The organism is Sinorhizobium sp. B11 (genome assembly GCA_039725955.1).
Lineage (GTDB): Bacteria > Pseudomonadota > Alphaproteobacteria > Rhizobiales > Rhizobiaceae > Rhizobium.
The window spans coordinates 3,835,362-3,890,758 of record CP091034.1 but is presented as its reverse complement, the minus strand read 5'-3'; the positions used below and the strand labels follow the sequence as shown (position 1 = coordinate 3,890,758).

Annotated in this window: 55 protein-coding genes and 2 pseudogenes (2 of these 57 cut by a window edge); 26 read left to right on the top strand and 31 right to left on the bottom strand. The window is 60.4% G+C overall.

Annotated elements, in window-relative coordinates; genetic code table 11:
• Window positions 1-256, bottom strand: partial view of a tautomerase family protein gene (locus LVY75_29340; GenBank protein XAZ22872.1) — the 5' portion only. 164 nt of this gene lie to the left of the window's left edge; only the first 256 of its 420 coding nucleotides appear in the window; its start codon is at window positions 254-256; its stop codon lies off the left edge, out of view.
• Window positions 257-363: 107 nt separating this feature from the next.
• Here LVY75_29340 and LVY75_29335 point away from each other — a divergent pair, with 107 nt between their 5' ends.
• Complete coding sequence (locus LVY75_29335) at window positions 364-1,296, top strand: LysR substrate-binding domain-containing protein (GenBank protein ID XAZ22871.1); 933 nt, start codon at window positions 364-366, stop codon at window positions 1,294-1,296.
• Between the two features lie 225 nt (window positions 1,297-1,521).
• Window positions 1,522-2,328 (top strand): phytanoyl-CoA dioxygenase family protein, encoded by an 807-nt coding sequence (locus tag LVY75_29330; protein ID XAZ22870.1) that lies wholly within the window; start codon window positions 1,522-1,524, stop codon window positions 2,326-2,328.
• A 34-nt stretch (window positions 2,329-2,362) separates the two neighbouring features.
• Here LVY75_29330 and LVY75_29325 read toward each other — a convergent pair whose 3' ends face one another.
• Window positions 2,363-3,307 carry a GlxA family transcriptional regulator gene (locus LVY75_29325; GenBank protein XAZ22869.1) on the bottom strand — a complete coding sequence of 315 codons (945 nt, stop codon included), beginning with the start codon at window positions 3,305-3,307 and terminating at the stop codon, window positions 2,363-2,365.
• A gap of 129 nt (window positions 3,308-3,436) precedes the next feature.
• On the opposite strand from LVY75_29325, the gene LVY75_29320 reads away from it, so the two are divergent.
• Window positions 3,437-4,234 carry an SDR family oxidoreductase gene (locus LVY75_29320; GenBank protein ID XAZ22868.1) on the top strand — a complete coding sequence of 266 codons (798 nt, stop codon included), beginning with the start codon at window positions 3,437-3,439 and terminating at the stop codon, window positions 4,232-4,234.
• Window positions 4,235-4,284: 50 nt separating this feature from the next.
• Here the strand turns inward: LVY75_29320 and LVY75_29315 are convergent, their stop codons facing one another.
• The 3 genes from LVY75_29315 to LVY75_29305 all read right to left on the bottom strand — a co-directional run bounded on the left by LVY75_29315 (window position 4,285) and on the right by LVY75_29305 (window position 7,551).
• A complete protein-coding gene (locus LVY75_29315) occupies window positions 4,285-5,313 on the bottom strand; it encodes a dienelactone hydrolase (GenBank protein ID XAZ22867.1) in 1,029 nt (342 codons plus the stop codon).
• Between the two features lie 132 nt (window positions 5,314-5,445).
• Entirely contained in the window at window positions 5,446-6,420 is a 975-nt protein-coding gene (locus LVY75_29310; GenBank protein ID XAZ22866.1) for a threonine/serine dehydratase, read from the bottom strand.
• A gap of 69 nt (window positions 6,421-6,489) precedes the next feature.
• Window positions 6,490-7,551: a helix-turn-helix domain-containing protein gene (locus LVY75_29305; protein XAZ22865.1), complete on the bottom strand. Its 1,062-nt coding sequence runs from the start codon at window positions 7,549-7,551 to the stop codon at window positions 6,490-6,492.
• 158 nt (window positions 7,552-7,709) lie between these two features.
• Between LVY75_29305 and LVY75_29300 the strand changes: the two genes are divergently transcribed.
• Window positions 7,710-8,417 (top strand): hypothetical protein, encoded by a 708-nt coding sequence (locus LVY75_29300; GenBank protein XAZ22864.1) that lies wholly within the window; start codon window positions 7,710-7,712, stop codon window positions 8,415-8,417.
• Between the two features lie 9 nt (window positions 8,418-8,426).
• Here LVY75_29300 and ggt read toward each other — a convergent pair whose 3' ends face one another.
• Together ggt and LVY75_29290 are read right to left on the bottom strand one after the other, a co-directional pair.
• On the bottom strand, window positions 8,427-10,169 hold the full coding sequence (ggt, locus tag LVY75_29295; protein ID XAZ22863.1) for a gamma-glutamyltransferase: 1,743 nt from the start codon (window positions 10,167-10,169) through the stop codon (window positions 8,427-8,429).
• Window positions 10,170-10,231: 62 nt separating this feature from the next.
• Complete coding sequence (locus LVY75_29290; protein XAZ22862.1) at window positions 10,232-11,086, bottom strand: helix-turn-helix transcriptional regulator; 855 nt, start codon at window positions 11,084-11,086, stop codon at window positions 10,232-10,234.
• A 114-nt stretch (window positions 11,087-11,200) separates the two neighbouring features.
• Here LVY75_29290 and LVY75_29285 point away from each other — a divergent pair, with 114 nt between their 5' ends.
• Window positions 11,201-11,917 (top strand): SDR family oxidoreductase, encoded by a 717-nt coding sequence (locus LVY75_29285; GenBank protein XAZ22861.1) that lies wholly within the window; start codon window positions 11,201-11,203, stop codon window positions 11,915-11,917.
• A gap of 5 nt (window positions 11,918-11,922) precedes the next feature.
• Here LVY75_29285 and LVY75_29280 read toward each other — a convergent pair whose 3' ends face one another.
• Window positions 11,923-12,288 carry a helix-turn-helix transcriptional regulator gene (locus tag LVY75_29280; GenBank protein XAZ22860.1) on the bottom strand — a complete coding sequence of 122 codons (366 nt, stop codon included), beginning with the start codon at window positions 12,286-12,288 and terminating at the stop codon, window positions 11,923-11,925.
• A 106-nt stretch (window positions 12,289-12,394) separates the two neighbouring features.
• Here LVY75_29280 and LVY75_29275 point away from each other — a divergent pair, with 106 nt between their 5' ends.
• Both LVY75_29275 and LVY75_29270 read left to right on the top strand, forming a co-directional pair.
• Window positions 12,395-12,724 (top strand): nuclear transport factor 2 family protein, encoded by a 330-nt coding sequence (locus tag LVY75_29275; protein ID XAZ22859.1) that lies wholly within the window; start codon window positions 12,395-12,397, stop codon window positions 12,722-12,724.
• On the top strand, window positions 12,721-13,524 hold the full coding sequence (locus LVY75_29270) for an SDR family oxidoreductase (protein XAZ22858.1): 804 nt from the start codon (window positions 12,721-12,723) through the stop codon (window positions 13,522-13,524). The genes LVY75_29275 and LVY75_29270 overlap by 4 nt, the downstream gene beginning before the upstream one ends.
• Here LVY75_29270 and LVY75_29265 read toward each other — a convergent pair.
• From LVY75_29265 to LVY75_29240, 6 genes are all read right to left on the bottom strand, one after another.
• Complete coding sequence (locus LVY75_29265) at window positions 13,476-14,525, bottom strand: alpha/beta hydrolase (protein XAZ22857.1); 1,050 nt, start codon at window positions 14,523-14,525, stop codon at window positions 13,476-13,478. The two genes, LVY75_29270 and LVY75_29265, sit on opposite strands and share 49 nt — an antisense overlap.
• Before the next feature lie 78 nt (window positions 14,526-14,603).
• On the bottom strand, window positions 14,604-15,221 hold the full coding sequence (locus tag LVY75_29260) for a hypothetical protein (GenBank protein XAZ22856.1): 618 nt from the start codon (window positions 15,219-15,221) through the stop codon (window positions 14,604-14,606).
• A gap of 100 nt (window positions 15,222-15,321) precedes the next feature.
• The gene (gene ykgO, locus LVY75_29255; GenBank protein ID XAZ22855.1) at window positions 15,322-15,447 is read right to left on the bottom strand and encodes a type B 50S ribosomal protein L36; all 126 of its coding nucleotides are present in this window, start codon (window positions 15,445-15,447) and stop codon (window positions 15,322-15,324) included.
• A gap of 175 nt (window positions 15,448-15,622) precedes the next feature.
• On the bottom strand, window positions 15,623-16,690 hold the full coding sequence (locus LVY75_29250) for a 5-(carboxyamino)imidazole ribonucleotide synthase (GenBank protein ID XAZ25852.1): 1,068 nt from the start codon (window positions 16,688-16,690) through the stop codon (window positions 15,623-15,625).
• Window positions 16,687-17,181, bottom strand: a complete 495-nt coding sequence (purE, locus tag LVY75_29245; protein XAZ25851.1) for a 5-(carboxyamino)imidazole ribonucleotide mutase — start codon at window positions 17,179-17,181, stop codon at window positions 16,687-16,689. Before purE ends, LVY75_29250 begins: the two co-directional genes overlap by 4 nt.
• Before the next feature lie 16 nt (window positions 17,182-17,197).
• On the bottom strand, window positions 17,198-17,401 hold the full coding sequence (locus LVY75_29240; GenBank protein ID XAZ22854.1) for a DUF465 domain-containing protein: 204 nt from the start codon (window positions 17,399-17,401) through the stop codon (window positions 17,198-17,200).
• 230 nt (window positions 17,402-17,631) lie between these two features.
• On the opposite strand from LVY75_29240, the gene LVY75_29235 reads away from it, so the two are divergent.
• Window positions 17,632-17,805: a DUF465 domain-containing protein gene (locus LVY75_29235; GenBank protein ID XAZ22853.1), complete on the top strand. Its 174-nt coding sequence runs from the start codon at window positions 17,632-17,634 to the stop codon at window positions 17,803-17,805.
• Between the two features lie 157 nt (window positions 17,806-17,962).
• Here LVY75_29235 and LVY75_29230 read toward each other — a convergent pair whose 3' ends face one another.
• On the bottom strand, window positions 17,963-18,223 hold the full coding sequence (locus LVY75_29230; GenBank protein ID XAZ22852.1) for a metalloregulator ArsR/SmtB family transcription factor: 261 nt from the start codon (window positions 18,221-18,223) through the stop codon (window positions 17,963-17,965).
• Between the two features lie 65 nt (window positions 18,224-18,288).
• Window positions 18,289-19,053 carry a sulfite exporter TauE/SafE family protein gene (locus tag LVY75_29225; protein ID XAZ22851.1) on the bottom strand — a complete coding sequence of 255 codons (765 nt, stop codon included), beginning with the start codon at window positions 19,051-19,053 and terminating at the stop codon, window positions 18,289-18,291.
• A gap of 108 nt (window positions 19,054-19,161) precedes the next feature.
• On the opposite strand from LVY75_29225, the gene LVY75_29220 reads away from it, so the two are divergent.
• Both LVY75_29220 and LVY75_29215 read left to right on the top strand, forming a co-directional pair.
• The gene (locus tag LVY75_29220; protein XAZ22850.1) at window positions 19,162-19,815 is read left to right on the top strand and encodes a thiamine phosphate synthase; all 654 of its coding nucleotides are present in this window, start codon (window positions 19,162-19,164) and stop codon (window positions 19,813-19,815) included.
• A gap of 10 nt (window positions 19,816-19,825) precedes the next feature.
• Window positions 19,826-20,908 (top strand): sel1 repeat family protein, encoded by a 1,083-nt coding sequence (locus tag LVY75_29215; protein ID XAZ22849.1) that lies wholly within the window; start codon window positions 19,826-19,828, stop codon window positions 20,906-20,908.
• Window positions 20,909-20,920: 12 nt separating this feature from the next.
• Here the strand turns inward: LVY75_29215 and LVY75_29210 are convergent, their stop codons facing one another.
• Entirely contained in the window at window positions 20,921-22,666 is a 1,746-nt protein-coding gene (locus LVY75_29210; GenBank protein XAZ22848.1) for a chemotaxis protein, read from the bottom strand.
• Between the two features lie 343 nt (window positions 22,667-23,009).
• On the opposite strand from LVY75_29210, the gene LVY75_29205 reads away from it, so the two are divergent.
• From LVY75_29205 to LVY75_29155, 11 genes are all read left to right on the top strand, one after another.
• Window positions 23,010-23,339, top strand: coding sequence for an STAS domain-containing protein (locus LVY75_29205; GenBank protein ID XAZ22847.1), 330 nt, complete (start codon window positions 23,010-23,012; stop codon window positions 23,337-23,339).
• Complete coding sequence (locus LVY75_29200) at window positions 23,336-23,704, top strand: response regulator (protein ID XAZ22846.1); 369 nt, start codon at window positions 23,336-23,338, stop codon at window positions 23,702-23,704. Before LVY75_29205 ends, LVY75_29200 begins: the two co-directional genes overlap by 4 nt.
• Window positions 23,701-25,755, top strand: a complete 2,055-nt coding sequence (locus tag LVY75_29195; GenBank protein XAZ22845.1) for a chemotaxis protein CheA — start codon at window positions 23,701-23,703, stop codon at window positions 25,753-25,755. Before LVY75_29200 ends, LVY75_29195 begins: the two co-directional genes overlap by 4 nt.
• Window positions 25,752-26,258, top strand: a complete 507-nt coding sequence (locus LVY75_29190; GenBank protein XAZ22844.1) for a chemotaxis protein CheW — start codon at window positions 25,752-25,754, stop codon at window positions 26,256-26,258. The genes LVY75_29195 and LVY75_29190 overlap by 4 nt, the downstream gene beginning before the upstream one ends.
• Window positions 26,259-26,288: 30 nt before the next feature.
• Window positions 26,289-28,004 carry a methyl-accepting chemotaxis protein gene (locus tag LVY75_29185; GenBank protein XAZ22843.1) on the top strand — a complete coding sequence of 572 codons (1,716 nt, stop codon included), beginning with the start codon at window positions 26,289-26,291 and terminating at the stop codon, window positions 28,002-28,004.
• 360 nt (window positions 28,005-28,364) lie between these two features.
• The gene (locus LVY75_29180; GenBank protein ID XAZ22842.1) at window positions 28,365-30,293 is read left to right on the top strand and encodes a methyl-accepting chemotaxis protein; all 1,929 of its coding nucleotides are present in this window, start codon (window positions 28,365-28,367) and stop codon (window positions 30,291-30,293) included.
• Window positions 30,294-30,492: 199 nt separating this feature from the next.
• Window positions 30,493-32,544 carry a methyl-accepting chemotaxis protein gene (locus LVY75_29175; GenBank protein ID XAZ22841.1) on the top strand — a complete coding sequence of 684 codons (2,052 nt, stop codon included), beginning with the start codon at window positions 30,493-30,495 and terminating at the stop codon, window positions 32,542-32,544.
• Window positions 32,545-32,714: 170 nt separating this feature from the next.
• A complete protein-coding gene (locus LVY75_29170) occupies window positions 32,715-34,535 on the top strand; it encodes a methyl-accepting chemotaxis protein (protein ID XAZ22840.1) in 1,821 nt (606 codons plus the stop codon).
• Window positions 34,536-34,610: 75 nt separating this feature from the next.
• Window positions 34,611-35,087 (top strand): chemotaxis protein CheW, encoded by a 477-nt coding sequence (locus tag LVY75_29165; protein XAZ22839.1) that lies wholly within the window; start codon window positions 34,611-34,613, stop codon window positions 35,085-35,087.
• Window positions 35,088-35,119: 32 nt separating this feature from the next.
• Window positions 35,120-35,974, top strand: coding sequence for a chemotaxis protein CheR (locus LVY75_29160; GenBank protein XAZ22838.1), 855 nt, complete (start codon window positions 35,120-35,122; stop codon window positions 35,972-35,974).
• A 9-nt stretch (window positions 35,975-35,983) separates the two neighbouring features.
• Entirely contained in the window at window positions 35,984-37,081 is a 1,098-nt protein-coding gene (locus tag LVY75_29155) for a chemotaxis response regulator protein-glutamate methylesterase (GenBank protein XAZ22837.1), read from the top strand.
• A 53-nt stretch (window positions 37,082-37,134) separates the two neighbouring features.
• Here the strand turns inward: LVY75_29155 and LVY75_29150 are convergent, their stop codons facing one another.
• Both LVY75_29150 and LVY75_29145 read right to left on the bottom strand, forming a co-directional pair.
• Window positions 37,135-37,875, bottom strand: coding sequence for a 3-oxoacyl-ACP reductase FabG (locus LVY75_29150; protein ID XAZ22836.1), 741 nt, complete (start codon window positions 37,873-37,875; stop codon window positions 37,135-37,137).
• A gap of 70 nt (window positions 37,876-37,945) precedes the next feature.
• Window positions 37,946-38,524: a TetR/AcrR family transcriptional regulator gene (locus LVY75_29145; protein XAZ22835.1), complete on the bottom strand. Its 579-nt coding sequence runs from the start codon at window positions 38,522-38,524 to the stop codon at window positions 37,946-37,948.
• Between the two features lie 212 nt (window positions 38,525-38,736).
• Between LVY75_29145 and LVY75_29140 the strand changes: the two genes are divergently transcribed.
• From LVY75_29140 to LVY75_29130, 3 genes are all read left to right on the top strand, one after another.
• Complete coding sequence (locus tag LVY75_29140) at window positions 38,737-39,537, top strand: inositol monophosphatase (protein XAZ22834.1); 801 nt, start codon at window positions 38,737-38,739, stop codon at window positions 39,535-39,537.
• A gap of 113 nt (window positions 39,538-39,650) precedes the next feature.
• Window positions 39,651-40,748 (top strand): MotA/TolQ/ExbB proton channel family protein, encoded by a 1,098-nt coding sequence (locus tag LVY75_29135; GenBank protein XAZ22833.1) that lies wholly within the window; start codon window positions 39,651-39,653, stop codon window positions 40,746-40,748.
• 3 nt (window positions 40,749-40,751) lie between these two features.
• Window positions 40,752-41,783: a peptidoglycan -binding protein gene (locus LVY75_29130; GenBank protein XAZ22832.1), complete on the top strand. Its 1,032-nt coding sequence runs from the start codon at window positions 40,752-40,754 to the stop codon at window positions 41,781-41,783.
• On the opposite strand, the gene LVY75_29125 is transcribed toward LVY75_29130, so the two are convergent.
• From LVY75_29125 to LVY75_29105, 5 genes and pseudogenes are all read right to left on the bottom strand, one after another.
• The gene (locus LVY75_29125; GenBank protein XAZ22831.1) at window positions 41,764-43,014 is read right to left on the bottom strand and encodes an RNA polymerase subunit sigma-70; all 1,251 of its coding nucleotides are present in this window, start codon (window positions 43,012-43,014) and stop codon (window positions 41,764-41,766) included. The genes LVY75_29130 and LVY75_29125 overlap by 20 nt on opposite strands.
• 7 nt (window positions 43,015-43,021) lie before the next feature.
• Entirely contained in the window at window positions 43,022-43,363 is a 342-nt protein-coding gene (locus LVY75_29120; protein XAZ22830.1) for a YciI family protein, read from the bottom strand.
• Window positions 43,364-43,594: 231 nt separating this feature from the next.
• The gene (locus LVY75_29115) at window positions 43,595-43,783 is read right to left on the bottom strand and encodes a YegP family protein (GenBank protein ID XAZ22829.1); all 189 of its coding nucleotides are present in this window, start codon (window positions 43,781-43,783) and stop codon (window positions 43,595-43,597) included.
• A 168-nt stretch (window positions 43,784-43,951) separates the two neighbouring features.
• Window positions 43,952-44,943 (bottom strand): annotated as a pseudogene (locus tag LVY75_29110) (tripartite tricarboxylate transporter substrate binding protein).
• Window positions 44,944-45,080: 137 nt separating this feature from the next.
• Window positions 45,081-46,883 (bottom strand): ATP-binding cassette domain-containing protein, encoded by a 1,803-nt coding sequence (locus LVY75_29105; GenBank protein ID XAZ22828.1) that lies wholly within the window; start codon window positions 46,881-46,883, stop codon window positions 45,081-45,083.
• Window positions 46,884-47,076: 193 nt separating this feature from the next.
• On the opposite strand from LVY75_29105, the gene rpmE reads away from it, so the two are divergent.
• A complete protein-coding gene (gene rpmE / locus LVY75_29100) occupies window positions 47,077-47,298 on the top strand; it encodes a 50S ribosomal protein L31 (GenBank protein XAZ22827.1) in 222 nt (73 codons plus the stop codon).
• A 131-nt stretch (window positions 47,299-47,429) separates the two neighbouring features.
• Here the strand turns inward: rpmE and LVY75_29095 are convergent.
• The 3 genes and pseudogenes from LVY75_29095 to LVY75_29085 all read right to left on the bottom strand — a co-directional run bounded on the left by LVY75_29095 (window position 47,430) and on the right by LVY75_29085 (window position 49,916).
• Window positions 47,430-47,946 (bottom strand): annotated as a pseudogene (locus tag LVY75_29095) (DUF1465 family protein).
• Between the two features lie 373 nt (window positions 47,947-48,319).
• Complete coding sequence (locus LVY75_29090; GenBank protein ID XAZ22826.1) at window positions 48,320-48,511, bottom strand: DUF1192 domain-containing protein; 192 nt, start codon at window positions 48,509-48,511, stop codon at window positions 48,320-48,322.
• Between the two features lie 124 nt (window positions 48,512-48,635).
• Entirely contained in the window at window positions 48,636-49,916 is a 1,281-nt protein-coding gene (locus LVY75_29085) for an MFS transporter (protein ID XAZ22825.1), read from the bottom strand.
• Between the two features lie 175 nt (window positions 49,917-50,091).
• Here LVY75_29085 and LVY75_29080 point away from each other — a divergent pair, with 175 nt between their 5' ends.
• Window positions 50,092-50,259: a hypothetical protein gene (locus LVY75_29080; protein XAZ22824.1), complete on the top strand. Its 168-nt coding sequence runs from the start codon at window positions 50,092-50,094 to the stop codon at window positions 50,257-50,259.
• A gap of 6 nt (window positions 50,260-50,265) precedes the next feature.
• Here LVY75_29080 and LVY75_29075 read toward each other — a convergent pair whose 3' ends face one another.
• The 4 genes from LVY75_29075 to LVY75_29060 form a co-directional block, all read right to left on the bottom strand.
• Entirely contained in the window at window positions 50,266-51,186 is a 921-nt protein-coding gene (locus LVY75_29075) for a PhzF family phenazine biosynthesis protein (GenBank protein ID XAZ22823.1), read from the bottom strand.
• A gap of 158 nt (window positions 51,187-51,344) precedes the next feature.
• Window positions 51,345-52,370 (bottom strand): fructose-bisphosphate aldolase class I, encoded by a 1,026-nt coding sequence (locus LVY75_29070; protein XAZ22822.1) that lies wholly within the window; start codon window positions 52,368-52,370, stop codon window positions 51,345-51,347.
• Between the two features lie 231 nt (window positions 52,371-52,601).
• The gene (locus LVY75_29065) at window positions 52,602-53,798 is read right to left on the bottom strand and encodes a phosphoglycerate kinase (GenBank protein ID XAZ22821.1); all 1,197 of its coding nucleotides are present in this window, start codon (window positions 53,796-53,798) and stop codon (window positions 52,602-52,604) included.
• Between the two features lie 80 nt (window positions 53,799-53,878).
• On the bottom strand, window positions 53,879-55,397 hold the 3' portion of the coding sequence (locus LVY75_29060) for a potassium/proton antiporter (protein XAZ22820.1). Its footprint extends 332 nt past the window's final position; only the last 1,519 of its 1,851 coding nucleotides appear in the window; its start codon lies off the right edge, out of view; it ends in the stop codon at window positions 53,879-53,881.

The following is a 55,397-nucleotide window of genomic DNA, read 5'->3' as shown; positions in this document are numbered from 1 at the left end:
AGAGAGCCTTGCGCATTTCCGTCGTGCGCGGCTTGCCGGTCGTGATCGAAATCAGCACGAAATCATCGGAGCGCGGACCGGCAAGGTAATTGCGATCGAAGATCAGTTCACCCGGTTCATGCTGGTGGATGATCTGGAAGCGATCGGCCGGCGGCACATTGAAGGTCTCGACCATGGCCTGGTGGATGCTGTCCGAAAGGGCACGCAGGTAGTCCGGCGACTTGCCCTTCAGAAGAGAGATACGAGCGAATGGCATTGATGCCTCCTTAGTTCTTCGGCTTGACAGAAGAAGCATGCCACGACACCATAATGCGAAAAATCAGAATTTTATGGATGAATTATCCTGAAAAATGGGATTGTGTGATGCGACGGATTACATTCGACCTGGACGTGCTGAGGACCTTCGCGACCGGCATGGATCTCGGCAATTTCGCCAGGGCGGCGGACCGGCTGGGGCGCTCGACCTCGGCGGTCAGTGCGCAACTCAAGAAGCTGGAAGAGCAAGCCGGTACACCGATTTTCCGCAAATCCGGGCGCGGATTGGCGCTGACGGAAGCCGGCGAGACGATGCTTGCCTATGCCAGGCGATTGCTCGACTTGAACGACGAGGCAGTCGCCGCGGTGCAGAGTGTCGAGCTGGAAGGCTGGGTGCGGCTCGGCCTGCAGGAAGACTTCGGCGAGAATCTGCTGCCTGAAGTGCTCGGACGCTTCGCTCGGGCGCATCCGAAGGTGCGGATCGAGGCCCGTGTGGTGCGCAATGCCGAGCTTCTCGAACGGGTGACGACGGGTAAGCTCGATCTTGCACTCGCGTGGAGTATCGGCACCTTGACTGCGCATTGCGAGCACATTGCCGACGTGCCTATGCGCTGGATCGGCCCGGCGAACGGCCTGCCGGCATGGGCGGCTGGAAGCGGCGAGCCGATGCCGCTCGCCTCGCTCGAGGCTCCGTGCCTGCTGAGGAACGCCGCGACGAAGGTGCTGGACGAGGCCGGCATCTCCTGGCGCCTGTCCTTTATCAGTCCGAGCCTCGGTGGCCTCTGGGCAGCGACTGCCGCAGGATTGGGCATTACGGTGCGCACGCCCATCGGGCTGCCCGCCAAGGTGCGGATGCTGGCGCCCGGTGAAGCGGGCCTGCCGGAGTTGCCGAAACTTGGGCTGGTCTTGCATCGCGCAGAGGCGGAGCCGGATGCTGCAACGGCGCGACTGGCGGAGTTGGTGCTGCAATCCGTGCATGACGCAGTACGGGATGTTTCCACACCCTCCGATCAGGAAAAGGGATTGAGGCGAGCCGGGTGAGGTGTTGACCCTCCCTGCGGATGCCGCTAGCTTTTCTTCGCTATGAAAATGATCACTCTCAACATCGCTACGGTCTTCTTCTTGAGCCTCTAAGGTTCTGCCATTGGCAAAAGGAGATGCGGCCGCTTCACCAGCCGGTTGGCTGGAGCGTTGCCGTGGACTGTAACCACCCTGCGTCAGGCGAATGAATGGTGCCGGCAGGGTCTGGCGATAGAGAGATTTTTCATGACATCCACTGATTACCCGCCAGCGCTCAGCGCGGCGCAGATCGAGCAATTCATCAAGGACGGCTTCGTACGGATCGACGCTGCTTTTCCCCGCGACGTGGCCGAGGAAGCCCGTGCCATCATGTGGCGAGATATTCCCTTCGATCCCAATGATCCGAAAACCTGGGTGCGGCCGGTCGTCCGGCTTGCCGGCTATGGCGGCGGGCCGTTCGAGACGGCGGTCAACATGCCCGTGCTGCATTCGGCTTTCGATCAGCTCGTCGGCAAGGGGCGCTGGGAGCCGCGGAGCGGTCTTGGCAGCTTCCCGGTCCGCTTTCCACATCCGGACGATCCCGGCGATGCCGGCTGGCATGTGGACCTGAGCTTTTCGGGAGAGGATGGAAATCCCGACGAGCAGCGGGATTTTTCCGCCTGGCGGGTGAATATCAACTCACGCGGGCGGGCGCTCCTGATGCTCTTCCTGTTCTCGGATGTCGGCGAAGAAGACGCGCCGACGCGTATCCGGGTCGGGTCGCACAAGGATATCGCAAGGCTACTGGAGCCGGCTGGTGAGGCCGGCATGGCGCATCTGTGGCTGGAGCATGTGGGTGGGGACAGGCCGCTTGCCCTGGCGACGGGGCAGGCGGGTACGGTCTATCTGTGCCATCCGTTCCTCATCCATGCAGCACAGATGCACCGCGGCGAGGAACCGCGCTTCATGGCGCAGCCGGGCCTCGCACCTTCCGAGCCGCTAAGGCTTGTGCGTGATGATGGCGCCTATTCGCCTGTCGAAATCGCCATCCGCCAAGCGCTTCAGGAGCGATAAGCCAGAGACGATGCATCCGGCCCTGCCGGGTGCATCACGCTTGCAGTTCCTGCTGCGCGGCCCTGCGGATTGCTTGCGGCGGTTGACCGAACGCGCGCAGGAAAGCGCGGCGCATGCGTTCACGATCGGCAAAGCCGGTTTCACGAGCCACTGTATCGATTGGATGGCGTCCCTGCTCCATCATCAGGCGGGCCGCTTCCAGCCGCAGGTTCTCGACAGCCTTGGCCGGCGACTGGCCCGTTTCGGCGCGGAAGGCGCGACTGAACTGGCGGGGGCTGAGATGTGCGGCTTCGGCCAGTTCTTCGACGGAGAGCGTCGCTTTCAGATTGCTGCGCGCATGGGCAAGCGCCTTCTGGATGCGGTCGGATTTCGGCTCTAGTTCCAGAAGGGCTGAAAATTGCGACTGGCCGCCGGCGCGACGGTGATAGACGACGAGCTTGCGGGCAACGGCGCGGGCGATCTCCAGCCCGTGATCCTTCTCGACCATGGCGAGCGCCAGATCGACGCCGGCGGTCATGCCGGCAGAGGTCCAGACGGAGCCGTCGATGATGTAGATGCGGTCTTCTTCCATCCGGATTGCCGGATAGCGGCTTTGCAAGTCACGGGCGAGGTACCAATGGGTCGTGGCGCGGCGGCCGTCGAGAATGCCGGCATCGGCGAGCAGGAAAGCACCGGTGCAGATCGATGCGAGGCGACGGGTGGCGGCAAGCGCGGCGCGAATGAACTTTGCTTCCGCCTCGTTGGGAAGCTTGATGTCGGGTGCACCCGTAACGATCAGCGTGTCGAAAGCGGGATCGCCGAAAGCCTCTGTCTCGACGATCATGCCGAGAGAATTGGCAATGGGGCCGCCGGTCTCCGAGAGATAATGGATGTCGTAGACCTTTTCGCCGATCTCGAGATTGGTGAATTCGAAGGCCGAGGCGGCAGCGAGGCTCATGATCTGAAAGCCGGGAAAGAGCAGGAAACCGATTTGCTGCATGGTCATCATGCCCTGAAAAGTGGATGTCCTAAAAAGTGGTATATATGACATTTGGGACGCAGGCAATCGGGCGTAAAACTCTCCTCAAGCGCAAGGCATCGGGCCGGCGTACAAAATGGAGAAACGATCATGGCACATCAAGACAAGGGTACCGCACTGGTCACCGGCGCATCCTCGGGCATCGGCGCAATCTACGCACATCGTCTGGCAAGGCAGGGCTACAATCTCATCCTCGTTGCCCGCAATGGCGAGCGGCTGAAGACGCTGGCAAATCGGCTGGCCGATGAAACGGGCCGCACGGTCGAGACGCTGTCTGCCGATCTCGGCAAGAAGGAAGATCTCGCGAAAGTCGAGAAGGTACTGAAGGAAGACCAGAGCATCACCATGCTCGTCAACAATGCCGGCTTCGGCGGCACCGCACCACTCCTTGGCTCCGACGTCGACAAGATGCAGGAAATGGTCGATATCAACGTGAGCGCAGTGATGCGGCTGACTTATGCGGCTGTGCCCGGCCTCGTTGCTCGCGGCGGCGGCACCATCATCAATATTGCCTCGATAGTCGCGATCGCGCCTGAAATCCTGAATGGTGTCTACGGCGGCACGAAAGCCTTTGTATTCGCCTTCAGCCAGTCACTGAAGCATGAGCTTGCCGACAAGAATATCCGCGTTCAGGCCGTGCTGCCGGGCGCCACGGCCACCGAATTCTGGGGCATTGCCGGCACGCCGGTCGAGCATCTGCCAGGCGAAATCGTCATGTCGGCCGAAAACATGGTCGATGCGTCGCTGGCAGGTCTTGCCGAGGGTGAATTTGCAACGATCCCGGCGCTTGAAGATGCCGGCCTGCTCGCTGCTTATGAGCAGGCCCGTCAGGCACTGATGCCGAACCTGTCGCGTTCAGTGCCGGCTCCGCGCTACAAGGTCGCCTGAGCGAGAACAGAGAACGCCAATGTCCGCAGCAGGTGCTGCGGACATTGTTTCTATTGCGGGAGATCGCTGTGGAAGGCTGCCGCCACCATCTCCGCCAGACTGTCGTGGATAGCCGCACGGTTCGTTCCTTCGGGATCCTGGCAGAGAGGTTCTTCACCTTCCTCGCGAAGAATAGAGGCGCCTGCCGGCTTGCACTCGCTGAAAGCGCTGTATTGCGAAGCGTTCATGATCAGATCGTAGCGTGCACCGGATATTGCGCTTTTCAGATCCGATGCGCGCAGCCCCGGCCAGACGGTTTTCGGTGTGCCGAGATTGATGAGCCGCACCGGGATCGATATCTGCGCGAGGCTTTCGGGTGTGAAACTGGCGCCGAACTCAGGATCGATAACAACGGCTGTCTTCACCCGTGGGTCGAGATGAGAGCGGGAGAGCTTCTGCCTGTCGACGGAATGGAGATCGATGCCGGCGGTGGCGAACTCTACACAGTCGATACCGGTGCCACCGGGATCGCAGGAGCGCGCAAAGCTTTCCGGGTCGATGTCGCCGCCTGCAATCGAAAGCGCGGATGTTCCGCCCACCAGAAAGCCCAGAACGCCGATGCGGTTGCGGTCTATCCCGCCGGACAGCGTGTCGTCCCTTTCGATTGCCGTCAGGGCCGCGGAGAGATCGGCAGGTCGCAGCCATATCTCGCGGATGCTCTCCTCGCTCGTCATCGTATGCGGATCCGGCTGTCGCATCATTGCCACCACGAAGCCCTTCGAAGCGAGGCGCGATGCCATCCAAGCGCCAATGAACGGACCGGATTTCAGGCCGCCGTGAGAAAGCAGGATCAATGGATGACTGCCGGCAGCTTTAGGTGCGTCCTGCCGAGCGATCTCGCCTTTGAAAAGCGGGCTGTCGCCGATCAGAACGGGAGTACCGCCTTTTGTGGCCGGATACCAAAGCGTGATGTCCATGATGCCGTGCCGCTCTGCAACGGAGACCGATAGAAAGGAGAGGCCAACGGCATTGGCTTCATGCGCCGGCATATCGGCGGCAAGAAGCCATGCCGATAGCAGCAGGATGAGAAGATGTATCATGAAAACCTCGAAACGATGACCGCCACATGGCGGCACGGGGAGGTTTTGCTGCTTTTTGGTGCCGAGGAGACCCCGATCATGATCGAGGTCGTCACCGATCGCGATCAGGGTCTTCGAGAGCGTTGTCGAGCGTTAGCCGAAACGCTCCAGTGCATTGGTGAACACGTCGGCGTCGATATTGCCGCCCGAGGTGACGACGACAGCCGTATCGCTGTCCAGCTGGTCGCCGTGAAAGAGGGCTGCAGCCAGTGCAACAGCCCCGCCCGGCTCAACGACGATCTTGAGACGATTGAAGGCGAGGGCGACAGCGCGTAACGCCTCGTCATCCGTCACGACGATACCCTGTCCGGCAAGACGCTTCAGGATCGGGAAGGTGATGTTGCCGGGCTGCGGCGTGATGATCGCATCGCAGATCGAGCCGGTCATTGCAGCGTTGCGCTCGATCTTGCCTGATGCAAGTGAGCGGGTGGTATCGTCGAAATTTTCCGGTTCGCAGGGACGGACACGGAAGCCCGGCGCACTTGCTTCCAACGCGAGGGCGATGCCCGAACTCAGACCGCCACCGCCACAGGGAACGAGGACTTCGGCGTTCTTGACGCCTTCCTCTTCCGTCTGCTCGGCGATCTCCAGCCCGGTCGTACCCTGGCCTGCAATAACCAGCGGCTCGTCGAAGGGCTTGATGAGCGTCAGGCCTCGCTCGGATGATAGCTTCGCGCCGATCTCGTCGCGATCTTCATTGGCGCGATCGTAGAGCACCACTTCGGCACCGAAGGCGCGGGTGTTGGCGATCTTCAGCCTGGGCGCGTCACTCGGCATGATGATGACGCTGGGGATGCCGTGCATGCGGGCGGCAAGTGCCACACCCTGGGCATGGTTGCCGGAGGAGAAGGCGATAACCCCCTTCCTGCGCAGTTCCGGATCGATGCCCGAGACGGCAGACCAGCCGCCACGGAACTTGAAGGAGCCGGAATGCTGCAGGCATTCGGCCTTCACGAACAGCCGCCGGCCGGCGATTTCATCAAGGAAGGGGGAGGAGAGAAGCGGCGTGCGCCGCGCATGTCCGCGCAGGCGGGCCCTGGCGGCAACGATCATTTCAATGGAGGCCATGGGAATCTCTTCTGCTTTAATGCCGCTCATGCATAGAGCGCACATCTTTGCTTGTGAACGGCGACTTTGTCACGGTGACATGAATATGACATTGGACGCCGCGCCACCCGATTCTCGCGGGATACGCCGCTTTCTGAACTGTGTCGGGCTTTCGCCATTCATGCGCGCAAATTCGCGATTGAAGTTGGACTTGCTGATGAAGCCGGAGTCGAACATCACCTGCGTTATCGGATGATCGGTGCCGACCAGCTGCTCGCAGGCGGCGCGGATGCGGAAGTCGTTCACATATTGCGAGACGCTCATGCCGTGGATGCGGTTGACGGCCGTGGAGACGCGCCGGGCGGGCAGGTTCATTTTGCGAGCGATGCGGGTCAGGTTGAGTTCGGGATCGCGGTAGAGCTGGCGGGCGCGCATCAATGTATCGAGTGCCGCAGCGACCGCTTCGTCTTCCTCTGTTGCCGGTGGTGGTGGAGGTGGCTCCACTGATATCGCTTCGACCGTGCTGCCGCTGCTTGCCACGGAAGCGGCCGTGCCGAGGATCAAGAGCGCGATGACGTTCCCGAGTGCGACGATGGCGCCTGCATGGATGCCGCCTGTCCTGGTGAAATCGAAGCTGATGATGACATCGGTGAGAGCAGAGGCGATGAGGGCGAAGCCGGTGATCTGCAGCGAGCGATAAGAAAGCACTGCACCATCGAGCCTGGAGGCGACGAGCGCATCCGGGCCATGCCGGGCAAGCCAGAGCAGTGCGGCGCCATAGCCGAAGAAGATCAGGATAATGGCGAGGCTGATCGGTTCCGGGTAGAGAGCTATGAAGATGGCGATTGTCGCAGTCGGCAGAAGGTGCGGCCAGAAACGGGAAAGAGTGGGCTGCTCTTCCTCGGTCAGCCCTTTGAAGCAGACCCAGGCAAGCGCCGCAATCGTTGTCGCGATCAACGATTGGATCGGCATGATCTCGACGACGTCGTAACCCCAGCGGATGCCGATCACTATGGACTGCAGGGTGTAGAAGCCGATCAACAGCAGGAAAGGCCGCCTTTCGGCGAGCGATCCGTCTCCCTGCCGCAGCATGCGGACAAGCAGGATGGCAAGCAGCAGAGCCACGACGAAGGGCAGGGGAACGAAGATCATCGGCGATATCCGAACTGCAACAATGGAAGAATGGTCTCAGAATGAACCCGATTGCGTTCGCGGTCGACCCGGATCGTGATCGAGGTCTCGAAATAGAGCCTGAGAAAACATCCTGAAACTGTCCTCGACGGGAGGGCTTCATTCATGGACGGATTTCGATGACCATTCTTCTTGTGATGCCGGTGCTTCTGGCAGCTACCGCTTCCGCTCTGCCCGACAAGGTATCGACCACAGCAATTCCCGATCTCTCCGGCGTGCGTGCGGTCGCCATCAGTGGTGACGCCAGCTCGATCAACATCACCACGCGAAGCGACCAGCCCTATGGCGCATCGCTCAGCGGGCGACGGAAGGGCTGGTTCTCGTCCTGGTATTCGAGCTGGTACTTTGCCGATTGCCGCGACAACAGCGACATGCGGGTTGATGGTACGGTGCTGCATATCGATATCGCTGCATCGTCCTGGCTGGATCCATCCGACTGCGTGGTTGAGGTCAATGCCAACGTACCTGCCGGCGCAGCCCTCCGGATCGATCAGAGTGCCTTCAGCGCAAGGCTCATTGGTCATTTTTCCGAGCTTGCCATTGCCGGAAAGGCGGCCGACATCATCCTCGACGGTCATGCCCGCGGCATCGATATCCGCGGGGATGCCGTGAAGGCTTCCCTCGACTTCGACAAGGTAGAAGCGGACGAAAACGTGTCAATCCGGGCTCGCGCGCTCGACGCCTATCTTGGCTTCGGAGACAATGTGCCGGTCGACTACACTGTGGCGGCGCAGGCCTCCTGGGTCGATGCCCGGCAGCCAAGTGTGCCGGGCGTAAAACCGCGTGTCGAGATCGACGGCGATTTCGTTCGGGTGAGAATCCGCTGAGGCGCCTGCTCAATAGCCGTTGGCGGAGCCTTCGGTTGCGCGACTGTCCATAGCGCCGTTGTAACGGGCGCCGCCGCCCTTCTCGATCGCCGCAAGGCTCTTGCCGCCGACGAGAATACCGGCCGCCTGACCCCAGACGGGCGTATTATTACCGCCATCGAACTTGTAGCCCATGGCGGCCAGCGCCTTTTCGGTATCCGGCGAGAGGGCGTAGGGTTCCAGGTAGACCGTGTCCGGCTGCCACTGGTGATGAATACGCGGAGCATTGACCGCCTGACTGATGTCCATGCCGAAATCCACGACATTCAGAATTGCTTCCAGTGTGATGGTGATGATGCGGGAGCCGCCGGGGCTTCCGATCACCATGAAGGGCTTGCCGTCCTTGGTGACGATGGTCGGACTCATGGAGGAGAGCGGCGTCTTCTTGGGGGCGATGGCGTTGGCCTCACCCTGGACGAGGCCGTAAAGGTTCGGCACGCCCGGCTTGGAAGTAAAATCATCCATCTCGTTGTTGAGTAGCACGCCGGTGCCCGGTGCGACGACGCCAGCGCCGAAGGAGCCGTTCAGCGTATAGGTCACCGCGACCGCATTGCCCTCGTCATCGATGACTGAATAATGTGTCGTCTCGGTGCTTTCCTTGCCGCCGAGCGGCTTCAGGTTGGCGGAAGTGCCTGCCCGATACGGATCGATCTTGGCACGAATTGACGCGGCATAACTTCTGTCCAGCAGTTTGGAGACGGGATTGTCGATGAAGTCAGGGTCGCCGAGTGCGGCGTTGCGGTCTACATAGGCATAGCGCATGGCCTCGACCATGATGTGCACGGCCTCGGCCGATCCGTAGCCGAGATAAGAGAGCGGATAGCCTTCGAGGACGTTCAAGATCTCGCAGATGATGACGCCGCCGGAGGAGGGTGGCGGCGAGGAAATGATGTCATAGCCGCGATAATTGCATTCGATCGGCTTCAGTTCCCGCACCTTGTACTGCTCGAAATCCTCCTTGGCGAGGATGCCGCCCTTGGCCTGGCTGGCCTTGACGATCGCCTCGGCCGGTGCGCCCTTGTAGAAGGCGTCGGGGCCTTTCTCCGAGATCGATTGCAGGACGGCGGCGAGATCGGGCTGCACCAGTTTCTCACCGGACACATAGGGGCTGCCACCGGTTTTCAGGAAGATTTTTGCCGCCTCTTCGTCCTTGGCGAGCCGTTTGGCGCCACTCGCGAAAGAGGCTGCATCGCCCTGTTCCAGGGTGAAGCCCTCCTTCGCATATTTCAAGGCCGGGGCGATCAGCTCTTCACGCTTCCTGGTACCATATTTCTCGCGAGCCGTTTCGAAGCCCATGACCGAACCCGGGGTTCCGACGGCCAGATAGCCGTCGAGACTGGCGCGCGGCACGATATCGCCCTTGGCATCGAGATACATGGTCTTGGTGGCGGCGAGCGGTGCGCGTTCGCGGAAATCAAGGAAGGTCGTTTTCCCATCCTTCATCCGGATCGTCATGAAACCACCGCCGCCGAGATTGCCGGCTGTCGGATAGACGACCGCCAGCGCATAACCGACGGCGACTGCGGCATCAACGGCATTGCCACCGCTCTTCAGCACGTCGACGCCGACATCGGTTGCCAGATGCTGGGCAGTCACGACCATGCCATGCTCGGCTTCGACAGGTGCCGGAGAGGCGGCGAGAGCCGGCAGGGGTGCGAGGCAAAGCGAGATGGCGGCGAGAATGCTAATGGATTGTCTGGGACGGCGGTCCATGAATTTCCCCTCGAAGGACGGCGATGGGGAAGATATGGCGTCACTTCGGCGGCAGACAATGATCAGGCGAGAAGCTCGGCGAGTTTCCTGTTTGTGTCGTGCTCGCCGAGAGGCGTATAGACGATCAGCTTCATGTCCGGCTGGGTCATCAGCGCAAGGCCTGTGTGTTCGAAGGCCATCAGGCCCTTTAGCGGATGATTCACACGTTTCACACCGGTGAGCGGGGCGACGATCTCATGGCGCGGCCACCAGGCGCGGAATTCCGGACTTTGCTGCTTCAGCAGGGCGATGAGCCGCTCGAAGTCGGGATCGCCGGCATAACGGGCGCTGTCGGCACGGAACATGGCAAGCGAAACGCGGGCAACCGCCTCCCAGTCGACCAGCAGGTTGCGGTGAAAATCATCGGCAAAAAGCCGGTGCATAGTGTTGCGTTCGTCCGGGCCCAGCCGGTCATAACCGCCGAACAGCAAGTCTGCCGCGCGATTCCAGGCCAGAACATCCCAGCGGCGACCCAGCACGTAGGCGGGCTGATGGGTCAGGTTGTCCAGTATCCGGCGAAGCGGCTCGTCGACGAGTTCCGGGGCTGAAGAAAACGGCTGCGGCGGTTGGCGGCTGTTCAGTGTGAAGAGGTGCTGGCGTTCGGCGTCATCAAGACGAAGCGCGTCTGCCAGTGCATTCAGAACCTGCGGGGAGGGGCGGATGTCGCGTCCCTGTTCCAGCCAGGTATACCAGGTCGTGCCGACACCGGCGATCATGGCGAGCTCTTCGCGCCTAAGTCCCGGCGTGCGGCGGCGGAACCCGTCAGGCAGGCCGACATCGGCAGGGCGCAGACGCTCACGACGGGAACGCAGGAAGGCCGCGAACTCGCGGCGGCGGGCTTCGAACGTGTCCAGCTTCTGATCCATGGAAGCGATCATATCAGTATCGATACCAGGATAAAATCAGGCCTGTTTGCGATTTTCGGAGACTTCAAGATGAAACCGCTGCCGGCAACGACAGCCGGAAGTTCGATCATCCAAAGGAGTATTCTCATGTCATCGCAGCATGCAGTCATTATCGGTGGCTCTTCGGGCATCGGCCTTGCCTCTGCCAAACTGCTTCTGGAACAAGGGTTTCAGGTCACCGTCGCTGCCCGCGACGAGGCGAAGCTCAAGGCGACCGCTGACCATCTTTCCGGCGAGGTCGGAACGGTCGCCATCGATGCCAGAAATACCACCTCGGTGAAGCAGGCTTTCGAGCGCCTCGCATCCTTCGATCATCTCGTGCTGGCGCTCGGCAGCGGCCATGGGGCTGGTCCCTTTGCCACGCTCGACATGGCAGATCTGCTGGCCGGCTTCCAGACCAAGCTTATCCCGCATGCGGCAGCGGCGCAGATGGCTTTGCCCTTCCTGCGGCCAGCCGGCAGCATCACGTTCGTGTCCGCCGTCAGTGCGCAAGCCGCGATGCCGGGAACCGCAGGTCTTGCCGCCATCAATGCGGGGATCGAGGCGATGGTGCGGGTGCTTGCTGCCGAGTTGAAGCCACTACGCGTGAATGGCGTCTCGCCTGGTGTGATCGATACGCCGTGGTGGGATTTTCTGCCTGCGGAACAGCGTCAGGCTGTCTTCCGCGACTTTGCCGGGCGCACGCCGGTCGGCCGTATCGGCGAGCCAGTCGATGTCGCCAAGGCAGTCGCCTTCCTGGTTTCGAACGGTTTCATGAGCGGTCATGTTCTAACCTGCGACGGCGGCATTCACCTCGCGGCTTGAGCGCGTCAGGCCGTCCCGCCGGCGGTTTCTTCCGGCGCGAAAACCACGCCGGTCAGGTCCTTGTCCTTCAGCGCCGCCCACTTCAACAGGGCGTCCAAAGCGGGACAAAGGGCCTGGCCCCAATCGGTCAGGCGATACTCCACCTTCGGCGGAACCTGATGATGGACGATGCGCAGCACGATGCCATCGTTTTCCATCTGGCGCAGTTGCTGGATGAGCATCTTCTGGGAGATGGCAGGAATGGCGCGTTCCAGATCGGAGAAGCGGAGCACCTTGCCGCCGAAGAGGTGGAAGAGAATGATGAGCTTCCAGCGTCCTTCCAGGATCTTCAGCACATTTTCGACGCCTGATGCGGCTGAATAGGGTGTCATCGCAGTACCTTACTTTCAGGTAAGTACCTGACTTTTTTGTAGGTTCTTGTCATCTGGAAAGCCTATGCCCATTCTTTTCGGGAAGCAACCGAAGAGGAGTTTGCGAATGAGCATAGAGCTTCCGAAGCCGCTGGCGGCCTATTACGCGGCGAAGAATCAGAAGGATATAGACGGCATGCTTGCCTGTTTTGCTGCCGATGCCGGCGTGCGCGACGAGGGCGAGGACAGGCGTGGTCGGGCTGAAATCCGCGAATGGATGGAGGAGACGACACGCAAATATGGCGTGACGGTCGACCCGAGGAAGATCTCCGGCGAAGCCGACAAGCCGGTCGTGGCTGCATTGGTGACCGGTAATTTTCCCGGCAGTCCGGTCACCTTGCGTTACCGCTTCACGCTTGCCGGCGGCGCCATTACCCATCTGGAGATCGATGCATGACGGCTGAAGCGGCTTTTCCGTTCGATCCGAACGAATTCAACGGCAAGCGCGTTCTTGTTACCGGCGGCACGAAGGGTATGGGCGAGGCGATTGTGCGTCGGCTTTCAGCAGCTGGCGCGAGGGTGGCGACGACTGCGCGCTCGCCCCTTCCGGAGGGCCAGGCGCCTGCGCTGTTCGTCCAGGCTGATATCAGCACGGCGGAGGGCGTCAACGCCGTCGCCTCGAGCGTGGCGGAGGCTTTCGGCGGCCTCGATATCCTCGTGAATAATGTCGGTGGTTCGTCTGCGCCGAGTGGCGGTTTTGCGGCTCTGACGGATGCGCACTGGCAGGCGGATATCAATGCCAATCTGCTCGCGCCGGTGCGGCTCGACAGGGCATTCCTGCCCGGCATGATCGAACGTGGCCACGGCGTCATCATCCATATTTCCTCGATCCAGAGACGGCTGCCGCTCTATGAAGCCACGCTTGCTTACGCTGCGGCCAAGGCCGGACTTTCGAATTACAGCAAGGGATTATCCAAGGAGGTCGGGTCGAAGGGCGTCCGGGTGAATGTCGTTGCGCCCGGTTTCATCGAAACCACGGCTGCGACCGCCCTGATCCAGCGCATTGCTGCAGAGGCCGGCACCGACGAGGACGGCGGCCGCAGGCTGTTGATGGATTCGCTTGGCGGCATACCGATCGGCCGGCCGGGCCGCCCGGAAGAGGTGGCTGAGCTCGTGGCTTTCCTCGCCTCGCCGCGTGCCGCCTCCATTCATGGTGCGGAATATACGATTGACGGTGGCACTGTTCCGACCGTCTGATCGACGGAAGAGCCGGCAAGCCGCTCCTCCGCCTTGCGGGCTATTGTCGCAAGGTCGCGCGGCTGGCCGGCAATCTTCTCCATGGCCGCAATGGCAACATCGGTCGCAAGATAGTCAGGCTTGTGGCCGACACCTCTGACGGTAACGAGTTCCGATCCGCTGATATCCCGCGCCAGGCCACGCGAATGCAGATGTTCCCAGACGATCTCGTCCTGGTCGCCGGTGATGATGACTGATGGCGCTGAGATCTCGGAATAGTGCGGCGCGTTGACCGTCAGATATTCATGAAGCCGTTTGAAGTCGGTGGCGTTGTTGTAAAAGGCGCGTGGTCGCAACACCAGCGAGGGCCCGGTTCTGGCGACGTAGTCAAGGGGCCGGGGATTGGGGCGGAAGACATTCAGCGTGCCGCGCTCCAGCCGCCGTAGGCCGAGGGGGACGACGACTGCATGATTGAAGAGCCAGCCGATAACGGGTGTTGTCGCGACATGGTAATACCAGTCGATGCCGCCGGGCCATGGATGGGAGGCAGGTGCCAGAAACAGCAGGCCGGCTGTCTTTTCGGGATGGCGCACGCCGAAGGCAGCAGCGATCGCGCCGCCGAAGGAATGGCCGACGATAACCGCCTTTTCAATCCCACGCTTTTCCATCAGTTTGGCAATGGCGTCGGCCTGGCCCGATGGCAGCGCGTTTTCCGACCCGCCCCGCTCGGAGTAGCCGTGACCAGGTCGATCGACGAAGAGCATCTCGGCGCGGCCCTCCAGTGGTTCGCGAAAAGCGCCGATCTGGTCGAGTAGATTGCCGCTTGCACCGTGAATGAAGACCAGGGGCGGAAGATCGGCGGCATCCGGGCGCGGAACATGCACTGCGTTCATGCGATAGCCGCCAATATCGGTCAGTTCTCCGATATTGGGATAGGCATGCTCGAATTGACGGGCCTTGTAGGAGGAATAGCCGATGGCGGCGGCAATGGGAGCGAGGAGGGCGGAGACTTCGGCAAGCATAGCTTCAACTGCACAGTGACGATATCATCAAGCTAAGATTGTGCGTCTTCTTACGCGGTCAAGCCCATGCCGGATCTGTCACGTGCGGTTGCCGGCAAGCTTTTCCGAGAGTGTGTTGACCTGCTCCTGTGCAGCACGATCGGCAGGATAGACGTCCAGAACTCGCTCCCAGGCCTTGAGTGTAATCTCGTCATTGCCTGTGGTGGCGAGGATGGCCGCCATGCCTGAGAGGGCGCCGAAATGACGGGGTTCGAGCTTCAGCACCTGTTCGATGTCGGCCATCGACTTGCGATAGTTGCCGAGCACGAAGTTCAGCGTTGCACGACGGTTCCAGCTTTCGGCATAGGTTGGTTTAAGCGCGATGGCTTCATCGAGAAAATCGAGCGCTGCCGGATTACGCTTGTCTTCGATCGCCTTGTCGGCCCATTGCATCAGGAGATTGATCGTCGCGCTGTTGGAATCGTTCCATTCCATGCGGATCTGATTGGCGATGCTGCTTGCCTTTTCGGGATCGCGCTCGCGTTTCAATTGACCATAGAGTTGGTCGAGACGCTGCTTCGGCGACGAATCGGCATTATCAGGCTGTTCGACAATAACATCCTTCTGCTGTGCGACAGCAGGAAGGGCAGGAGCAAACAGGATGAGGGCAAGCGGCAGCGCCGCTGAGGTCATAGCAAAAAAGCGCATGGCGGACATATTAGCCCGCCACTGCCGAAGATCAAACAAAATTGACGTGATCACCGAAGTGACCCACCGATATGCGCGCCCGTGGGCACGCAACCGGATACGCGTACAATCAGCCCTGACGAGCCTTGTAGCGCGGGTTCTGCTTGTTGATGATGTAGATGCGGCCCTTACGGCGAACGAGACGGTTGTCACGATGACGCGCCTTGAGCGACTTGAGCGAATTCTTGATCTTCATTTTTCTGATCCGCGATGTTTCTGGGGGAATTCACATTCGCCCGTGTCTTTTAACAATCAAAAGCGCGCCGGCTGGGCGCGCTCTTTAGGTGGGGGAGCAGATAACCCGACCTCTGCCCTGTGTCAACCACGTGAAGGCTTTTTTCCGTGGGTTTCAGGCGCTGGGGGACGCCAGTTCAGGAGGCTTTACCCGTCAGCGTCGTCACATGACCCATCTTCCGGCCAGGCCGTGACTCTGTCTTGCCGTAGAGATGCACCAGAGTATCGTCGCGTTTCAACCAGTCCGGAACAGCAAGGATATCGTCGCCTATCAGGTTCTGCATCACGCAATTGGAGTGGCGGCGCGGGTTGCCCAGAGGCAAGCCGGCCACGGCACGGATATGTTGCTCGAATTGCGAGACGATGCAGGCCGCTTCCGTCCAATGGCCGGAATTGTGGACGCGCGGTGCCATCTCGTTGGCGACGAGGCTGCCATCGGCAAGCACGAAGAACTCGATGCCGATGACGCCGACATAGTCGAGCGCGCCCAGAATTTGTTCGGCCGCCTTGCGCGCCGCCTCGGCGGTGGTGGCGGAGATTGTCGCCGGAATTGTCGAAGTATGCAGGATGCCGTTGCGGTGGACGTTTTCGGCCGGGTCGAAGCAGAGCACGGTACCGTCGGTAGCGCGCGCTGCGATGATCGAGACCTCGCGTTCGAAGGCGATGAAGCTTTCGAGGATGAGCGGCACAGAGCCAAGCTCCGCATAGGCGCCGTCAGGATTGTCGGCCGGCGAGCGGAACACCTTCTGGCCCTTGCCGTCATAGCCCAGGCGCCGGGTCTTCAATACGCCCTGGCCGCCGAAATCCTTCAGTGCCTGCTCGAGATCGGCCTGGCTGTCGATGGCGTGGAAAAGGGCTGTCGGAATGTTGCAACCGTTGATGAAGCGCTTTTCGACCAGCCGGTCCTGAGCAGCTTCCAGCGCCTTCGGGGGCGGGTAGACCGGCACGCTCTTTGCCAGCGTTTCGGCAGCGGCGACGGGCACGTTCTCGAATTCGTAGGTGACGACGTCGCAGAGCCCCGCCAATTCGGCGAGCGCTGAAGGATCGTCATAGGCGGCGGTGATCTGGCTGTTGGCGAGCTGGGCGGCGGGGCCATCAGCCTGCGGTTCCAATATCACCGTGCGGAAATTCAGCCGTGCTGCGGCCATGGCAAGCATGCGGCCGAGCTGGCCGCCGCCGATGATGCCTATCGTCCTTACCATCAGAGATCGTCCATCGGATATTCGGCGACGGAGGCGCTCTGGCGCTCGCGCCATTCGTCGAGGCGCTCGGCGATCTCGTCGTCGGAAAGGGCGAGCACGGCAGCGGCAAGAAGGGCCGCATTGATCGCACCGGCCTTGCCGATGGCAAGCGTGCCGACGGGGATGCCGCCCGGCATCTGGACGATGGACAACAGGCTGTCCTGGCCGGACATGGTCTTGGACTGCACAGGCACACCGAAAACCGGCAGCGGCGTCATGGCCGCCGTCATGCCCGGAAGGTGAGCCGCGCCGCCAGCGCCCGCGATGATGATCTTGAAGCCCTCGGCGCGCGCGCCCTTGGCAAACGTCACGAGCCGGTCAGGTGTACGATGAGCAGAGATGATGCGTGCATCATACTCGATTTCCAGCGCCTCCAGCGTATCGGCAGCATTCTTCATGGTCTCCCAGTCGGACTGGCTGCCCATGATGATGGCGACTGGCGGTCTGTCTGTTATCGTCACAATCGTTCCTTCAGGCGATGATGTCAGGGATGATCTGGTCTTCCAGCTTGGAGAGCTTGTCCTTGATGACCAGCTTCTTCTTTTTCATGCGCTGGATGCGGAGGGCGTCGCAGCCCGTCTCAATCATGGCGTTGATCGCGGCATCGTAATCCTCGTGCTCCTGACGCAGACGCGCCGCCATGAGCCTGATTTCCGCCTGTTCCTGATCGGCCATTTGCATTCCCCATAATCGTCTTCGGACCTTGTCCGGTCTGCCGATAATTTCCGCAAGCTCCTATCACCAAATAGAGGTAACGGGAAGTTAGTGTTGATCATGAATTTGCCGCTTAGTCTTCATCTTTTGGCCTTCGACAAGCCTTCAAAAATGTGTCACAGTCCGCTGGTTGACACCTTGGATCCCTGGCAATGGATGGCTGGGGAAGGGTAAGAGGAAGGAAGGGTCAAATGACTGTTCAAGCTCATCTTGAATCGCTCCAGAAAAAGCATGTCGCTCTCGAGGAGGAGTTGCATGCCCTGAGAACATCTCCCTCTATTTCCGATACTGAACTTGCCGAATGCAAGCGCCGTAAGCTGCGCATCAAGGACGAGATCGAGCGTCTCAAGTCATCCGTCCATTGATCTTTCCAGGCTATCGCCGGACATTAGTCTTGTGAAAGAAAAGGTGAAATTCCCCAATTTTCTCGACTATCAAGCAAGACCCGGTGAATAACCGAAATCGAGCGCCAGTCCCTTGCATGCGGCATCGGGCTGGCGTTTTTGCGAGAAGAGGGCGCCTTCAGGCCCAGAACTGATCCAGCCAGAGATTGAGTTTGTCGAAACCACGGTTGTTGACCGTGTAGATGCGCCTCGTTCCTTCCGAGGTCACGGAAACAAGGTTGCTTTCGAGCAATGCCTTCAGGTGCTGTGACACGGCGGGACGGCTGATCGGCAGACCCTCGGCAAGCTCATTGACCGTCTTTGGAGCGCGCCGCAATTCCTCCAGCAAGAACCGCCGGTTCGGATCGGCAATCGCAGAGAAGGGGTCCGTGTTCGACATGTCAAAAAGCTACGTCAAACGGGCCTTTCCAGCAAGGAAATTGTGCATCGCAACGGAATGCAACCCTATCCAAGCACCCCTTCGCGCAAGATCAGGAAGGCAGCGATCAGCGCCATAGCATACATAAAAGGGTAGAATATCTGCGGCTTCATGCGACGTACACACCATGCGCCGGCCATCGTTGCCAGCGGAGCGAAGGGCACAAGCGTGGCTGAGGTCAGAAGATTGCGGGTGTCGAGTTGGCCGAGCGCGAAATAAGGAACAAGTTTTATGGCGTTCAGAATGGCGAAGAAGCGTACGCTGGTGCCGGTGAATTCGCGTGGCGGCAGCTTGAGCGGCAGGGCATAAATCTGGAATGGTGCGCCGCCGGCATGGGCGACGAAGCTGCCATAGCCGGAAAACGTGCCCCAGAGGCTTGCCAGTACCGGGCGTTGGGGACGCGGTGGGATGACTATTCCCTTGCCGGGGCCGAAATTATTCCAGAAGTAACGCAGGCAGAAGGCCACCGTGACGGCACCGATGAGAACGCGCAATACGCTGCCTGGCACGAGAGCGGAGGTCGCCCAGCCGAAGGTGATGCCGAGAATAGCGCCGGGCAGCATGATCTTCAGCGTCGTCCAGTCGCCATGCTGGCGCCAGATCGCCAGCGAGATCATGTCCATGAAGACGAGGATGGGAAGCAGGATCGCGGCGGCTTCGACGGGAGCGACGACGAGGGCGAGAAAGGGAAGGCCGATCAGCGACAAAGCGTCGCCCATCCCGCCTTTGGCAAGCCCGACGAGAATGACAGCCGGGATTGCGGCGTAGTAGAATGACAGATCTTGCGGCATGCTTTTGAAGTTCCTCCCCTTGCAAGCCCCCTCTATCGGAATTACTCACTCAAAACGAGTGCGGATCCGCCATAGAGCGGGAAAAACCGCCGCAGATGGAAAGACTTCATGACCGAACCGGAAAACCGCTGCCGCCTTGTTCTCGTTCTGCCCGATATCGCCGATGCCGATGAGCGGGCGAAGATCGTCGCCGATGCGCTGAAAGGCGGTGATGTCGCGTCCGTTATCCTGCCGCAATACGGTCTTGACGATGGCGCCTTCCAGAAGCATGCGGAAAAGCTCGTTCCCATTATTCAGGGTGCGGGTGCCGCGGCGCTGATTGCCGGCGACAGCCGCGTCGTCGGCCGCGCGAAGGCCGATGGCCTGCACATCACCGGACCGGCAAGCGAGATTGCCGATGCAATCGATCGTTATGCGGACAAGCTGATCGTCGGCGGCGGCAATGCCGCCGACCGGCATACGGCGCTGGAAGTCGGCGAGGAGCGGCCGGATTACATCTTCTTCGGCAAGCTCGACGGCGACATCAAGCCGGAGGCGCATCCGAAGAACCTGGCGCTTGCCGAGTGGTGGGCGTCGATGATCGAAATCCCGTGCATCGTGATGGGCGGCACTGATCCGGCCTCCGCCCTCGCGGTTGCGCAGACCGGGGCAGAGTTCGTGGCGATGCGCCTGGGCGTATTCGCCGAGCCGGCTCAGGCGCCCTCGATCGTGGCTCAGATCAATGCCCTGCTTGACGAAAAAGCGCCACGGTTTGAGGATTGATATCGCGCTTATGCCGATCCCCGCCCGCTTTTCGAGATGCGCTCTCTTTTGTATAGCCGCCTTATTGGCGGCTCGGACGGAGTTTGCGCAGGCACAGGCGAATGAAACCGTCAACGGGCGCTCGCCAACGCCAAGCCAGACATTCCGTACGGACCGACCGCAGCCCCCGCAGGGTATCGAGCCGTCTGACGGCGTCGGGGTTTTCGATCGAATGGGTGCGAAGCTGCCCGATCTGCCACCTGAAAAGCCATATACGGGTGCGATCGACGAGGCGTTCGGCGCCTATCAGCGTGGCTACTATCTGACCGCCATGGACAGGGCGCTGCCGCGGGCACAGCTCGGCGATCCGGCGGCCCAGACGCTGATCGCCGAAATCCTGTCGCAGGGCCTCGGTGTCAAGCGGGACATGAAGAACGCTGCCTTCTGGTATGGCAAGGCGGCAGAGGGCGGCGATCCGACCGCCATGTTCAAATATGCCTTGCTCCTGATGGAGGGCAACAATGTCACGCGCGACAAGGCGAAGGCCGACGAATATATGCGCAAGGCGGCAGATGGCGGAAATTCGTCAGCCGAATTCAACTGGGGCCAAACGCTCGTTGCCGACAATCCCGGGGACAAGGGATTGAAGCTTGCTCTGCCTTATTATGAAAAGGCAGCAGAGCAGGGCATCGCAGACGCGCAATATGCGGTAGCGCAGATCTACCAGCAGGTGCCCGACCTGCCCGAAGACAAGAAGCAACTGGCACGCGAATGGATGGCGCGCGCGGCGCGGGCGGGCTTCGATACGGCTCAGCTCGACATGGGTATCTGGCTGATCAACGGCGTCGGTGGGCCGAAGGATTACGTGCGTGGCTTCGAATGGATGAAGCTTGCGGCCAACCGGGGCAATGTCGCTGCGCAGAACAAGCTCGCACATCTTTACGTCAATGCAATCGGCACGGCACCCGATCCGGTCGAGGCGGCCAAGTGGTACGTCCTGTCACGGCGTGCAGGATTGAGCGATCCCTCGCTTGAGGATTTCTATCTCGGCATCGAAGACGACCAGCAGAAGGCGGCGATCGAAGCGGCGAACAAGTTCCGCCGCATCAATTGAGCTGCGGCCTTTCTAAAAGAGAGCGTCCTCGAACAAGTCCTCGTCGCTCTGGGCTTTGGCGGGCTCGGCAGGCGCCATTGTTGTTGTTTCCTCGTTGGCGGGAATGATGTTGCGATGGACATTGCGTTCCTGCACCATCGTGTAGAGCTTGAAGATCTTGCGGTCGAGCGGGCCAATTGCTTCGGCAATGTCGGAAATATCGGCGATCTGGTCGCCGGCCACGGTTTCCAGCACGTCGGCGCAGCGGGCAAGCACGTCACCGAGATCATGCTGGAAATCGAGTTTGCCGATCAGCAGGTTGATCTTGGTCGCGACCTCGCGGCCATGTTCGGCAAGGACTTTGAGTTCGTCTTCCATCAGGTTGGCCGCGGAGCGGATCGTGCCGACGGCCGAGGTGAGGCTTTCGGCAAGGCCGCCGTTCCTGGAGCCGGCGGCGGGGGCAACGCGCCCCGCCGAGGCTTCGAGCGCAGGCAGGCCATTGACGATGGCATCGGCTGAATCATCCAGCTTGCCGGCAAAGATGCGCAATTCGGCGGTGACTACGTTGATCGACTTGCCTTCTTCGCCGAGACGGCTGCAGCGCAGGTTGGTATTGAGCGCCATGTAATGGATATCGGTCTTGACCGCGCGGATCGCCTCGATGGACTGCAGAAGCGTTGCGGCGGTGCCGATCGTCGACTGGCTGACCTGGTCGGCTTGACGGCTTGCCACATCGACCTGCTTGACGATCTCGTGAGCGGCGGAGACGCTCGATTCCAGCGCGCGCATGAAGTTCCCACCGCTGCCGTCGCTCTGACCGCTCATCTGGTCGCGCAATCTCAGAATTTCCTGCGTATCCTGGCTGAAGCTTGCGATGGTCTTTACGACATTACGGGAATCCCGCTGGAAGTCGGTGCACATCTCAGCCATCTGCGCGGCTGTCAGGTGATGAATGACGTTCTGCAGGCGCTTGCGTCCATCGGCATCGAGCTTAGCGCCGTCTTCGCTTGCGAGGAAATCCTCCAGCAGCGAGAAGGTGCTCTGCACATGTTCGATGCGCTGGCGAGTGATATCGCCGATCTGCAGCGCCGAAAGAGTGGAGGCGACCTTCCCCTGCACGCCACGGGCGATTGCGCCTACATCGCGGGCGATGGTGCCGAGGCTCTGGCGGTGGTCGGCAATCTTCTTTGCGTCATCCTTCAGCGCCCTGGCGACTGCCGGAACGGTGTCGGCGTAGCTCTTGGAAAGATTGTTGCCGAAGGAGAGGGCGAGCTTGACCTCCTTCTGGAGGCTGTCGAGATGGGTGGCGAAGCGGTTGACTTCGTCTGTCCCTGAATAGATGCGCTCAAGGATTTCCTGAGCGAAGCCTGCAAATTCGGCGAGGCCCGCACCCGTTATCTTTACCGTCACTGCGAAGGTGCGCAGGTAGCGCATCGTCTCCTGCATATCAGCGACATGCCGGTGCAGTTCCGAGCCGGTCTGGGCAAGTGCCGTCAGAGCCTGCTGGCGTTTTTCCTCAGAGCCCGGAAGCTCGATCAGGTTCTGGACCGTCGCATTGAGATCGGCGCTGGTGTCACTCGCTTCATTGTTGTCCAGCGCCTTGGTGATCTGGTCCAGTGACGTCAACAGACGATTGAGGACATCCATCACTGAAAGCAGGACTGTACCACCTTCGAGGAAGCGTTCCTCCACCTGGGCGCGGGCCGACTCCAGGGTCTGGCTGATATCCGAACCTGATGCCAAAAATGCAGTCTGTGCCGATGCCGTCGCGTTTGTCACATTTGTACCTTTACTTATGAACACAGGCAATTTGACTCTATTTTTACGGGCAGGATGGAAACGGCAGGTAAACGCCGCAGACTCGTAAACGTTGTGATTAACAACCCATAAAACTATTCGGCAAGATTTTATAAGCTTCCTATAAAGTGTTATCTATCATATTGTTTTTTCAGGTTATTTTATAATATGAGAAAGCTTCAGTATAAATTATCCCGGATAAGAATTCAGGGAGTCGGGACTCGCGCCAATTGCACTTTCCTACAACCGCTGTTTACGCGCTGTTAAGCCTGTCATGAGAGTCCTTTTATGGTCGTTAAGTATTTCTCCGACCATGGAGGCTGCATTGGATACTCAGGCAAAATATTTCGAATCTATATCCCTTCCGGAAACTCTGAGCATTCGTAATGCTTCGGAAGTATATGCGAAGATTATTGATCGTTTTCGCGACAATAATAGTATTGCCGTAAGTCTTCCCGAAAACGCGGAGGCGGATCTGAGTTTTCTTCAGCTCATCGAATCCGCCCGTCGTCAGGCCAAGGCCGAAGGCAAGACTTTTACCCTTTCAGCTCCGGCCAGCGGTTCGCTTCTCAAGGTTCTTGAACGCGCCGGATTTATGGAAGTCTTCGATCAAGAAGACCAGAGGTTCTGGTTGCATAAAGAGGTGACATTATGAGCGCAAACATCCTGACCGTCGACGATTCTGCCAGCATCCGGCTGACCACCAAGGTCACGCTGACCAATGCAGGTTACACCGTCACCGAAGCCGTCAATGGCGCCGAGGGTCTGGCAACCGCCAAGAGCGGCAATTTCGACCTGATCGTCACCGACCTCAACATGCCCGTCATGGATGGGCTGACGATGATCGAGGAATTGCGCAAGCTGCCCGCCCAGGCCGGCGTGCCGATCATCTTCCTGACGACGGAATCCGATGCGGACCTCAAGGCCCGTGCCAAGGCCGCCGGTGCCACCGGCTGGCTCACCAAGCCGTTCGATCCGGAAAACCTCGTGAAGATCGTGAAGAAGGTTCTCGGCAGATGAGCTCGCTTGATCCAGTCGCAGTCTTCCGAACCGAAGCGGCCGAATGCCTCGAGGCGATCGAAGCCGGCCTTCTCGACCTTAATCACGACCTCGAAAACAGGGATCTCGTCGACGCCGTCTTCCGCGGCCTCCATACGTTGAAGGGTTCGGGTGCCATGTTTGGCTTCGAGGCGCTTGCGGCTTTCACGCATCATTGCGAAACGGCCTTCGACCGTGTTCGCAAGGGCGAGGTGCCGGCAACCGCCGAGCTCGTCGCCGCCGTTCTTGCGGCGCAGGATCATATGCGCGCCCTTGTCGAGCAACCCGATGCCGATCATGGTGATACCGGTCACAAGCTGCTTGCCCAGCTCCAGGCAGCGGTCGGCGGCAAGGCGGAGGCCAAAGAGGCCACAGTGCCTGTGGCTGCAGCACCTGTCGTCGCCGCTCCCGTCAAGAAGAAAACGACGTGGCGCATCCGTTTCAGCCTTCCGGCGAATTCCATGGCCAACGGCACCAACCCGCTCGGCCTTCTGGATGAATTGCGCGATCTTGGCGAATGTACCGTCCGCGCAAACAGATCGGGCATTCCGCTACTCAACGATCTGGTCCCGACAGAGCTTCACGTTTCCTGGGACGTCGTTCTGACGAGCGAACAGGACCGTTCCGCCATCGACGACGTCTTTATCTTCGTCATGGATGACATGGAGCTCGATGTTCAGGAAATCGCCGGTCCGCAGACCGCAACGGCCGAAGCAAAGAAAGACCTAACTCCTGCCGCAGCTGCCGCAGCAGCTGTCGCTCCAGTGCCCGCCGCTGCTCCGGAATTCCGCCCCGTCGAGGCGGTTCCGGTGAAGCGCGAGGCGGCAGCTCCTGTTCAGGCGGCAGCCCAGGCGAAAGCGCAGGAAAACGTCCGCGTTCCGGCCGAACGCCTGGACGAACTGATGGACCGCGTCGGCGAGCTCGTCATTGCCCAGTCGCGCCTTAGTCAGCTGGCAAGCTCCAGCTCGGATATAGCGCTACGCTCGGTTTCGGAAGAAATCGAACGTCTCTCCGGCGAGCTGCGCGACACGATGATGGTGTTGCGCATGGTGCCGGTCGGGACACTCTTCTCGCGCTTCCGCCGTCTCGTCCACGATCTCGCCCGCGAAACTGGCAAGGTGATCGAGCTCGTTACCGAAGGTGAGACCACCGAAGTCGACAAGACCGTCATCGAGCGTCTGGCCGATCCGCTGGTCCACCTCGTCCGCAATTCGATAGACCACGGTCTCGAGCCGCCGGCCGAGCGCCTTGGCGCCGGCAAGACCGAAGCCGGCACGGTGACGCTTGCTGCCCACCAGTCCGGCGGCGAGGTCATCATCTCCATCAAGGATGACGGCCGTGGCATCAACCGTGACCGCGTTCGCGCCAAAGCGGAATCCTCCGGCCTCATCGCGCCCGGCCAGCCGCTTTCCGATCAGGAGCTGCTGCAGCTCATCTTCGCTCCCGGCTTCTCGACCGCAGCGGCGATCACCAATCTGTCCGGTCGCGGTGTCGGCATGGACGTCGTCAAGAAGACGGTCGAGGCGCTGCGCGGCACGATCGACATCGTCAGCCTGCCCGGGCAAGGCTCGGAAGTCTCTCTCCGCATTCCGCTGACGCTCGCCATCATCGACGGTCTTCTGGTGCGAGTGGGTTCCGGCCGCTACGTCATCCCGCTCTCGGCGGTCGAGGAATGCCTCGAACTGTCGCTGGAAGAAGATCTCCGCTCGCGCGGCCGCTCCTTCATCTCGCTGCGCGACAGCCTGGTTCCGTTCCTCAGGCTTCGCGATCTCTTCCGCACAGGCACCAAGCCGGACGTCCACCAGAAAGTGGTCGTCATCTCGACGGGCACCGAACGTGTCGGTCTGGTGGTCGACCAGATCATCGGCGACCACCAGACGGTCATCAAGTCGATGTCGAAACTGCACAACGACGTGGCGACCTTCTCCGGCGCCACCATTCTCGGCGACGGCAGCGTCGCTCTCATTCTTGACGTCGGGCATCTCGTTGCCGCGGGTCAGCAACAGGAGGCGCAATTGCGCGTGGCAGGATGAGCACAGCAACAGCCGAAAAATTCGACAAGCACTGGAACTACGCTGAAGAAGTCGAGGTTCTGACCTTCGATCTCAATGGCGAAACCTTCGCTCTGGAAGCAGTCATCGTACAGGAAATCCTGGATCTGCTTCCCGAGACCGCAGTACCGGGCGCCCAGCCTTTCGTTGCCAGCGTCATCAACTTTCGCGGCAAGGTGATTCCGCTTGCCGATCTTCGCCTCGCCTTCGGGATGGAGGCTTCGGAAGCGACAATAGACAGCCGCATCATCGTCATCGAGGTCGATCTGCAGGGGGAGCAGACACTCGTCGGTATCCGCACCGACAAGGTGAACGAGGTGACGACGCTGACGAAAAACGCCAGCGAGCCGCCGCCGAGCGTGGGTATGCGCTGGCGCGCGGATTACATCAACTGCCTGGTCAAGAGGGGTGGTGAGTTCATCATCCTCCCGAATTTGCAGGCGATTTTCTCATCGAGGCATGAGACGGCGGGGGCCGTCAACTAGCCGGGGGCCAATCACTGAGGGGTTAAGACGATGCGATTGACGATCAAGACAAAGCTGGTGACAGCGTTCACCTTTATCATTTTCATGCTGATAGGCACGGCCGCCTACGGCATCTTCAGCCTCGGCTCGCTGAACGATACGATCGGCAACCTTCTTGCCGGTCCTGCTGCGCGCCTCGACCTGGCGCAACAGATCAATATCGCCCAGCTTGAAGCCATCCGCCAGCAGAAGAACCTTCTGACTGCACGCAACGCCGATGACGCTTCCGGCGCCATCGAAAAGGGCACCAAGGCCCGCAAGGACTTCGCCGATGCATTCGCTGCCGTGACGAAACTCGCCACCGAGGAAGGCAAGGCGCGTTGGGAGCGCGTTGCCCAACTCTCCGCGACGTTCAATCAGGCCGACGACCAGATCCGAGATTTCATCAAGGCCGGTAATATGGACGGCGCCAACAATATCTCGGTTACGACGGCTCGCCAGGCCGCCAATGATATAGACGCCACGCTCGACGAAATTCTGGCGCTCGAAAAACAGCGCATGCAGGATGCAGACGACAGCGCCGAGCAGCAGTACGGCACGACACGCACGATGATGATCGCGGTTGCTGCCGCAGCGTTGCTGATCGCTGTCCTCACGGCGTTCTGGATCGCAAATACCATCAGCAAGGGTCTCAACCGCGCCAACACTGTTGTCCGTGAAGTTGCCGAAGGCGACCTGACCAAGATGGCCGAAATCACCACGCATGACGAGATCGGCGAACTGCTCGGCAACGTCAACGTCATGATCGAACGCCTTCGCGGTGTCGTCGCCGATGCACTGTCTGCAGCCGACAATGTCTCTTCGGGCAGCCAGGAACTGTCGGCCAGCTCCGAGCAGGTCTCGCAGGGTGCGACCGAACAGGCGGCTTCCGCTGAAGAGGCCTCCGCTTCGATGGAGCAGATGGCTGCGAACATCAAGCAGAATGCCGATAATGCCGCGCAGACCGAGAAGATCGCCCGCCAATCCGCCAAGGACGCGGAAGCTTCCGGCGACGCCGTCAACCGCGCCGTCGATGCGATGCGCACGATTGCCGAGAAGATCGGCATCGTTCAGGAAATCGCCCGCCAGACCGATCTGCTCGCCCTGAATGCCGCCGTCGAAGCCGCACGTGCCGGCGAACACGGCAAGGGCTTTGCGGTCGTCGCTTCGGAAGTGCGCAAGCTTGCCGAACGCAGCCAGTCGGCCGCCGCGGAGATTTCCTCCATGTCAAGCGACACGGTCAAGGCTGCCCGCGACGCCGGCGAAATGCTCGGCCGCCTGGTTCCGGACATCCGCAAGACCGCGGAGTTGGTCTCCGAAATCAGCGCTGCCTGCCGCGAACAGGATATCGGTGCCTCACAGATCAACGAGGCGATCCAGCAGCTCGACAAGGTGACCCAGCAGAATGCCGGCGCCTCCGAAGAAATGTCGGCAACCTCCGAAGAGCTTGCTGCTCAGGCCGAGGAACTGCAGGCTTCGATCGCCTTCTTCAAGGTTGATACGGCAGGCGCGACCCGCGCTGGCGTACGGAAGACCGCCACAAAGACTTCTGCAAAGGTGGTGAAGGCTCCGGCCGCCGCCACCCCACGCAAGCCGGCTCCGGCGACGCATACCCATAATCACGGCAATACCGTTGCGTCCCAGCAGGCGCGTGCCAAGGGCTTTGCCCTGGATATGTCGATGGGTGGTCCGGACGCCGGTGACGACGATTTCCGCGAAAGCGCTTAAGCGCTTCGCCGATACGAGCATCGCCGCGGACTTCTTGCCCGCGGCTTCTTGAAAGACCCGACGTGTGTATGCGTCGGTATCGATCGGCAGATGTCCGCCTGCCAGGTTATACAGGCAGGCGGAGCATCGGATTTCCCTTCCACAAGATGGGACCTTCCGCAGTCAGACGCGCTGCGGTTTTGCAAGCCGATCGTAATTTCCGGCAGGGTCCGTGACGACGGGCACGCGGAATGAGCGGCAATGATCTCCTGCAACCGAATATTCTGCATGCATGCCGTCATAAGCGGCAGAATGACGATCCATGCCCGGACGTCGCGCAATGCCCCCAGCTCTGTCGATCTACTTCAAGGAAGTATTCAAATGCGCTTCACGATCAAGGCAAAGTTAGCCATCGCCTTCGGGCTTCTCATTGCCGTCACCCTCTGCTGCGCAGGCTTCGGCATGCGTGGCGTCAGCCTCGTCGCTTCCATGCAAGATGACCTGCTGACCGGTCCGGTTCGCCAGGACGGCTATGCATCCAACCTTGCGAGAGCCTTCGACTCGCTCAATCTCGCGGAAAGCGACCTTCTGCTTGCGACGACGCCTCAGAGAACGCAGCAGGCAGTTTCGGAGATGGAAGCGCAGCGCAAGGCATTCGAACAGGCTCTGAAGGAAGGTCAGGAAAGCGCTGGCGACGGCTTCAAGGAAAAGTGGGAAGCGATTAGCGCCTTCTGGTTGGACTACACGAAGCTCAACGATAACATCCGTGAGCTGGCGCTCAATGGCCAGCGCGACCGCGCAATCGAGGTAAACCAGACGGACGGCGATGTCGCTTCGGAAAAGCTTGACGCGCTGACGGAATCCCTGGCTGGCCTGACGCGCGCCTCGATCAGCGAAGGTGACGAAAGCGCCGACGCGGCATTCCGCAGCACCTTTACGACGCTGATGATCATTGCCGGCGTCGGCGTGGTGCTCTCGATCGTTGCGGCTCTCTGGATCGCGATCAACATCATCACCGGTCTTTCCAAAGTGCGCAGCGCGGCCAATGCGGTTGCCATCGGCGACCTCAACCAGACGATCAACGTGCGCACCAATGATGAGATCAAGGATCTCGTCACGACGATGAATGTGATGACAGCCAATCTGCGCTCCACGGCCGACGTGGCGAATGCCATCGCTGCGGGCGATCTTTCGATCGATGCGAAGCGGCTTTCGGATAAGGACGCGCTCGGTCTCGCGATGGAAGATATGATCGCCAATCTGCGTGCAACCGCGCACATCGCCGGTCAGATTTCGAATGGCGACCTGACGGTTTCCCCGAAGCCGCTTTCCGACAAGGATGTTCTGGGCGTTGCGCTCGAACAGATGGTCGAACGTCTGCGCGGTGTCGTCGCCGACGCTATCGCCGCGGCCGAAAACGTCTCGTCGGGCAGCCAGGAACTCTCATCCAGTTCGGAACAGGTCTCGCAGGGTGCGACCGAACAGGCAGCTTCCGCTGAAGAAGCTTCCGCCTCGATGGAAGAGATGGCAGCCAATATCAAACAGAACGCAGATAACGCGGCCCAGACGGAGAAGATTGCTCGCCAGTCCGCCAAGGATGCCGAGACTTCTGGCGATGCCGTCAACCGCGCTGTTGCGGCCATGCGCACGATTGCCGAGAAAATCGGTATCGTCCAGGAAATTGCCCGTCAAACCGACCTGCTTGCTCTAAACGCCGCCGTCGAGGCTGCTCGCGCCGGCGAACATGGCAAGGGTTTTGCGGTCGTCGCCTCGGAAGTGCGCAAGCTCGCGGAGCGCAGCCAGTCGGCCGCCGCTGAGATTTCCTCCATGTCCAGCGACACGGTGAAGGCCGCTCAGGAAGCCGGCGACATGCTCGGCCGTCTGGTTCCGGATATCCGCAAGACCGCGGAGCTGGTTTCGGAAATCAGCGCGGCCTGCCGCGAGCAGGATATCGGCGCAGCCCAGATCAACGAGGCGATCCAGCAGCTCGACAAGGTGACCCAGCAGAATGCCGGCGCCTCCGAAGAGATGTCGGCAACGTCGGAAGAACTGGCGACCCAGGCTGAGGAACTGCAGGCCTCGATCGCCTTCTTCAAGGTCGACATGGCCGGCAACCGCCTGTCGCACGCTCCTGCTGCCAAGGTCACGGTTCGCACGCCGGTTCCGGCTGCAGCCCGCAAGCCGGTCGCCAAGAAGGCCGCACCCGCCAACACGGTTTCTGCCCAGCAGGCACGCGCCAAGGGCTTTGCTCTGGACATGTCGATGGGTGGTCCCGACGAGGGGGATGCAGAGTTCAGGGAAAGTGCCTGAGCGCTTGCCACGTTGATGCTGTCAGGGGCTCGGCATTCGGCCCCTGACACAGGCTTTCGGTGCCCAGGAACGCTGGAGGCAAGATCGCAATTTCTTCGATAACCGTTTTCGCCTGCCGGAATGTTTTTGCTGCGTGATGCCGCGCCAAGGAAACCACCGGTCCACACTTATTCCGTCGCTTTCAAATAGGGGTATTGCGATGCGCATCACGATCAAGCTCAAGCTCGCGGCCGCATTCGGCTTCGTCATACTGCTGCTAATGGGTAGTGCAGTCTTTGGAATTATCAGCCTCAGTTCGCTGAACGATGCCGTTGGCAACCTGATCGCAGGCCCTTCAAAAAGCCTAGAGCTGGCTCTGGAAGCCAAAGCTGCCGAGCTCGATGCCATCAGGTGGCAGAAGAACGCCCTTCTGGAAATGGATCCTGAAACGGCCAAGAAACACTACGAAAACTCGGCAAGAAGCATGGATGAAATGCTCGCCTTCGCGACAGGCGGTCAGCAGATCGCAACGGCTGATAGCAAGCCGACATGGGACAGGCTGATCGAGCTGAGCAAACGTTTCGTTGATGGATCCAACAAAGTCGCCGTGATCCACGAAAGCGGCGACAGGGCAGGGGCCACGGCTTATTCCGGTGGTGAGGTTCGCGCCATCGTCACGGAGCTGGAAGACGTCTTCACCGCGCTTGTCACGCATCAGCAGAAGGCGATGACCCAGGCCGACGACGATACGGAAACCCTCTACGGCAACACCAGAAACCTGCTGATCGGCATTGCCATCGGCGCTTCCGTCATCGCTTTCGCTGCCGCGCTGTGGATCGCGCTCGGCATCAGCAGCGGTCTGCGCAAGATCATGAATGTCGCCAACGCCGTCGCCATTGGTGATCTGAACCAGAAGGTCGAGATCAAGAGCAATGACGAGATCAAGGATCTGGTGAACACGATCAACGTCATGACGGATAATCTGCGCAATACCGCGGGCATCGCAAACGAGATCTCGAATGGTGACCTCAGCGTTACGCCGAAACCGCTCTCTGACAAGGATACACTCGGCATTGCCATGCTCGGCATGGTGAACAACCTGCGCGCCACCGCCGATATTGCCAACCAGATCGCAGAAGGCGATCTCTCGGTCGAGGTCAAACCACTTTCAGCCAAGGATACGCTTGGCATCGCGATGCAAAGCATGGTCGCCAACCTTCGCGCCACAGCCGAAATTGCCACGCAGATTGCTGGGGGCGACCTGACAGTCTCTCCGAAGGCGCTCTCGGCCAAGGATACGCTCGGCACCGCGCTGGAACAGATGGTGGAGCGCCTGCGCGACGTCGTTGCTGATGCAATTGCGGCCGCCGAAAATGTTTCGGCCGGCAGCCAGGAGCTTTCGGCGAGTTCGGAGCAGGTGTCGCAGGGCGCCACCGAGCAGGCCTCTGCGGCCGAGGAAGCCTCCTCCTCAATGGAGGAGATGGCCGCCAACATCAAACAGAACGCTGACAATGCCGCCCAGACGGAAAAGATCGCGCGTCAATCCGCCAAGGATGCCGAGATGAGCGGGAGCGCCGTTTCCCGCGCCGTCGAGGCCATGCGCACGATCGCCCAGAAGATCAGCATCGTTCAGGAAATCGCTCGCCAGACCGATCTTCTCGCCCTCAATGCTGCAGTCGAGGCCGCCCGTGCCGGTGAACATGGCAAGGGCTTTGCGGTCGTCGCTTCCGAAGTTCGAAAGCTTGCCGAACGCAGCCAGTCGGCAGCAGCGGAAATCAGCGCCATGTCGAGCGATACCGTCACGGCCGCCCAGGAGGCTGGTGATATGCTCGGCCGCCTGGTGCCTGATATCAGAAAGACCGCGGAACTCGTGGCGGAGATCAGTTCGGCATGCCGCGAGCAGGATGTCGGTGCGTCGCAGATCAACGAGGCGATCCAGCAGCTCGACAAGGTAACCCAGCAGAATGCCGGCGCTTCCGAGCAGATGTCTGCGACGTCGGAAGAGCTCGCCGCCCAGGCCGAGGAACTGCAGACCTCCATCGCCTTCTTCAAGGTGGATACGGCAGGTGGCAAGGCAATGGCGGCGAGTGGCCGCCAGGGCCGCGTACCGGCCGCCAAGGTGACTACGCGCAGCCCGGCTCCTTCTGCAGCCCGTAAGGCAGCTTCCGCCAACGGCGTTGTTGCTCAGCAGGCCCGCGCCAAAGGCTTTGCTCTCGATATGTCCATGGGCGGACCGGACACGACTGACGATGATTTCCGGGAAAGTGCATAGGCGCTTTCCTGCGGACAGAGGTCGGGGCCGCAGCAGCGGCGGCCCCGTTATGGCCGGCGCATGGACGCGTCGGGACACACCGGCCCAGCCGGCAACGCATGAAGCGTTTTTACGGCGGCACAATGTGTCATTTCGCGGGATATCCGCAGCAGTCCTGAAGGGGTCTTGGAATGCGCTTCACGATCAAACTCAAACTGAGCCTGGTGTTCGGTTTCATCGTTCTCCTGACCTGTGCAATGGCCGGTCTTTCGATCTACAATCTCTCGTCGCTCAATGACGACATCTCGGTCATGGTTGCCGGTCCGGTCGCCAACCTGCGTGACTCCGGTGATCTCTCCGATGCGGTGATGCGCTCGATCCGTTCCGAAAAGGACGCGATCATCAACACGGATCCGACGAAGATCACCGGCTATGTCGACGAAATCTCCCAGAGCCGCGATCAGATCAAGACACTGCAGGCGCGTCTTGCTGCATCGCCAGATCCGGATATCCGCAACAGCATGAGCGAATTCGGCGATCTCTACGGCAAATGGACGTCCCTGCAGGACCGTGTTGCCGATCTCGCCAGGCAGAATACCAATGAATCCAACACGCAAGCCGGCGCTATTTCGATGGGCGAAGGCCAGCAGGTTACGAACCAGCTTCTCGCCATCCTCTCGAAGCTGAACGATACGGTGACGGGCAATGTCGGCGAGACCGACGCGGCCACCAACGAACAATATGCGCAGTCACGCAACATGCTCATCTTGATGACGATCGGCCTGATCGTCGTATCCTCGGCCGCTGCGATCTGGATCCTGCTCAACATCTCGCGCGGCCTGAAGCGCGCCGTTCAGCTTGCGGATGCCGTCAGCATCGGTGACCTCGAACAGAATATCGATCACAAGAGCAACGACGAAATTCGCGACCTGGTCAATTCCATGTCGAGGATGACCGGCAACCTGCGTAACACGGCGCAGATCGCCAACCAGATCTCGAACGGCGACCTTACGGTTTCTCCGAAGCCCCTGTCGGAGAAGGATACGCTGGGCATTGCTCTGGAGCAGATGGTCGAACGTCTGCGCGGTGTTGTTGCCGACGCGATTGCTGCGGCCGAAAACGTCTCGTCCGGCAGCCAGGAGCTTTCGGCGAGCTCCGAACAGGTGTCGCAGGGTGCGACCGAACAGGCGGCTTCGGCTGAAGAGGCTTCCGCTTCGATGGAGGAGATGGCCTCCAACATCAAGCAGAATGCCGATAACGCTGCCCAGACGGAGAAGATCGCCCGCCAGTCGGCCAAGGATGCTGAACTGTCGGGTGAAGCGGTCTCACGCGCTGTTCAAGCCATGCGCACGATTGCCGAGAAGATTGGCATCGTTCAGGAAATCGCCCGTCAGACCGACCTGCTTGCTCTAAACGCCGCCGTCGAAGCCGCGCGTGCCGGCGAACATGGCAAGGGTTTTGCGGTCGTCGCTTCGGAAGTGCGCAAGCTTGCCGAACGCAGCCAGTCGGCCGCCGCTGAAATCAGTGCGATGTCGGGCGATACGGTCAAGTCCGCGCAGGAGGCCGGCGACATGCTCGGCCGCCTGGTTCCGGATATCCGCAAGACGGCCGAACTGGTCTCCGAGATCAGTGCGGCCTGCCGCGAGCAGGATATTGGCGCAGCCCAGATCAACGAAGCAATCCAGCAGCTCGACAAGGTGACTCAGCAGAATGCCGGCGCCTCCGAAGAGATGTCGGCAACGTCGGAAGAACTGGCGACCCAGGCTGAGGAACTGCAGGCCTCGATCGCCTTCTTCAAGGTCGACATGGCCGGCAACCGCCTGTCGCACGCTCCGGCTGCCAAGGTCACGGTTCGCACGCCGGCTCCGGCTGCGGCTCGCAAGCCGGTCGCCAAGAAGGCCGCGCCCGCCAACACGGTTTCTGCCCAGCAGGCACGCGCCAAGGGCTTTGCTCTGGACATGTCGATGGGTGGTCCCGACGAGGGCGATGCCGAGTTCAAGGAAAGCGCCTGAGTATCAGGTCCTTCCAATATATTAACAGGCGTCCCCGATAATGGGGCCGCCCGAATCCAAGGAAAGCGGTTGATCATGGCGACAACATCTCTGGAAGCTCAATTCGTGACCTTCAGCCTCGGCGAGGAGATCTTCGCCGTTCCGGTGGAGGTGGTGCGCGAAATCCTCGACTACGCCGAAGCGTTCAAGATTCCGAACGGTCCCGACTATCTGCTCGGTCTGCGCGATGTGCGCGGACAGGGCGTCCCGACGATCGACCTGCGCCTGAAGCTCGGCATGTCGAAGACGGTGCCCACGCCGCATACGCGTGTGCTGGTTCTCGACGTTCCCATGGAAAATCGCCTTCTGACGCTCGGCCTCGTTGCCGACCGCGTTTTCGAAGTGACGCCGTTCCGCCGCGACCAGATCGAAGCCGCGCCCGATATCGGCGTACGCTGGCGATCGGATTACATTGCAGGCGTGGTGCGTCGTGAGAACGGCTTCGTTGTCATCGTTGACCTTGCCCGGCTTCTGTCGCGCGAGGACGCCTCTGTCCTGCAATCGGCCGCCTGAGACCTTCAAGACTACCCGGAGTGTTGCGTGTTATGAGTATGGCAGCGGTAGAAGCCCAGTTGCCGGGCGACAGGATCAGCAAGCGTAATTTCGACAAGCTGGCGCGGTTCATCTACGACTATAGCGGCATCAAGATGCCACCGACGAAGCTGACGATGCTGGAGGGCCGGCTGCGCCGGCGCCTGCGCGCCACGCGGCATGCGAGCTTCGACGATTATTGCGATTTCCTGTTCAACGAGGGTGGTCTCGATCAGGAGACCATCTACCTGATCGATGTCGTAACGACCAACAAGACCGACTTCTTCCGGGAAGCCAAGCATTTCGAATATATGCAGACCGTCGCCCTGCCGACGCTTGCCGACAGCGGCCTGCGGACTATCCGCACATGGAGTTCTGCGTGCTCGACCGGTGCCGAACCCTACACGATGGCAATGGTGCTGGCCGAATTCGCCGAGGGCCGCAGCGATGTGTCCTACAATGTGCTGGCGACGGATCTCTCCACCGATGTCCTGCAGACCGCGCGCCGGGGTATTTATGCCGAAGATCTGGTCGCCCCGGTGCCGCGCGACCTGCAGAAGAAATATGTTATGGTTGCCAAGCAGCAGGGCCGCCGTGAAGTTCGTATCTCGCCGAAGCTGCGCAGCCGTGTCGGCTTCGCCCGCATGAACCTGATGGATGAGAAATATCCCGTCGGTGACATGATGCACCTGATCTTTTGCCGCAACGTGCTGATCTACTTCGACAAGCAGACGCAGGCCGGTGTGCTCACCCGTCTCTGCGGCTGCCTGGCGAAAGGCGGTTACATGTTTATCGGTCACTCGGAATCGATCACCGGCTTCGACCTTCCCCTGAAGCAGGTTTCGAACACGGTGTTCCAGCGCATCTGAGAGGGTCCTATGGCCAAAAAAGTCCGCGTCCTCATCATCGACGATTCCGCCAGCGTCAGGCAGACGCTGACACGGGTTCTGGAAGAAGACCCGGAGATCGAAGTCATGGCCGTCGCCTCCGATCCATTCATGGCGGCGCGCAAGATCCAGGAAGAGATCCCTGATGTCATCACCCTCGATGTCGAGATGCCGCGCATGGATGGCATCACCTTCCTGCGAAAGCTCATGTCGCAACGACCGATTCCGGTCGTCATGTGCTCCTCGCTGACGGAAGCGGGTTCGGAAACTCTGCTGCAGGCGCTTGAGGCGGGTGCCGTCGACATCATCCTGAAATCGAAGATCGGAGCGGCGGATAGCCTGGCGGACGATGCCATGCGCATCCGCGAAGTGGTCAAGAGCGCTTCGCATGCGCGGCTTGCCAATACGCGCCGTACTGCGGGAAGCGTCCGTTCAGCCTCGGCGGAAGGCCCGGCCAAGAAGCTGACGGCCGATGCGATGCTGCCGCCGCCAAGCGGTCGGGCAATGGCGAAGACAACTGAAATGGTCGTCTGCGTCGGTGCTTCCACTGGCGGAACGGAAGCCCTGCGCGAATTTCTGGAAGCGCTGCCGGCCAATGCGCCGGGCATGGTCATCGTCCAGCACATGCCGGAGAAGTTCACCGCAGCATTCGCCAAACGTCTCAACGGTCTCTGTGAAGTCGAGGTCAAGGAGGCGGCCGATGGTGATCCGGTGTTGCGCGGTCACGTGCTGATCGCGCCGGGCGACAAGCATATGCTACTGGAGCGGCAGGGCGCGCGATATTACGTATCCGTCAAGCCCGGCCCGCTGGTTTCCCGCCACCGTCCGTCCGTTGATGTGCTGTTCCGTTCCGCTGCCCGTTCTGCGGGGTCGAACGCGATGGGGATCATCATGACGGGAATGGGGGACGATGGTGCGCGCGGCATGCTGGAAATGCATCAGGCCGGCGCCTACACCGTTGCCCAGGACGAGGCGAGTTCGGTCGTCTTCGGCATGCCGAAGGAAGCGATCGCCAAGGGCGGCGTGGACCGTATCCTGCCGCTCGACCAGATCGCCCGCGAAGTGCTGATCACACAGCAGAAGTCTTGAATTCCGAACTGAATGCTGGAGCGGCAGCGCATCGCGCCGCCGCTTTTTCGGAATCAGGCGAGATATCCGCCATCGATCGTCAGGCTGGCGCCGGTGATGAAGGACGCTTCCGGGCTCGCGAGATAGGCGGCGAAGCTGGCGATTTCCTTATCCTCGCCGATGCGCCCGAGCGCCATCAATTGCTTCAGTCGCTCATGGCCTGTCTCGTCCGAGTTCATGTCCGTCGCCGTCGGGCCTGGCTGGATATTGTTCACGGTGATACCGCGCGGGCCGAGATCGCGGGCAAGGCCACGTGTCATGGCAGCGACCGCCCCCTTGGTCATGGCATAGACCGACGAGGTCGGAAAACCGCTGCGGTCGGCGACAATGCTGCCGATGGTGATAACGCGTCCGCCCGCTTTCATGTGGCGCACGGCTGCCTGCGTGCCCGCGAAGACGGCGCGGACATTAACTGCGAACATGCGGTCGAAGTCTTCGAGGGGAAAATTCTCTACTGAATTCAGCATGAGAATTCCGGCGCTATTGACGAGAATATCGATGCCGCCGAATGCCGAGACGGTCTGATCGACCGCGTTCTGGACGGCTTTCGGATCGGCGCTGTCAGCCTTGATGGCCAGTGCTTTCGCGCCCTTCGCCTCGATTTCGGCAACGATGGCCTTCGCCTTATCGTCGGAGGCGGAATAGGTGAAGGCAACGGCCGCGCCGTCGCTGCTGAGACGGCGGACGATTGCGGCACCGATTCCGCGCGAGCCGCCGGTTACGAGGGCGATCTTGCCGGCAAGTGGTTGGGACATTGTAGTTCCTTTCTTTCTGGATTGTTTAGTCTAGAATTGAGTATGCGGAATCGAATTTGGACTTCCGGTTTTAGCGGAGGCTTCGAATGGCGAGACGGGCTATGCCGCGGAGCGCTTCAGGGGAGGCACCGTTGCGGGCGCTGACCTTCATGCCTGAGAGGGTCGAGCCAAGGAACTGCACGGCATCGGTGGTATCGACTTCATCTGCGACCTCGCCCCGTTTCTTTCCTTCCTCAAGGATCGTCTTCACGGCGGATGAAAGCCGGCGGGATGCCTGGTCGGTCAGATCGGAGATTTCACTGTCCGTCCGTCCGAACTCGCATACGGCGCTGACGCCGAGGCAGCCACGGCCAGCTTCGGTCTCGGGGCGGGAGGCAAAGGCGATGAGCGTCTCCTCCAAGGCTTCCAATGGTGTCGTATCGCGGCCCAGGTCGGCCACGAGTTGAGAGACGCTGTCGGTATTGTAGCGGTCGAGCGCTGCCAGATAGAGGCTGCGCTTGTCGCCGAAAGTATCGTACATGCTTTGCCGGCTGATCTTCATGGCCGACAGCAACGCATCAGTCGAGGTGCCCTCGTAGCCGTGTTCGGCGAACACGGTGATGGCCGCCTTGAGCGCTGTGTCGCGATCGAATTCCTTATGCCTTGCCATGACGCCTCAATAATCTTTCCAGACTGATCTGTCCAGAATAATTTGGGAACTATCCTTTGCTGTTGCAACCCCGCCATGCGGCATTCCCCTTGAAATTTTCCTGATTTTGTGGTCTTGAGGCCGCCAATCTATGCAGCGCTGTCGCTTTCGGCGTTCAGGGACATATCCCGCCCCTGACAGCGCGTCCCGTATTATCCAAGGAAAATGCCCACATGGCCCGTTCAGCTCTTCTCAATGTCATGGTTCAGGCTGCCATCAAGGCAGGCAAGTCGCTGGGGCGTGATTTCGGGGAAGTGCAGAACCTGCAGGTATCGGTGAAGGGACCGGGCGACTTCGTTTCGAATGCCGACCGCAAGGCAGAGAAGATCGTCAAGGAGGAGCTTCTCAAGGCTCGTCCGACCTATGGCTTCCTTGGCGAGGAGAGCGAAGAGATCAAGGGTACCGACGGTGCGCACCGCTGGATCGTCGATCCGCTCGACGGCACGACCAACTTCCTGCATGGTATCCCGGCCTTTGCCGTTTCCATCGCGCTCGAGCGCAACAACGAGATCGTCGCAGGCGTGGTCTTCAATCCGGCGACGGACGAGCTCTACACGGCAGAGCGTGGCGGTGGCGCATTCCTCAATGACCGCCGCCTGCGTGTCGCCTCGCGCCGGGTGCTTTCCGACAGCGTCATCGGTTGCGGTGTGCCGCATCTCGGCCGGGGCAATCACGGCAAGTTCCTGATCGAACTCCGCCACGTCATGGGCGAAGTCGCTGGCATTCGCCGCATGGGTGCAGTCTCGCTCGATCTTGCCTATGTGGCCGCCGGCCGTTTTGACGGCTTTTGGGAAACGGCACTGTCGCCCTGGGACATGGCGGCCGGCATTCTGCTCATCCGCGAAGCCGGCGGTTTTGCAACCGACTGGGATGGCGGCGCGTCGATCCTGGAGACGGGCTCGATCATCGCCGGCAACGAGCATATCCAGAAGGCGCTGATGGAAGTCGTCAAGCGACCGGTTCCGACCCGCTGACGGGTGTCGGAAACAGGCTGTTGTAAAGTCCCGCTTTTCCGCGGTGCATACTTCAATTCGGCACAATGTTGATCTAGTCTCCGGCTGCAATGAATCCGGAGGCCGAGGAACCTATGGAAAATGTGAATGCGGCCGAGTTCGGCTCCACTGAGAAGACGGCCGGTGGCTACGCCTACAAACTCTCCAGTCCCATGTCGTTCTTCTGGACGATGGTGTTGTTCCTTATCATCGTCGGCTTCATAGCAGCGATCCTGTTCCGCCAGACTCAAACCGCCTTCATGCATAATCCGGGCCTCAACGGCCTCATCCTCGGTGTTCTTGCCGTTGGAATCATTCTCGTTTTCAATCACGTGCTGTCGCTTCGTCCGGAAGTGCGCTGGTTCAATTCCTTCCGCGCCGCAGGCAGCGTAGAGAAGGTGAACCGCAATCCGCGGCTGCTCGCGCCGATGAGGGCGCTGATCGGCAACCGCAAGTCGGGTGTTGCATTGTCGACCACGGCGTTGCGCTCCATTCTGGATTCCATTGCCAACCGTCTCGACGAATCGCGTGACGTTTCGCGCTATCTGATCGGTCTGCTCGTCTTCCTCGGCCTGCTCGGTACCTTCTGGGGTCTTATCGGCACGATCGGCTCGATCAGCTCGGTCATCCAGTCTCTCGATGCCGGTTCGAACGGCACGGGCGATGTACTCTCGACGCTTAAGGAGGGGCTCGCGACGCCACTGTCCGGCATGGGCCAGGCCTTCTCGTCCTCGCTGCTCGGTCTTTCGGGTTCGCTGATCCTCGGTTTCCTCGATCTGCAGGCCGGGCGTGCACAGAACCGTTTCTATACGGAGCTGGAGAACTGGCTCTCCTCTGTTACCGATGTCGGCTCGGATATTCCGGTGCCGGCGCTCGATGGCGTCTCCGGCGGCTCGTCGGAAGATATGAAGGCGCTCTCGGAATATCTGCGCAAGGTTGCCGAAGACGGTGGCCCCACGAGCCAACGGTCGGTTGCCGCCATGGCAAGCCTTGCCGAAGGCATCCAGGGCCTCGTCAAGAATATGCGCAACGAGCAGCAGATGCTGCGCGACTGGATCGAAGTGCAGCAGGACGAAGCGAAGGCGATGCGGCGTACGCTCGACCGGCTGGCCGAGCGCATTGGCGTGCATGACCGCGGCAGCGACAGAGCGCGGGAACGATCCGGCCAGGTCGAAAAGAGCGAGGGCAAGTAAGCCATGCCTCTTGGCCGCAACCGTCGCCACCAACGCGCGGTGGACTACTGGCCGGGCTTCGTCGATGCGCTGTCGACGCTGCTCATTGCCATCATGTTCATTCTCACAGTGTTCGTTGTCGGCCAGTTCATTCTCAGTCGCGAAATCAGCGGTCGGGACGAAGTGCTGACGCGTCTGAACGGCCAGATCAACGAGCTCACGCAGTTGCTGGCGCTGGAGAAGGGCAGCAATCAGGACCTTCAGGATTCCGTCGCCAATCTGCAGGCGTCGCTTGCGAGTGCCGAGGGCGAGCGAACGCGGTTACAGGCGTTACTCAGCGCTGGTGCTGGCGGGCAGGATGCGGCAAAGCAGCAGATTGGAACGCTGACGCAGCAGCTTGATGAGCAGAAGCAGGTGAGCGACCGTGCCCTCAGTCAGGTCGAGCTCCTCAACCAGCAGATTGCGGCATTGCGCAGCCAGATCGCAGCTGTCGAGGCTGCACTGCAGGCTTCCGAGGAGAAGGATCAGACGTCGCAGACAAAGATCGCCGATCTCGGACGCCGCCTGAACGTGGCGCTGGCTGCGCGCGTGCAGGAACTCAACCGCTACCGGTCGGACTTCTTCGGACGTCTGCGCGAAATCCTGTCGGATCGCGAGAATATCCGTGTCGTCGGAGACCGTTTCGTCTTCCAATCTGAAGTCCTGTTTCCATCCGGCGGCGCCGACCTCAATCCGGATGGCCAGACGGAAATGGCAAAGCTTGCCGCCGCGCTGCTTGACCTCGCCAAGGAAATTCCGCCTGAAATCAACTGGGTGCTGCGCGTCGATGGCCATACGGACAATGTCGCGCTCTCAGGCTCAGGTCGTTACCGGGACAACTGGGAGCTTTCATCCGCCCGCGCGATTTCGGTCGTGAAGTTCCTGATCGCGCAGGGTGTGCCCGCAGACCGGCTCGTTGCGGCAGGTTTTGGCGAATTCCAGCCGATCGCACCGGGCGATACGCCGGAGGCGCGTGCCACCAACCGTCGTATAGAGCTCAAGCTGACCGAGAAATAACGGCCTGAAGCTTGCCAGCGAGGAAGGTGCGGACGGCGGGACTGTCGGTGAGGCCGATCGCCATCCTGTAGGCTTCCGCCGCGGCGTCGCTTTCACCGAGGTCTGCCAACAGATGTCCCCGCACGGCCCAGTAAGGCTGGTAGCTGGCGACGCCCCGTCGTTCCAGCCCGTCCAACAGGGCGATGGCAGGAGCCGCGCCATCGACCCTGCCGATTACGGCGGCATGACTGACCTTTGAGCCCAGTGTCGGTTTCATCTCGATGAGCGCCCGGTAGAGGGTAATGAGCGCCTTCCAGTCCGTCGTGCTCGTCCGGCGACGCGTGGCGTGGACGGACTGGATCGCCGCCTGGCACTGGAAGGGACCGAAGCGATCGAGGGTGCCCGCCTTGCGCAGCAACGTATCGGCTTCCGCCAGCATGATTTCGTTCCAGAGACCGGTATCCTGTTCCTCAAGGGGTATGTAGGTGCCATCGGCATCACGCCGTGCACGCCTTCTCGCCTCGCAATAAAGCATCAATGAGAGGAGCCCGATAACCTCCGGCTGCTCAGGTAGCATCGTCATGAGAGCGCGGCCAAGCCAGATCGCCTCGCCGGTTAAGCCGGTGCGATTGTCTTCCTCGCCATCGAGCCCGTCCCAGCCGAGCCCATAGGCGGCATAGATTGCCGAGAGTACGCCCGCCAGCCGATCCGTCAGGATCTGCCGCTCAGGGATGGCGAAGGGAATGCCGGCGTCGCGGATCTTGATCTTGGCCCGCACCAGGCGCTGGCTCATGGCATCCGGCGAGATTACGAAGGCTTGTGCGATTGTCTTCGCGTCAATGCCGAGCACCGTCTGAAGCATCAGCGGCGTGTGAACGGACCGATCGATCGCTGGATGTGTACAGGCAAAAAGCAGCTTCAGCCGCTCATCGGAAAAGTCTGCGTTTCGTGCATCGTTCAAGCGCTCCTCAGCTTCCTCGATGGCCAGCGCAATCGTTTCACTGGCATTATCGTGCACGGTTCGGTGACGGGCAGCCTGAATGAGGTTGCGGCGGGCTGCGGTGAGCAGCCAGCCCTCGGGATTGTCGGGAATACCGCGCTCGGGCCAGACCCGCAACGCAGCCGCCAGCGCATCAGACAAGGCATCCTCCGCTGCCGGAACATCGCGGGAGCGAGCGGCAAGAAAGGCGATGAGCTTGCCATAGGATTGCCGTGCCACCCTTTCGGCGACACGGCCCGCATCTGATGTCACAACGGCCTCACGCGAATTGCAGCCGCGGCCGTACTTCCACCGAACCCCATTCGGAGACGGGCACGCGCGTGGCCCATTCGAGCGCGGCATCGAGATCTGGTACCTCGATCACGTAGAAGCCGCCAAGCTGTTCCTTGCCTTCCGGATAGGGACCATCCTGCACATCATGGTCCTCGCCTTTCCGACGTACGATCGTGCCGGTCTCAGGCGGGGTCAGGCCGGCGCCGGCGGTCAAGATCCCTGCCTGCACCAGGGCCTTGGTGTAGGCCGTCCAGCCATCGCGATAGGCGGGGTCGTTGCGGCGGACAAAGTCTTCTGCAGATTCACGGATGATAAGTGCGTATTGCATCGGAAACTCCTGATCCTCTGATGGGTTTGACCGGGCAAGCAGCATGTAAGGCCGAATTTGCCCAAGCTGCAATGCTTCGGTGGCGCGGCTTCGAGCCGTTCCGAAACAATGAGGTCTCAGTCGTCTTCATTTCGACATTGCAGCCGAAAAAAATCGATCACACCGAAATGGGCGCGAGAAAATCGCTGAGCGGGAAGTGCTGGAGGCGACTGATGCCGCCTCCGCTTCCGGTCAAGCGTCCGCCTTTGTCTGATCCACCACTTCCGCGCCGGGCGAATTCTTCTTGATGGATTCGATGGCGTTCACCGCGGATGCTTTCGCCTTGTAGCCTTCGGACGAAAACATGGTCTCGCCGTTCGACGCCTTGAAGCGGAAGCGGAATTCACCGGCCTTATCCTTGTAAACTTCAAATCTGTACATGGATCCCTCCTGGTAAGCTGAAATCGTGCATCAGCTTTCAGAAAGCTAGCCCAGAATTGTGAGCTTTTCCACTACCTTAATTAGAATTCCATTGTATGGCGTGCAATTGCCGCCGGTTGGATCGGGCGCGAGAGAAGGGCTGGCCGCATGCTGTCCCTTTCGCGAAGATCATTCCATCTGGATATGGGCGCCGTCGACGACCGGTTTCCATTTCGCAAGCTCGGCCTTCACATGGGCGCCGAGTTCCTCCGGTGTCGAGCCGACGATGGTTGCACTAAATTCCTTCATCCGCCCGGCGACGGCCGGATCGGTCAGCGCCTTGTTGGCGGAGGCGTTCAGGCGAGTGATCACATCGGCCGGGGTGTTGGCCGGCGCAAAGAGTGCGTTCCACGTATAGGTCTCGTATCCTGGAATGCCGGATTCCGCGATAGTCGGGATATCAGGGAAGGATGGCGCGCGTTCGGCGGTCGTGACGGCGAGTGCCCGGAGCGTACCGGCCTTGATGTGGCTCGACGACGAGGGCAGGTTGTCGAACATGATCGGTACCTGATTGCCGATGACGTCGTTCAATGCGGGCCCCGCACCCTTGTAGGGGATATGCTGCATGTCGACGCCCGCCATGCTTTTAAAAAGTTCGCCGGAAAGATGCAGCGGCGTGCCGTTACCGGATGACGCATAACTGTATTTGTCCGGATCGGCTTTCAGGAGCGCAATCAGCTCCTGCACATTCTTTGCGGGCAGTTCCGGATTGACCACCAGGACATTGGGAACAACCACGAGCAATGAAACCGGCGCGAAGTCCTTTTCGGCATCATAGGGCGTCGATTTCAGGATCAGCGGATTGAGGGCGTGGGTGGCGACGGTGCCCATCAGGATCGTATAGCCATCCGGCGCGGCGCGCGCGCGACGTTATCAGCGCCGAGATTGCCGCCGGCTCCCGCAACATTCTGCACGATGACCTGCTGGCCGAGATCTTCGGACATTTTCTGCGCGACGATACGCGCGACGACATCGGTCGAGCCTCCGGCGGCGAACGGCACGACCATGGTTATGGAACGATCGGGAAAAGTCTGGGCTGATGCGGCCGTACCAGTCGCGGCTGCGATCAGGCCAAGGCCAAGTGCCACACTTATGCGACTGACAATATCAGAAAGCGCCATTCGAATCTCCTCCCACCGATTTCAACAGCAAAGACCCCTACCTTGGGCATGGGAAGGTTAGGGCAGGTTCCAGCAAAGGCAACCGAGTGGGAAGGCTGTCGCGATCAGACTTTAGTCGCGATGGGGGTATGAGGCAGCTATTTGGCGGCTGCCAGCACATCCTCGTTGGCCGCATCGAATTGCAGGCGGGCGAGTTTCGCATAGATGCCGCCGTTTCGGATCAGGCTCTGATGCGTGCCCTCCTCTACGACACGTCCCTGATCCATGACGAGAATGCGGTCGGCCTTGAGAACAGTGGCGAGACGGTGGGCGATGACAACAGTGGTGCGGCCATGCATAAGCCCGTCAAGCGCTCTCTGCACAAGCGTTTCGCTCTCTGCATCAAGCGCCGAAGTCGCCTCGTCCAGCAGAAGGATCGGTGCATTTTTCAGGATCGCGCGGGCAATGGCGATGCGCTGGCGCTGGCCGCCGGACAGTGTGACACCGCGTTCGCCGACCTGCGTCTCGTAAGACTTTTCCAGCCGGTTGATGAATTCATCGGCCTGCGCGGCGATTGCCGCTGCGCGAACCTGCTCGCGCGTCGCGCCATGAACGCCAAAAGCGATATTATCGTGGATCGAGGAGGCGAAGATGGTCACATCCTGTGGCACGATGGCTATGCGCTGGCGCAAGGCGTCCGGATCGGCCTGGCGGGCGTCGACGCCATCGATCTTCACGCTGCCCTGTTGCGGATCGTAGAAGCGGAGCAAGAGCGAAAAGACGGTGCTCTTGCCGGCGCCGGATGGGCCGACGATCGCAACCGTTTCGCCCGGCAGGACCGTGAAATCCAAGCCATGCAGAGCTGACCTGCCGGGACGGGATGGATAGGCGAAATGCACGCCGTCGAATTCCACGCGGCCCTGGGCGGGCGAGGGGAGTGGCTGCGGGTTTGCGGGGGCGGCGATCGGGGAGACTTCATCGAGAAGCTCGGTCAGGCGGTCGGCGGCACCGGCTGCCTGCGAAAGCTCGCCCCAGACTTCCGACAGTGCACCGAGCGAACCGGCTGCGATGACCGCATAGAGCAAGAACTGGCCGAGCGTGCCGGCCGAAAGTGTACCCGCGAGGACGCTGTGGGCGCCAAACCAGAGAACGGCGACCACGCTGCCAAAAATTAGGGTGATCGCGATGCCCGTCAGCAGGGCGCGGGAGGAAACGGCAGAACGTGCGGCCTGATAGGCGGATTCCACGGCCGAGCCGTAGCGGTCCGCTGCAATCGTTTCGGCGTTGAAGGCCTGCACGGTGCGGGTTGCGGCGATCGTCTCATTGGCGAAGGCGGAAGCTTCTGCCAGCGTATCCTGTGCGGCGCGGGAGCGCTTGCGCACCGAACGGCCGCCGGCAACAAGCGGAAAGACGATGACGGGGATCGCGACGATGACGAGGCTGGAAAGCTTTGGCGAGGTGACGATCATCATGCCGAGCGCGCCGATGCAGAGGATCAGGTTGCGAAGCGCCACGGAAGCGGTGGCGCCGACGGCGGATTTGATCTGCGTGGTATCGGCCGTCAGCCGCGAGACGATCTCGCCCGACTGGTTGACGTCGAAGAAAGAGGGCGAGAGCCGAGTGACATGCGAGAAGACATCGCGGCGCAGATCCGAAACGATGCGCTCCCCAATGGTGATGACGAAATAGTAGCGTAGTGCACTGGCGATCGCGAGCACGATGGCCATGATCATCATCATGGCGAAATAGCTATTGATGAAGGTGCCGTCGGCCTGCGTGAAGCCGTGGTCGATCATGCGGCGCACGGCGAGCGGTATGGCAAGCGAAGTCACGGCCGCCAGCGCCAGCGAAATCAGGGCACCGGCCACCATGCCACGGTAGCGTGCCACATAAGGTGTCAACCTGCCGAGCGGCTTCAGCGAACGCGACCTCTTCTCCCCAACTTCTGCCTGCTCTGCCAAATTGTCTCCGATCGCCCTCAAAGACCGCGTATTGCGGCTCCTTGGCCCTTGTTATCCCGGCGCCCTTCATGTATAGGCACCGCATCCTAATGGGAAGCCGTAGCCTTCACGACTGCGGCTTCATTTATTCAATCGGTTCTTCCGCCGCAACTGTCTGCGGCAAATTGGACCTCGGCATCGCAGGAAGATTGTCATGAAGGAAGGCATCCATCCCGACTACCATACCATCAAGGTAGTCATGACCGATGGCACCGAGTACGAAACCCGCTCGACCTGGGGTTCGGAAGGCGCTGTCATGAACCTCGAAATCGACTCCAAGTCGCACCCGGCCTGGACTGGCGGCAACCAGCAGCTCATGGACCGCGGCGGCCGTGTCTCGAAGTTCAACAAGCGTTTCGGCGGCCTCGGCCTCTAATTCGCTTCCGCTTTGCGGATTATTCAAAAGCCCGGCCTTGTGCCGGGCTTTTTTGTATTGGGTCTTACGACGCGCAAATAAAAAACCGGCCGCGTCCCCGCAGCCGGTTTCAAGAATTCTATGATGTCAGATCAGTTGTTGCCGAAGGCCGTCTGCAGCAGGGAAAGCTGGGCCTGGACGCTGTTCTGATTATCGGGAACGATCGCAGCTTCTGCCGGGCGGTAGATTTCGCGGTCGAGCAGGGCAATGCGGTTCTGCAGGCGAAGCGAGCGCTCCACGAGATCGCGGAAGGATTCCGGCAGGTCGCCCCAGCCCGGAGCATTGCGATCGACGTTGAAGCCATCGAGCCTGACCTTGTTTTTTCTCGGCCAAGACCTGATCGCGGGACATTTCGCCATTGTTGACGGCGCGCTGCAGCAGCAGCCAGGAAGCCATCTGCATCAGGCGGGTCGTGAGGCGCATTGATTCAGCCGCATAAAGGACCGAGGCCATGCGCGGCAGCACCTTGGAGGCTGCGCGGCCCTGGCCGTCGAGATAGGATGCGGTTTCTTCGACCAGCGACATGCCCTCTGCATACAGCGTCTTGAACTGCGAGGATGCGGCAGCGCGGCCAGCAAAACTGATTGTGTTCAATCCAAGTTCCGACATCTAAAGAATCCCTGTTGCACGCATCTACTATCAGGTAACGCCGGGTTCCCGGAAAAAGTTTCCCAAGCCGGTCTTCGTGATTTCAAGATGGTATCTTTAACCTAGATGCGCAAGCCGTTTCTTAAGAAAAGGTTAATCTCCACAGTTTCGTGGAAAGGTCTAAGGCAGCGCAAAAAGAAGAGCCGCAAAAGCGGCTCTCAAGGTAAAACAGGGAGAAAAATCAGACCAATTCACCGCTTGGAAAACTGTCTGAGGTCCAGAAGAATCTGAACAGCAACAGTAATACCTTATAAAGCTTAATTTTTTATTAATGTCGTCCCGATTTAAGACTTAACGAAAGTAAATACGAAGCAATATTTGCTCGCTCACAGTCTTATGATCGGAAAAGATTTTCGGCGGCCAATCGGCCGGAAGCCTTCTTGGCGGCCTCGGCCTCGAGCCGTGCGATCTCGGTTTTCAAAAGTTCCACGCGTGCTCTCAACTCGTCGACCGAAAGCATGGAGAGATCGGAGCCGATCTCGTGCGCTGTCTTCTTCTGCGGCCTATCGTCATCCATCAAGCTCATTGTCGCTCCTCCTGCAAACCGTGTGGCGATCCCTAGGATTTCGGCCCACGCTTCAAGTCTCTGTTGCAAGCGTGTCGCTATCGCAAAATCGCTGCGCATTTTTCGCGCGACATGCCTCAGTCCGTCAGCCAAACTTTACAGCAGGATCGCCGCTTTCGGGAGACTTGTTGGAGCTGCGATCGGCAAGCGACATGCTTTGCGGCGTGAGCGTCGGAGATGTTGCTGTCGGAATCGTCGTATAGGCATCGCGGTCGCTCGCCGGAATGGCCGCACGAATGCGGCTTCTGAGGATGGCATAGCCGGTGATCAGGAGATGGGCGAGCGCTGTCACCAAGAAGAGTGCATGCGGGCTGACGACTGACATGACCGGACCTCCGATCGTCGGCCCGATAACGGTGCCGATGCCGTAGAGCAGCAGCAGGCCGCCGGAAACCTTTACGAAATCCTCCGATGAGGCAAAGTCGTTCGCGTGGGCGACAGCGATCGGATAGAGCGTGTTGGCGACCGCACCGTAGAGGATGACGAGGCCGATCAGGAAGGCTGGGGAGGACGGATGCAGGAGGAAGATCAGGAGCCCGGCGAGCGCCGCGATGGCTGACATGGCTGCCAGGACGTAGCGACGGTCGATACGATCTGACAGGCGTCCGGCCGGAAGCTGCATCACCGCGCCGGCAAAGATGGTGGTGCTCATCATCACTGCAATCGAAGTGTCGGAAAGACCCGCACCCGCACCGAAGACGGCACCGAGCGTACCATAGGCGCCATTGGCAATGCCGACCAGCAGGATGCCGAGACAGGAAACCGGCGAATTGCGATAGAGCGCAGGCAGATCGAGTTTGACTGCTTTCAGCGGCTGCGGTGAGGCTGCGGTCGACAGCGTCGTCGGCAGCATGGCGATGCAGTAGAAGATGCCGCAGATCATGAAGAGTACGGGCGTGCGCACGTCTTCGAGCGGGATCATCATCTGGCCGCCCACGACGCCAAGGAGGGTGATGCCGATATACAGCGAGAAGATCGCGCCGCGGCTCTCATTGTTCGCCCGTTCGTTCAGCCAGCTTTCGATGATCATCGAAGTCCCGGCAGTGGAGAAACCGGTGACGGCACGCAGGATGACCCACCAGACCGGATCGATGATGATGCCGCTGACAAGCGCGATGATGGCGATGATGGCGATAAAGCCGGAGAACGCGCGTACATGGCCGACGCGACGCACCATCTTCGGTGCAACCAGGCAGCCAATAACAAAACCTGCTGCCCAGGAGGTCCCGAGCAGACCGAGCGTGGTCGTGGCATAACCTTCGAGGTTTCCGCGCACAGGAAGCAGAATGCCCTGCAGTCCGTTGCCCATGAAAAGGAAGAGCGTGCCAAAGAGCAGCGCAGCGACGGACAGCAGATTTCTTGTCATATCCCCAGACTCGGCGTGTTCGCTTCGAAAAAGACATAAGGCGCGACGTTAATCTGCCCAGTCCATAAGAGTGTTGATTGTGTCCCGGAATGCCTTTACGGCGTGTAGATATTCCTGTGTTCGCGTGAAAAAATGTCCGTCCTGTGACATTCTGATAAATGGAAAAAATAAAGCCATGACAAAGCTGATAGCGTTGCTACTCATCCTTGCCATGGCAATCCAGATCATCAAGCCGCTCGGCTATCCGGGGCTGCGCCGCCGGATGGATTTCTGGAAGATCGCGCTGATTGCCTTTGCCATCTGGGCGGTGGCGTTGCTGGCGCGTGATTTCCTGGTGCAATAGGCGGGGTCAGTCCCGCAGGATGATCTCGCCTTTCATGATCGGCACGCAGCTTCCCGAGATCGTCACGTCAGTGACCGTGCCGACCGTCTTGACGACATCGAGTTCGATGATGCTGCGCCGGCCCATTTCGACGCCCTGTTCGATCGTCACGTGCTGGCTGACGTCCGCCTCCGGCAGCAGCGAGACGAGATAGGCGGAGAGGGCGGCTGATGCGCTTCCGGTCGCCGGATCTTCAATGACGTTGTCCAGCGGCGCGAACATGCGGGCGCGGATGTTCCAGGGGGTAGCGGTGGGACGTACATAGAGGAACAGCGAAAAGTCATGGCTGCCGGCCACGCCCCTAGCCGCCGCCTGGAAGCCGTTCAGATTGGGACTTGCTGCGGCCAGAGCCTCGAGACTCTCGAGTTCTGCGACGGCGAAGTTCAGTCCCACCGAGGCAAAGACCGGGGCATGCATGTTCTTGCGGATCGAGGAGGGATCAATGGAGACGCAATCGGCAATGACGGTCTCGGATATTCTGTCGCCTATTTCAAGCGGCCGTGGAGCACGGATGGTTGCTCCGGTGACGCGACCTTCACGGCGCTGCAGGGTCACTTCCACAAGGCCGGCCTTTTCCTCGAACCGCAGCCTATCGCCAATGGCGCGACCGAAGATTTCGTTCTGCTGGCCGAGAACATAGGCAGTGCCGACATTGGGATGCCCCGCGAACGGCACCTCCATTGTCGGCGTGAAGATGCGAACTCTTGCGGTGTTTTCGGGGTTCTCAGGCGGCAGCACGAAGGTTACTTCGGAATAGCCGAACTCGGCGGCAATCTTTTGCATTGCCGCATCGCTGATGCCCCTGGCATCGCTCATGACCGCGAGCGGATTGCCCTCATAGCGGGTGGAGGTGAAGACGTCGACGGTGAGGTAGGACAAGCTGTTCATGGCGGCTCCAACAATGGTGGCGCCATGATTATCGAGGCTCGTGGTTGCGGCGAAGGACTATCTTGTCGCCATGACAAATCGGCTTCGCGACTGGCAGGAACAAAGACAGGCGGCGAGGGTGCTCGCCGCCTGTCTGTTTTCTCAAGCATCCAAAAGGCTCATGCGGCCTTTTCGAGTTCGGCCTTCCAGTTGCCCTTGGCGGCGAGGCTGTTCATCTCGGCGCGGTGTGCGAATTCGCGCTGGCCGGCAGCGACGTTTTCCTGCTGGCCGTTCCAGGCCTTGAGTGCACTGTCCTGCAGAGCACGGCCATAGGAGAAGGTGACAAACCAGGGCAGCTCATAACCGGAGTTGATGGCGGAGAGATGGGCTGTCGCTTCTTCCGTGGTCTGGCCGCCGGAGAGGAAGGCGATCCCCGGAACGGATGACGGAACCGTGCGCTTCAACACCTGGACGGTGCGCTCCGCCACTTCCGCAACCGAGGCCTTGCGGGCATTCTTGCCGTCAATGACCATGTTCGGTTTCAGGATCATGCCCTCGAGGCTGACACGGGCATCAGCAAGTTCCTCGAACACGATGCGCAGCGTGGATTCGGTCACTTCGGCGCAACGGTCGATATTGTGGTCGCCCGGCTTTCCGTCCATCAGGCATTCCGGCTCGACGATCGGTACGATCTTGGCTTCCTGGCAGAGCGCGGCATAGCGAGCCAGCGCCTGGGCGTTGGCGCGCACGGAACCACGGCTCGGCAGGGTCTGCGAGATGGCGATGACGCCGCGCCACTTGGCGAAGCGGGCGCCGGCCTCATAATATCTGGCAAGCCGGTCTGCGAGGCCATCAAGGCCTTCGGTGACGGTTTCACCCGGATATTTTGCCATCGGCTTGGCGCCGATATCGACCTTGATGCCCGGAATGCTGTCGGCAGCCTTGATGATGTCGACGAAAGACGTGCCGTCAGCGGCTTTCTGATACAGGGTTTCCTCGTAGAGGATGACGCCGGAAATGTACTTCTTCATTGCGTCTTCCGAGCGGAAGAGCATCTCGCGATAATCGCGTCGGCTGGTTTCGGTCGATTCAAGATTGATCGCATCGAAACGCTTCTTGATGGTGGAGGTCGATTCATCGGCGGCAAGCAGGCCCCGACCGCCAGCAACCATCTTAACTGCAATGTCTTCCAGTCGTTCGCTCATCTCGTTCTCTCCACAATGAAACCCGGTAGAATTGACAATATAGAACTCGGATAACAGAAGTTTATAGCGAGAAAAATGGGAGCGCTAAGTCATTGAAACGATTGAAATGATTTCAATCGTTTGAAAGTTCGGGAATTTTTCCTCTTCGTGAGCAAAAGACCGCGGAAGCGTTCGCTCCCGCGACCTATCCTGCTGGAATATCTGCCGAATCGGCTTATGGCCAACGGGCCGTTACCGAGAGAGAACGGCCACGCCCGGCAGTTCCTTGCCTTCCATCCATTCGAGGAAGGCGCCGCCTGCCGTCGAAACATAGGTAAATTCTTCGGCAACGCCGGCATGGTTCAGCGCCGAGACCGTATCGCCACCGCCTGCGACCGACGTGAGCTTGCCGGCCTTGGTGCGCTCGGCGGCGTATCTCGCAGCGGCGACGGTCGCTGTGTCGAAGGGCTCGATTTCAAAGGCGCCGAGCGGACCGTTCCAGACGAGCGTCGTGGCGCGCTCGATCCAGGCCTTGACGGCTTCGACCGACTTTGGACCGACATCGAGGACCATGGCGTCACCGGGGATGGCTTCGATCGAGACGATCTCATTGGCCGCTCCTGCCTTGAATTCGCGGGCGACGACGCCGTCTTCCGGCAGAACGATCGCACAGCCGGCGGTGGCGGCTTCGATCATGATCTGCTTGGCGGTATCGGCGAGGTCATGTTCGCAGAGCGACTTGCCGACATTGGTGCCCCGGGCGGCGATGAAGGTGTTGGCCATGCCGCCGCCGATCACGAGCGCATCGACCTTCTTCACGAGGTTCATAAGAAGGTCGATCTTGGTCGAGACCTTGGCGCCACCGACGATGGCGACGACCGGACGGATCGGGTTGCCGAGGCCTTTTTCGAGCGCCTCGAGTTCTGCCTGCATCGTGCGCCCCGCATAGGCCGGCAGGTGATGGGCAAGGCCCTCGGTGGAGGAGTGGGCGCGGTGAGCAGCGGAGAAGGCGTCGTTCACATAGATATCGCCGTTTGCGGCGAGCGCCTTTGTGAATTCAGGATCGTTCTTTTCCTCGCCCTTGTGGAAGCGGGTGTTTTCCAGAAGCAGGATATCGCCATTGTTCATCTTCGCGACGGCGGAAGCGGCGGCTTGGCCGATGCAGTCGGACGCAGTCAGCACGGCGTGGTCGAGCACCGCCTCGACCGACGGAGCAATCAGAGAAAGCGAGAATTCTGCCGAGGGGCCGTCCTTCGGGCGGCCGAAATGGGCGAGCAGGATGACCTTCGCTCCCTTTTTCGACAGTTCAAGGATCGTCGGCGCGACGCGCTCGATGCGGGTCGTGTCCGTAACCTTGCCGTCCTTGACCGGGACGTTGAGGTCGACGCGGACGAGAACACGCTTGCCGGCGATGTCGTTGAGGTCGTCGAGGGTCTTGAAAGCTGCCATGGAAGGATCCGTTCGTGGTTGCGAAAGTTGCGCCGACCATAGCAAGGATCGGAGGAGACGCAAGGCAGTCGGCGGCCGTTTTAACGTGGGGTTTCGTCACGTCCGGCAGCACTTTCCGCAGCCGTCATCTCATGCTTTTTGCGGCCTTTCATACGGTCACGGGTACGCTGGATAATTTCGCGCAGATTGATGAAGATCGGCAATGTTATGGCCGGTTCCACGGCCTCCAATGACATGCCGACAGAGGTGATGTGATCCTGATCGTCGAGGTCGCGGACGATGAGAATGAGCGAGCCGAGACGGACGCGATCAGCATAATCCGCCTTGCCGCCGAGGCGCTGTTTCATCAGTTCGGCGATCGTCAAACCCTTTTCGGATTCATTGAGCAGGCCCGGACCATAGGCGGCATCGAGATCGGCGGCAGGGCGAGCCGGCGACAGCGCGAAGGCGCCAAAAAATTCCGCGTCATCCTCATCAACAGGTGCGCGACTGGCGAAGAGCCGGTCGAGCAGGCGCGAATAGCTGGGAGCGATGAAGAGGTAGACAAGATCGTTTTCCCTCAGGCGACCGGCATATTGGTAGCGCATCGACTTGCCGTCGCGGATCACAAGCGAGGGTGCCGCCCAGCGCGGAATGCGCTCGCCACGCAGAACCGGGCTGTCCTTGACGACGCGATAGGAAAGCAGCTCGTGATTGGCCGCGCCTGGCAGGTCGACCTCGACTTTGTCGACCGCGCCGATGCGCGGCGGAATGATGAGACCGAGGCGCTTGGCGACCGGCTTGATTGTCCAGCCCTGCACGAGGAGCGAGACGAGCACGATGATGAAGGCGGTGTTGAAGTAGATCTGGCTGTGCTGCAGGCCGCCGAGGATCGGCATGATGGCAAGCAGGATTGAGACTGCGCCGCGCAGACCGACCCAGGCGACAAAGCCGATTTCCTGCTGCGTATAATCGAACGGCAGCAGCGACAGCCAGACGGCGAGCGGCCGGGCGACGAAGATCAGGAAGAGAGCGAGCAGGATCGCCGGCACGATGATGACAGGGAATTGCGAAGGCGTCGCCAGCAGGCCGAGCACAAGGAACATAATGATCTGGGCAAGCCAGGTCATCCCGTCCTGAAAGCGCCTGATGGTGCCGATCGCCTGCATCTTTCGGTTTCCGGCATAGATGCCGGCAACGTAGACGGCGAGGAAGCCGCTGCCGCCAACCGCGCCGGTGAAGGAGAAGACGAGCAAGGCGAGCGCCAGCACGAAGATTGGCGTGAGGCCGCGATCCGTTTCCAGCCGCCCGGCGATCAGCACGATCATCATGCCGCCGAGCAGGCCGAGGATGACGCCAAGGCCCATCTGCTGAATGAACATGGCGAGCATGCCGATATTGATGCCGGCGTAACGTTCGCCGCTGGCGAGAACCTCGACCAGGGCGATGGTCAGGAAGATCGCCATCGGGTCGTTGGTGCCGGATTCGACTTCCAGCGTAGAGCGCACCTTGTCTCGGATGTTGATGCCGCCGATGCGCAGCAGGAAGAAGACGGCTGCAGCATCGGTAGAGGCGACAATTGAGCCAAGCAGCATGCCTTCCAGCCAGCTGAAATGCAGC

What these genes read in the sequence shown, in the direction of transcription:
- LVY75_29170 (XAZ22840.1), top strand. Translation starts at nt 32,715, where the DNA reads ATGCGCTTCACGATCAAACTCAAACTGAGCCTGGTGTTCGGTTTCATC.
- LVY75_29080 (XAZ22824.1), top strand. Translation starts at nt 50,092, where the DNA reads ATGACAAAGCTGATAGCGTTGCTACTCATCCTTGCCATGGCAATCCAG.
- LVY75_29085 (XAZ22825.1), bottom strand. Translation starts at nt 49,916, where the DNA reads ATGACAAGAAATCTGCTGTCCGTCGCTGCGCTGCTCTTTGGCACGCTC.
- LVY75_29290 (XAZ22862.1), bottom strand. Translation starts at nt 11,086, where the DNA reads ATGATCGCTTCCATGGATCAGAAGCTGGACACGTTCGAAGCCCGCCGC.
- LVY75_29235 (XAZ22853.1), top strand. Translation starts at nt 17,632, where the DNA reads ATGACTGTTCAAGCTCATCTTGAATCGCTCCAGAAAAAGCATGTCGCT.
- LVY75_29270 (XAZ22858.1), top strand. Translation starts at nt 12,721, where the DNA reads ATGACGGCTGAAGCGGCTTTTCCGTTCGATCCGAACGAATTCAACGGC.
- LVY75_29230 (XAZ22852.1), bottom strand. Translation starts at nt 18,223, where the DNA reads ATGTCGAACACGGACCCCTTCTCTGCGATTGCCGATCCGAACCGGCGG.
- LVY75_29220 (XAZ22850.1), top strand. Translation starts at nt 19,162, where the DNA reads ATGACCGAACCGGAAAACCGCTGCCGCCTTGTTCTCGTTCTGCCCGAT.
- LVY75_29320 (XAZ22868.1), top strand. Translation starts at nt 3,437, where the DNA reads ATGGCACATCAAGACAAGGGTACCGCACTGGTCACCGGCGCATCCTCG.
- LVY75_29075 (XAZ22823.1), bottom strand. Translation starts at nt 51,186, where the DNA reads ATGAACAGCTTGTCCTACCTCACCGTCGACGTCTTCACCTCCACCCGC.
- LVY75_29305 (XAZ22865.1), bottom strand. Translation starts at nt 7,551, where the DNA reads ATGATCTTCGTTCCCCTGCCCTTCGTCGTGGCTCTGCTGCTTGCCATC.
- LVY75_29200 (XAZ22846.1), top strand. Translation starts at nt 23,336, where the DNA reads ATGAGCGCAAACATCCTGACCGTCGACGATTCTGCCAGCATCCGGCTG.
- LVY75_29280 (XAZ22860.1), bottom strand. Translation starts at nt 12,288, where the DNA reads ATGACACCCTATTCAGCCGCATCAGGCGTCGAAAATGTGCTGAAGATC.
- LVY75_29070 (XAZ22822.1), bottom strand. Translation starts at nt 52,370, where the DNA reads ATGAGCGAACGACTGGAAGACATTGCAGTTAAGATGGTTGCTGGCGGT.
- rpmE (XAZ22827.1), top strand. Translation starts at nt 47,077, where the DNA reads ATGAAGGAAGGCATCCATCCCGACTACCATACCATCAAGGTAGTCATG.
- LVY75_29315 (XAZ22867.1), bottom strand. Translation starts at nt 5,313, where the DNA reads ATGATACATCTTCTCATCCTGCTGCTATCGGCATGGCTTCTTGCCGCC.
- LVY75_29145 (XAZ22835.1), bottom strand. Translation starts at nt 38,524, where the DNA reads ATGGCAAGGCATAAGGAATTCGATCGCGACACAGCGCTCAAGGCGGCC.
- LVY75_29180 (XAZ22842.1), top strand. Translation starts at nt 28,365, where the DNA reads ATGCGCTTCACGATCAAGGCAAAGTTAGCCATCGCCTTCGGGCTTCTC.
- LVY75_29190 (XAZ22844.1), top strand. Translation starts at nt 25,752, where the DNA reads ATGAGCACAGCAACAGCCGAAAAATTCGACAAGCACTGGAACTACGCT.
- LVY75_29150 (XAZ22836.1), bottom strand. Translation starts at nt 37,875, where the DNA reads ATGTCCCAACCACTTGCCGGCAAGATCGCCCTCGTAACCGGCGGCTCG.
- LVY75_29065 (XAZ22821.1), bottom strand. Translation starts at nt 53,798, where the DNA reads ATGGCAGCTTTCAAGACCCTCGACGACCTCAACGACATCGCCGGCAAG.
- LVY75_29120 (XAZ22830.1), bottom strand. Translation starts at nt 43,363, where the DNA reads ATGCAATACGCACTTATCATCCGTGAATCTGCAGAAGACTTTGTCCGC.
- LVY75_29325 (XAZ22869.1), bottom strand. Translation starts at nt 3,307, where the DNA reads ATGCAGCAAATCGGTTTCCTGCTCTTTCCCGGCTTTCAGATCATGAGC.
- LVY75_29215 (XAZ22849.1), top strand. Translation starts at nt 19,826, where the DNA reads ATGCCGATCCCCGCCCGCTTTTCGAGATGCGCTCTCTTTTGTATAGCC.
- LVY75_29335 (XAZ22871.1), top strand. Translation starts at nt 364, where the DNA reads ATGCGACGGATTACATTCGACCTGGACGTGCTGAGGACCTTCGCGACC.
- LVY75_29300 (XAZ22864.1), top strand. Translation starts at nt 7,710, where the DNA reads ATGACCATTCTTCTTGTGATGCCGGTGCTTCTGGCAGCTACCGCTTCC.
- LVY75_29185 (XAZ22843.1), top strand. Translation starts at nt 26,289, where the DNA reads ATGCGATTGACGATCAAGACAAAGCTGGTGACAGCGTTCACCTTTATC.
- LVY75_29195 (XAZ22845.1), top strand. Translation starts at nt 23,701, where the DNA reads ATGAGCTCGCTTGATCCAGTCGCAGTCTTCCGAACCGAAGCGGCCGAA.
- ykgO (XAZ22855.1), bottom strand. Translation starts at nt 15,447, where the DNA reads ATGAAGATCAAGAATTCGCTCAAGTCGCTCAAGGCGCGTCATCGTGAC.
- LVY75_29260 (XAZ22856.1), bottom strand. Translation starts at nt 15,221, where the DNA reads ATGTCCGCCATGCGCTTTTTTGCTATGACCTCAGCGGCGCTGCCGCTT.
- LVY75_29310 (XAZ22866.1), bottom strand. Translation starts at nt 6,420, where the DNA reads ATGGCCTCCATTGAAATGATCGTTGCCGCCAGGGCCCGCCTGCGCGGA.
- LVY75_29160 (XAZ22838.1), top strand. Translation starts at nt 35,120, where the DNA reads ATGAGTATGGCAGCGGTAGAAGCCCAGTTGCCGGGCGACAGGATCAGC.
- LVY75_29175 (XAZ22841.1), top strand. Translation starts at nt 30,493, where the DNA reads ATGCGCATCACGATCAAGCTCAAGCTCGCGGCCGCATTCGGCTTCGTC.
- LVY75_29115 (XAZ22829.1), bottom strand. Translation starts at nt 43,783, where the DNA reads ATGTACAGATTTGAAGTTTACAAGGATAAGGCCGGTGAATTCCGCTTC.
- LVY75_29265 (XAZ22857.1), bottom strand. Translation starts at nt 14,525, where the DNA reads ATGCTTGCCGAAGTCTCCGCCCTCCTCGCTCCCATTGCCGCCGCCATC.
- LVY75_29225 (XAZ22851.1), bottom strand. Translation starts at nt 19,053, where the DNA reads ATGCCGCAAGATCTGTCATTCTACTACGCCGCAATCCCGGCTGTCATT.
- LVY75_29135 (XAZ22833.1), top strand. Translation starts at nt 39,651, where the DNA reads ATGGAAAATGTGAATGCGGCCGAGTTCGGCTCCACTGAGAAGACGGCC.
- LVY75_29090 (XAZ22826.1), bottom strand. Translation starts at nt 48,511, where the DNA reads ATGAGCTTGATGGATGACGATAGGCCGCAGAAGAAGACAGCGCACGAG.
- LVY75_29285 (XAZ22861.1), top strand. Translation starts at nt 11,201, where the DNA reads ATGTCATCGCAGCATGCAGTCATTATCGGTGGCTCTTCGGGCATCGGC.
- ggt (XAZ22863.1), bottom strand. Translation starts at nt 10,169, where the DNA reads ATGGACCGCCGTCCCAGACAATCCATTAGCATTCTCGCCGCCATCTCG.
- LVY75_29330 (XAZ22870.1), top strand. Translation starts at nt 1,522, where the DNA reads ATGACATCCACTGATTACCCGCCAGCGCTCAGCGCGGCGCAGATCGAG.
- LVY75_29155 (XAZ22837.1), top strand. Translation starts at nt 35,984, where the DNA reads ATGGCCAAAAAAGTCCGCGTCCTCATCATCGACGATTCCGCCAGCGTC.
- LVY75_29275 (XAZ22859.1), top strand. Translation starts at nt 12,395, where the DNA reads ATGAGCATAGAGCTTCCGAAGCCGCTGGCGGCCTATTACGCGGCGAAG.
- LVY75_29165 (XAZ22839.1), top strand. Translation starts at nt 34,611, where the DNA reads ATGGCGACAACATCTCTGGAAGCTCAATTCGTGACCTTCAGCCTCGGC.
- LVY75_29140 (XAZ22834.1), top strand. Translation starts at nt 38,737, where the DNA reads ATGGCCCGTTCAGCTCTTCTCAATGTCATGGTTCAGGCTGCCATCAAG.
- LVY75_29130 (XAZ22832.1), top strand. Translation starts at nt 40,752, where the DNA reads ATGCCTCTTGGCCGCAACCGTCGCCACCAACGCGCGGTGGACTACTGG.
- LVY75_29240 (XAZ22854.1), bottom strand. Translation starts at nt 17,401, where the DNA reads ATGGCCGATCAGGAACAGGCGGAAATCAGGCTCATGGCGGCGCGTCTG.